Here is a 57,431-nt window from a genome sequence, read left to right as displayed (position 1 = left end):
TGCGAACGGGTGAACTTATTTTCTGGCAAAACATGACAATGCCATCATTTGCCCAACTCTATGATTATGAATCATTCAATCAACACGGTGTCATCCCCAACGGCTACTTATGGAGCGTAAGTGGTATTGGCGGCTACGGCGCCCCCGCAACGCCAACCAACTGGACTGCATATGACCCCCTAACAGGCAACTGGCTATACAGCATGTACAATGTCCCAGCTGGAGCAGGATCCTCAACTTTTGGAACCACAACCTACTACACCCCTAACGGGGAAATCGTCTTCTACCAACTAAACGCCACAGCCAAGTGGATAGCTTTATGGAACAACACCAATATCGGTGCAATAACATCCAGAACTAACGCAAACGACACAACTAGTTCAGGCTTCTTCCAATGGAGACCTATAGGGAAGACCGTGGACGCAAGCACCGCCTTTTCATGGAACGCAACCATACCCACATTACCCGGGCCATCACCAGCAATTGTAAAAGTAATTCCTGATGACATAGCATTAGGAACTAGCAGTACTTTTGCCGGAATCACTGAGTGGGGTACCCCCAATCCATGGACGATGTGGGCAATAAACCTCAAACCCGAAAGCCGCGGCCAACTCTTATGGACAAAGAGCTACAATGCACCCTCAGGCAACCAAACCCTACTACAAGGACCAGTTGACCCAACAAACCGAGTCTTCACCATGTGGTCCCGAGACGCCTTAACGTTTTCAGGCTACAGCATGGACAACGGAGACCTATTATGGACATCACAGCCCGAAGACGCATGGGGCTTCTACAGCACAGGCTGGGCGGTCGCATACGGCAACCTATACCACAGCGGCTACGGCACAATCTACGCCTATGACTGCGCAAACGGAAATGTAATTTGGAACTTCAGCGTACCCAGCGGGTTAGCAACACCTTACACAAACTATCCATTAGCCGTGAACTGTGTGGCTGATGGAAAAATCTACTTAGGCACCGCCGAACACTCCCGCAACGCCCCCTACTGGAAAGACACCAAAACCTACTGCCTCAACGCAACCACCGGCGAAGTAATCTGGTCACTAGACGCAGCCACACCCTCCTCGGCAGGAGGCATAGGCCAAGTTTCTACTGGCTTCGCAATCGCAGACGGATTCTACACGTACCTCAACCTCTACGACAACCAAATCTACACCATCGGCAAAGGCCCAAGCCAAACCTCAGTCACCGCATCACCAAAAGTTTCAGTGCTAGGCAGCAGCGTGCTAATCGAAGGCAGCGTCATCGACTTAGCTTCCGGCACCACCCAAGCTGAGCAGGCGGCAAGATTCCCAACTGGCGTTCCAGCAGTGTCTGACGAAAGCATGAGCGACTGGATGCAATACGTCTACATGCAAAAACCGCGCCCTGACAACACCGTGGGCGTCCCAGTCAGCTTAGACGTCATCGACAGTAACGGCAACTACCGCAACATCGGCGAAGCAACAAGCGACGAAAACGGCTTCTACAGCTACCAATGGAACCCCGACATCGCAGGCAAATACACCATCATTGCAACCTTTGGCGGAACCGAATCATACTGGCCATCCCATTCAGAAACCGCAGTCGCAGTCGACGAAACCACAACTCCAGCAACAGCAACAGCCGCACCACCCTCAAATATGGTGGACACATACTTTTTGCCATCAGTGATAGCCATCATCATCATTTTGATAATCGGATTCGCAATAACAATACTTGTCCTGCGAAAACGCCCATAAACATAGGTGAACCAACAATCCCCTCCCCCATTTTTTTAATATCTTATGAGAACTCAAAGAAATGACCATCCAGTTAACCCTAAAAAAAGAAATTAACCCTGACATGCAAAACCAAGAGGACTATTTGAAGCAAAAAACAAGCAACAAAGTCAAACCACGCGCACTCATCCTAAAAGCCTACGATAAAGACTTAGAAAATCTTAAAAAAACAATAAAAACCCAATTTCCTGACATAGAGATAGTCTATGTTAACAACGGGTACACCATCGAGCATTCTTCGCGTGGTTAAATCGACGCCCTTAGAGCTGCAAAATGCTGCTAAAGAGGCCTTCTACACCATTGAGTAACTTCGGGCAGCTTTTTTTGGGTGAGTTATCTGAGGGTGGCTATTTTGATCATTGTATTTAGATTCTTTATCATCTTTAGAGGCGTTTGAAAGGCACCTGCAAAACAACCGCAATTGGAGCAATCAGCATTATTAGTGAAACATCTTCTTTTTTTCCAAAAAACATCCAGATGCAATGTTTCGCTACCCCATGCGCACCATTTTGTGTGATCGGGCTTTTCATACCATTTGATCATGCTTTTGGTCATCAGAAAAAGCTTCGGGTATAGCTCTTTTACTCTTCTCATTTCGTGGATTAAATTTGTTCTGTCATCCATAAACAAGTTAGAATCGCAGTCAATTACCCCTGAGCATATATTACATACTACACCATCAAAACCGTTTTTTTCCGCTATTGCTGTAACCTCTTCGAGTTCTTTGTAGTTGTTTGAAGTCAGGGTCATGTTGATGATGACGCGTTTATCTTTTGAGTAGTTTTCCATTAATCTTGTGAAGGAGTTTTTTCCTCTGATAAAATCGTTTGTTTTTGGTGTTCCATCGACTGAAACGAATAATCTATGGTTGAAATCGTCGGGTACTTTTATGGTTCCATTTGTTATGACATATACTATGGGAAACACTTTGTCAGCAAGCATCAAAACATCGGGTCTTAAGGCAGGTTCACCGCCTACAAGCATAACAGCCCTCACCCCCGATTTGTGAAGGTCTCTAAACCTTTTTTCCCAAACAGAAAGCGGCAATTCTTGGCTTTTAAAATCGGTTTTTCCGTGAAAATGATAACAGTGTCTACATCTAAGATTACAATTATCGGTTATGTCGATTTCTGCAAAATACTTCTTGCTAAAGATGACTCTCTTAACTTCAAGCCATAAAAAGTAGGGTAACAGCTTCAAATTTTTCATATGCGACGTTTGCATTCGCTTTAGTTAAATGATTCCTATGGAAAGGCGAGTTTTTCGGGAAGATATGTTGGGTTCATAAGAATCAATATTATTGCTATTTTCGTTGCAAAATTTTTTTCTTAACCGTAGCTATGTAGGGGATTTAGTTTATACAACTGTCTCAAGGACAAAAACGGACCGATGAAACCTGCAACGCATAAATAACCCTATATCACTTTTAACACCGTATCCTAGGCTGCTATTGTACGGAAAAGGGTTCGTAGCCTAGCACGGATTAAGGTGTCGGCCTTCGGAGCCGGAGATCGTGGGTTCAAATCCCACCGGACCCGCTTCCCCATCAACCCTGTTTCTGGCTCCTAATTGTTTATCTCAACCTATGCAACGAATTCTCCACTCAAAAAACTCAGCCAAAATTCAACTGCGACAACCAAAAAGAGACCAGACAAGATTGCGGTGGCAATTAGGGATTTTTTGTTTTCTGAGAGCAGGGCTGCGAGGGGTATCCAAAGGGGAAACAGAACCGAAAAAAATCTGGGCGCGGACGCGATGGCGCCAAAAGCGGCAATCCCCAAATAGCCCAACGCGGCATAAAGCCACAGCGCTTTATCTTTTTTCCAAAGCAAAACCAGCATCAAAAGAGGTATGGCAAAGGATACGACGATACCATAGGGAAAAAGCCAATCTGTCAACACAGGCGCACTTGGATATACCCCGTATGAAAAGGCGTTGACTCCATACTGGGGGAAGCCTTCAAAAATTAGTGTTCTAACCGAGTATAGTTGACTCCACTCGGTTGTGTGAAAAGTCGCCAACATATCCCCCGTGCTTAGAGCAAAACTTGCAAACCACGCCAAAAGCGACACCAAAGGCAAAAAACTCAGGAACACGTTTCGAAGTCGATGAACGGGGCTTTTTAGGGCATTGTACAGTAGCGGTGCTATCATTAGTATGCCCATGATACGCATCAACGGTGCCAACGCGGCAATAAATGAGGCGCCAACACTGTGACCCCGTTGCAACAGAACCCATGAAACCAGAACAAAAAACAGAAAAAGACCCTCAGTATACGCGACTGTTGTGAAGACAAACAGGTAAGGAGAAAAAGCCAAGAGTAACACAGACAGCAGGGCACCCGCTTTACTTACATATTTTTCAGCAAATAGTTGGTAGAGCGGAATCCAGAGAACCCCAAAAAGTAAAGTAACAATAACCAATGAAACCGTTGGTGACAAAAAGACTAGGTTTAAGGAATTGGCGAAGAATGGTAGCCCAGGCGAGAACGCATAACTCTGATTTGACACTGCGTAACCATTGGTCATTATGCTTAGGTACCATGCGCTATCCCAACCCAGAAAAGTCAGAGGCCACCTAACGGGTCCTGTAGTGTATTGGATTAGGGCTTGATTTTGTGGCCAATTGTAGACTCGGGTGGGGTCTGCCCAGAAGGTGCCGTCTATCCCGATGTTGAGGCTGAAGTAGATGTAGGTTGCAGCTGCAATTTTGATTAGCACAACTATTAAGAGGGGAATCAGTAGCCGTATTGGAATAACAAATTTCCATATGGATAGTTTTTTATCTAAAAATCTTAAGGATTAAATCCTCCTATCTACTACTTTGTTGTTGCCTAAAGATAGACTTTGCCAAACAGCAAAGCACCGTCTTTAGAAGCGCTAAAGTTTTTGGTGGAATTTAGATAAGACTGGAGAAGCCGTATACTTTTCAAGTTGACCAAAACCTAAGCATTAGACTCTACCCGGACAATCGGCCAGAAAACCTTGAAATTGCCGCACTGCAAAAAGGGTTAATCTTGGTATATAGGGGCGTCGAGTTAGTGGAGGAGGGCGCAGGTTTTGGTGTCCCAGTAGTAAAATACGCTGACAAAACCTTTTTTTCCAGTAAAGCCGCAGTCTTTTTGGAGCAGCAAGACGCCAAGGAGACAATTATTCGTAAGGTTTTCAGCTTAAATGTGGTGTCAGAAAAACAGCTAAAAGGCATGTTCATCAACAACGCTGTTTACCGCGTATTTCACAGAGCTTTTGAGGTCTCTTACTTGAACCAAAAGAAGTCAAGTTCTCTTTTCAACTATGTTATGATGCTAAGAAAAACCTTGGGGATAAAGACTTGTTTCGTTGAAGCCTCTTCGCAAGGCGAAATCACTGTTACATACCATCTTGAACCGGGCAATATCAAAATAAACGCTGACGTGTCCTCTGTTGAACAGAAGGGTTGCCGAGAAATAATTTTTTTAAATGAACAAGGTGCAGACTTCTTCGTAAATTTTCAAGATGGCGAGGGTAGTCATCAGGATGACTCCACTGTGGGGGGCTGGTCCAAAGTTACGTCGGGGCGGGGCTGTTTTTCAACTGTCGATTTTGGTTTATCTTTTGCTATGAGTCAGCGGGAGGGGGCACAGTTTTTTTGTGGTCGTGAGAGGGTCCAGAATCGGTTTGCGTGGGCGGGTATGGCTTATGTCCTAAGCCCTCAGACTTCTGCATTTGATTATGAAATCAAGTTGGGCTAAGTGTTCTTATACGGTACCGTTTGGTTCATAGTGACCGTTGGTTCGGTATTTTTGCATCAAATAATTATTGGTTGCTGGCTGTTTTGTTGTTCTAATAACAAATTTTAAATGTGCCCACCGTATGCATAAGATGAAGAATCCTTTAGGGGAGAGAGATAATATGGTAGATATATTTACAATCTTAGCAATAGTCGTACCCATCGTCATAGTCGTCTATGTCGCTGTATCTTCGCTTCGCATTGTCCGTCCAACCGAGAAAGGCTTGGTTGAGCGGCTAGGCAAATATTATCGGTTTGTAGATTCAGGCATCACTTTTTTGGTGCCCTTTGTTGACCGCATAATAAAAGTCAACATTACCGAAAACATGACTGGCGTACAACGACAAGACGTAATCACCAAAGACAAAGTATTCATGGGTGTCGACGCCGTGGTTTTCTATCGGGTTAAGCCCGACGAGAAAGATGTTAAATCGTCTCAATATTTCGTAGCTAACTACGAAAGCCAAATCGACACTTTAGCGCGAACAGTATTGCGTGACATCATCGGCGGCATGGATATGGCTGTTGCCAACACAAGCCGACCCATAATTAACGCCAAACTCAAAGAAGCCCTCGACGAACAAACAAAAGATTGGGGCATCGAAATCGTACGCGCCGAAATCAAAGACTTAGAGCCACCCAAAGGGCTAATGAGTTCCATGGAGTCGGTTTTACGTGCAGACAACGAGCGGCAGGCAGCTGAGAAAACCGCCATTGCCCAAGCCACCTTAGCCAGCGGACAGAAGAACGCGGCAATCCAAGTGGCGGAGGGTATGAAGCAGGCGGCGATTTTGCAAGCAGAAGGACAGAAAACGGCAACCATAGCCATCGCGGAAGGAGACGCCCAAGCAACTAAACTACGCAACGAAGCCTTAACCACCTACTTCAAAGACAGCGCAGTCGTGTTCAAGCAACTCGAGACCATTTCAGCGTCACTACAGAACAACTCTAAAATCATTGTGCCAGAAGGAAAAGCAATATCCTTAATCCTCAATGAACAAGAGAACCTCGCTAAAGCCACCATAATCCCTGCGCCAATTCCACCCCCAAACCCCAAAAACACGAGATAAGCAGCTAAGGGTGCTTAGGCACCTTTTCTTTATTTTTCATTTTTTATTGTGGTTTGAGAATTTGAGTTCCTAGAGCCAAAAAGCTTTGTCAGGTTTTCTTTTCATGCTTGAAAATAATTTTTGATAAGTTTTGTTAATCATGGTTCTCAAAAATGCTTATGTCCAAAGTGAGCCCTACTGTTGCTGTTTAATCCGCATGGATTGGCATTGCCGTCGTCTACATGTCGAAGGCTCAAAACAAAATAAAAGGTGACCCGCTATAACTTCAACACTCTCATTCGTCGCGCCACTATTCGCGCTAACCGTCGGATGCATCTTAGGCGTCCTTTTCGAGTTAGCTCCCCTAAAAACAGTCAACCGCAAAATCATTGTGTTAGCCACTTTCGCTTCAGCTGCAGGGGTGGGGTTAGCGGTTCCCGCAGTGGTTTACAGTTCAAGTATAGCAAACCTGAATTTCTTTTCCGAATTATACTACGACTTAGGCGCCCTACCAGTCTTTAACATGTTAGGCAGCAACTTAGCTTTCGCTGTAGCGCTGGTTTTGATTTGCACATTTGAGGCAGCCTTAGCGCTTGGTTTTGGTTCAGCATTCCAAGTCGTCCAATACCAAACTCACCAAAAACAAAAACAGGCTAATTGCTCCGAGAATAAACAAGACATAGCTGCATCTGTTAACAAAATCTTGAACAAAACCGAAAACCAAAACGGAACAGACATCATGCTGCTATCCAAAGAGCCAGAACCCGAATTTACCGATCAATGCTTGCTTGAAGACGAACAGGTTATCATGGAGCTTTTCCTCTATGGTAAAGTCACCCAAATTAGTCCAGTTGTAAGCGCCTGCAAGATGGAAGGCTATGGTTTTGATGGCGTTCCGCAGTTAGATTGGGAAACCAAACGCATGCGGCAAGCCCTCGATTCATTGGTCCGCAAGGGTATGCTTAAAGCTCAACTTGTCGATAAAGTGATTATTTGTATGGCTTGTGGCTCTGCAAATGTTAGAGTTAAAAAACTATGCCCTGAATGCATGTCGCTACGGCTCCGTAAAGAAGGCTTAATCGAGCACCTTGACTGCGGCGTCGTGGACCGTCAAGCAGCCTTTGAATCCGCTAACGGCGATTTAATTTGCCCTAAGTGTAAAGGTAAACTTCAACTCATCGGCTCCGACTACCGCATACTGCCGCCAGCATACACGTGTCTTAGCTGCAATATCAGAAGCGGCGACCCCTTGCTGGTTATAAAATGTGACGACTGCGGCGCAACAGCGCAGTTAGACGAGGAACCAGAACTACTCCTCTACAAGTACAGTCCCAACGCTGAGAATCCCGCCAAGAACCTAAAGCAGATAAAACCCATCGAAGCTGTCACCAACTTCTTCAAAGCGTTAGGCTACACTTTTGTGGCACCCGCGTTTGTAAGTGGACGCTCAGGAACGCAGCATCTCTTTGATATCTTGTTGCTAGGAAAAGTGGGTTGGGTTGAGCCTAGACGTGGCGTGTTGACGGGTTCGGTTCTTCGCCGAGACAACGGCAACACGGTCATCCAAGTCCTGATATCAAGCAAACCCGTTGACCTCGAAGAGATGACACGCATCTACGGTATGATAAACGACGTCGACTGCGACGCACTGATATTTGTGATTCCCAACTTAACAGAAAACGCACGCAACTACGCCGCTGCCTACAATATGAAAGTAAGCGAAGGCAAAACCATCGAGGAAGCCTTAGCCAACTCGAAAATACCCAAGCTGCCTAAAAACACCTTAGAAAAAACCTGACCCATCACTACGTCTATTTTTACGCCTATAGCTGCTTCTGTTGACGGTAATCGTTTAGCATCCTTTCATGCTCAAAAGCCAACGGAGTCGGCAACCTGTCAAGGCTAAAAAGTTGCATTTCTTGGATTTCGCTGTCCTGCTTTCTTAGTTCGCCCCCGGTGGGCTTAACTACAAAGCAGGTGGGGTAATATTCGTAGTCGATGTCGTCTTTTATGCCGCGTTCAACGTATTCGCCGACTTTGCAGACGATTTCGGCGTCGAGCCCAGTTTCTTCTTTGACTTCTCGGATGACGGTTTGTTCTATGAGTTCTTCGGGGTCCATTCTGCCGCCGGGTAGTGCCCAGTATCCCACGAAGGGGCGGGTTTTACGTTTGATAAGCAGGATTTGGTTGTTTGGGTAGGGGATTATGGCTGTTGAGGTTTTTCCAGTATATTTCTTCATTGCGCTCATACTCTAATGTTTTTAGTATCCAATAACCCTATCGAGAAGCCGACTCAGCACTACGACACTAAGCGGTTGCCCAAATATTCTTTTTCACGCTCAGACAGCCACCCCTGATACAGAAGATAATCTAAGCCCCGCGACGCATTCTCAAAGAAGGCGCGATTATCTAAAAGATTATTTTTTTGGCTCAAAGTGAACAGCTGCGTTTCAAAGGCACTGTTTTGTTTAACGTGGTTGTCGACTTTTCGGATTATTTCAGCAAGGGTTGAGAAACGTGGAGTTAGCATGTTTTTGGTTTTTGACATGCCCAGTGCGTTTTTGAGTTTGGATGAAAAATTAACGTTCGCTAATGTTGCGGGAGGCATGGTGAGATAGCGGCGGTTTAATCCCGCTTCGTAACATGCAACGTAGAAGGACACATAGATTAGGCTAGTTGTTTTTAGTTGGGCGTCTTTGAGGGTAAGGGCTTCAAAGTTTGCGTTTACTGCGCCACGTAGCTTTATGGTTTGGCTTAGCCCTTCAAGTACGGGTTTTTCAAGGGCAAGTAGCCGTTGGGTTTGTTCTTTGAATGTTCGGGTTTTGGCTTCGCGGTTGATTTCGAGTTGAAGCAGGGGCTGCCGAGCTAACTTTACTTCCTCATCCAACTCAGCATACAGCTTGGCGATGCTCTTAGATTTCTGAGCTGAAACCTTCTTGACGGCGTCATCCAACTTTTTATGGGCCTTCTTGAGGTTCCCCAGCTCCTTGTTAGTTATCTTTGCTTTTTCTTTCCAATGCTTTTCATAACCAGCATGCCCCTTCTTAGAATGCGCCTTTGCCTCGCGCTCGTACGCACTAATTTCCGCCTCAGTATCCCTGATGGCGTTCTCAGTTTTTGTCTTTTGCTTAGCCAATCTATCAAGTTCTTGGTCAAAGCTGTCGGTTAAGTCGTCAATTTTGCGTTTGTAATCCTTGTTCAGTTTGGCGATTTGGGGATTAGTCAGCTCCTCTTGCGCTCTGATTTTGGCGTCAATCTCTTCCACAGCCGCTGCCGCTTCATAATCTAGTTCACTTAGGTACTGCGCCGTGGTTTTGTTGATGCTCCGTGCGCATTCGGGGAGTCTCTGGGTATCTTCCCGTAAATATTCCCTCAGAGTCTCCAAGTCGTTTAATGTAGCAGTGACCGTTGGTTCATCAAGTATCGGCAAAAGCCACCCCACATTTGCAGGTACGGCTATTTCTGATGCTTCTTTGCGATAAACGTTAAACTCTTCTAAAAACTCTGGAGCAGCAAGTAAACCGTGAAGCGTTAAGACTTTCTCTTTTGGATTAGCAAAATAATTCGCGTGGTCAACCAGAAACGCCATATAGTTCTCTCGAGGTTGGCTACTTGCTTCAAGGCTTTCTTCGAAGGCTTTAGCGGGGGGCGTCTCAAGATAACCCAACTTGTAATCGGCTCCGTCAAGGGCATCAAAAACGTAGACCGCGCCATTTCTGGGAAACAGCCACAGTGGATAGGCAACCTTAGCAAGGTAGGCAAGGCGTTCGGTGGGTTGCTTTTTCAAAAACCCGCTGCCCTTGCTCCGCTCAAGTTCAGCCACAGCAAACACCGCAGCTGCCTCCACATCGGATTCGTTTTGTTTTGGGTTCCAGAAGGGTAAACTGAACCGTTTAACCGTTAAACTAAACATAGCCGTTACTGCTCAAGTATTGGTCGGTTGCTTCTTTAATTTTTTGTCTATCCACTGAAGAAGTCGCTGATTTTCTTTTGGAAAAGCGCCCTCTTTAGCAACTCGCTTTGCGTTATCCATCTTTGCAGGGGTATCTCGAATTTTCCGCTTAAAAACTGCAATGCAGCCGCGAGCGTGTTGAATTTGTAGGGTTTTTGTTTCATGGCGTTGCGGACGTTTTCGCGGACTTGCCAGACGCCAATGGGCATAATGTAGCCGGGGCGTGCTTCGCGTAGAACGATTGCGGTTCCTTGGCGCCGTTCTTTTTGGAGTTGCTCACAGATGGCTAAACGTGCGCTATAGTAGCAGCCGCCGATTGAGGCGTAGGTTGTGCGTCCATTATTTCCTTCCCAGTCACTAAAGATGGCGACGTTAGAGCCTGCAGGGTTCCAGACTGTGCCGGGGTACCATGCCTCCATCGACTCGTAACTCCACTGTCCCGGAATCATCAGAATCTCAAACACGTTATCAAGATAGATGGATTCGTACACGCGGTATTCGTTGATTTCGGGGAAGGTTTTGACCTTCTGCACAAGGTTTTTGCTAATAATGTCGTCTACGGCTGTTATGCTCCAGCGTGTTGGAACCAGTCGCCTATTTTTTTCCACCCCAAACGCGCCGACGCTAAATGCTTTTTGAATCTTTGAAACCATAACGCCGCGGCTATACAACTCAACTACAGCATTGGTTGCCAGCAAATCCGTATCGTAATAGGCTTTCTCGATTTTGTCATCGTAGCGTGCGTTGCCCACGCGGAGGTCACGTATGGGCGCTGATGGACCAAAGGGCTGCACGTCATCATCAAGATAGATGGAGCCGCGGGGTTTTTTGGTGAGGTTGAGTTCGATGTCTACGCTTGTGTCAACTAAGGCTAACTCGCGGGTCTGCTCCAAAATCTTGCCTGCTTCCCCCATCTTTGTCACGTTAACGCGGTGTTTTCCGCGGACCAGAAGGCTTCGGAACCCTACAATTTCATCCATAGATTTCCCAAACCAACGCTCAGGCAAGTCATAGATGGCAGTGTCTTCGTGCACTGGGGGCACAAGGGGGCCAGCGTAAACGTTTGGGTAACCTATTCGACCGATGAAGACGCTGGGCGGGGACATACCATCAATGTCTTCGGTGGACATGAGAGGTACGGTTTTGAGAAAGGTGTTGACTTTCACCATTATGGGGCATCGGGTTTTACCGCATAAGAAACGGGCTCCCTTACAGATAACGCAGAGGCTGCTCTCATTGCGTGTGGTTATGCGCTGCTGGTCAAGTGCAGAGTGGTTAACGTTTTTTATAAAATCCACTAGCCAATTGTTAGGGTTACTTGTGTTGCTGGTGGCGGTTGTGGCTGTAGTCATTGTGGTGTATTTTGTTTTTTGGTCTGATATGCTTTCTGCATTTGTTTAATGAAATTTCCCGTTGACCCCTCAGAGCAAGTTTGTACATATTTGTCACATATTTGCCCAAAGCAAAAATCAGGTCCAAAACATGCTTCAGTTGTTTTATCTGTCTGAACTCATCCGCGTAACCTTCTTGATTACATTAACCAACTGCTTGGGCAACTTTGGTTTAACCTCATCAAGTTTCCGAGCCACAGTAGGCAACGGAATACGATTGACGTTTGCATCGATTATTTTCAGAGAACCGTCAACGTTTTTTAGGTTTTCAGCTTTAACATCAGAGAGCCCATAGCGATAAACAATCAGCCGAATTCGCGTCAACTGAGCCTGCGATACATGAGCGGGGTAGCCGTATTGTTGGAGCAGGCAATATTTTGTGTGCCAAAAGATGCGGGCGAAAAGTTGATGACGTATAGCTTCGGGGACGCGTTTGTAGGCGCGATGGTCATTTTCAATTGTTTTCTTTGAGCCCACTTTTAGGACTACTTTTTGGTTTTGTGAGCGGAACCCAAAAACGAGTTTGTGCCACCCCGAACTTTTTAGATACAGATCGGGAAACAACCACGAAACCAATTTTTTTACTTCTTCTTGTGGCGGGAAAGGCGCGGTTTTAGCAGGTAAGGTTGCGTCTATTAGGTTGTCTATTTCTTTTGCTGTTTGGTGCAGACTCTTGTATTTCAAGTTGAGTCCCCAAAAACAGTTACACTCTCTACATGGTTGCGGCTAATAATAAAGAATGAGGCAACCTCGTAACCGCCTTGAAAACAAGTATCAAAAATCCCGTAAGAACTGGGGGTTAGACGATGTATTGGCTGGCGACTTGTGGCAGTTGCACATGTACCTTAACGGTTTGGTTGCTGAGTTTTTGTGTATGTGAGCGCATCCATTCAGAGAGGGTTCTGCAGGATTTGGGGTTGCAGGTGAATTTTTTATTTTGAGCATTCCACAATTTGCAGCCTTTACAGGGAATATCAATCGACTGCTCCATAATCATCAAATAATTCTAGTTTTTGACCGATTTATGGCTTGCTATAAACCACTATTAAGTGAAAATTCAGGTTTTAAATGAGGAAAAGTGGCGCCCAGGCCGGGATTTGGACCCGGGTCCTGCGGGCGACAGCCGCATATACTAGACCGAACTATACTACCTGGGCAATTAAGCGCCGCAACAATACACAACTATTTGACTAATTAAGCTTTCTCGAAATTGACGCGGAAGATGTTATAAAAAAGCCATAAACACAGCCTTTACCGTGTTTGCCTTTGGTATAGCAACACCCTTAAGACCCCTCACAAATAACTAAAGGGTAAAACAGGCGAGAACGGAGACGTTATGGCAAACCCCGATGCAGGCGCCGTTTTCAAGAAGTATTGGCTTTCGATAGTTTTCCTAATCATAGCCCTAGTCGCCTTTGTCGGGGGTTACGTGGCGGTTTTCTCAGCTCTGATTTTCACGTTTCTGGTACCCGGCTTAGCTGCCTACCGCTTTTTCCATTTGAAGTCCCATGAGGTTTGGGCGTTTGTACCGCTATTTAGCGTCATGGTTTCGGTTACTCTGATTTATTGGCTGTCCTTAGCTGCGGGGTACTCCCAAACAACCATAATCGGCAGCTTCCTTGCCCTCACCGCAGCATACACCGCCGTCGTGTACTTCAAAGGAGAATCGCTTCGCCCCAGAAGCATCCTCAACCTGCGCAGTGTCAAAAAAACCAGCCTGCTCCTCTTCACCATCATTTTCCTCATCGGCTTTGCCGTGCTAACCCAAAGTGTCTGGCGCGGTGAAGAATATGGCATAGTTATAACAGGCACCAGTTGGCAAGACATGCCTTTCCATTACGAAATCATCGAAAGCATAAACCAAGGCAATTTCCCGCCCCAAACCCCAAACTACATCGGAACCCCGCTGAGCTATCATTATTTTGTTGATTTCCACACTGCCATCGTAGAGAAAATGTATGGGTTTTTGCCGTCTCTGTTGCCTATTTTGAGTGCGGTGTTTATGGTTATTTTCGGGTTAGCCCTCTACGCGTTGGCACGACCGTTTGGGCGGCGCGCGGCGGTTGTGGCGACGGTTTTGGGCATTTTCGGGTGGGGCTTCATCTATTTTGGTTTAATCCAAGCCTTGCTAAACGGCACCTTTAACCCCTCTACCAATTTTGGGCTTCAATTCGGCGACTGGTTTGGGTTACCATCTGTTTTTGATAATTTGTTACAGCAGCGTCCTATGTTTGTGGGGTTGCCCGCGTTCGCGTTGGTGTTGGCGTTGCTTGGAAATCTTGAGGATAAGCGACGGGTAGTCCTTGCAGGTCTAATTACGGGGTTGGTGTTTCAGTTTCACAATGTTGCGTTCTTCTGCTGCTTTGTCGCCTACACCATCGCCCTGCTGTGGAATCTGCGGCATTTCAAAGTGAGCTATCTCTATTTTGTGGTGCCCAGTCTCTTGGCTTTGCCCTTCATTTTTGGCGGCTCCAGTTTCTCAATTAGCATAAGCAGCCAGTTTATCTCAGACTTTGCCCACGGATCCTACTTCCCCATCTATTACCTACTCAACCTCGGCATCCCCTTCGCGTTGGCGCTACTGTCCTTTTTTAAACGCGGCAACGAAACCCTCAAAACAACCTTGCTGTTGCTGTTTTTGATTCCCAACCTGTTGCTCTTGACGCCATGGGTCTGGGACATGTACAAGTTCTTCATCTTCGCATGGATCCCCATCGTGGTGTTAGCTGCGGTTATGTTAGCGAAGGCGCCTCGGCTGCTTGTGTTTGGGTTGGTGCTTCTTTCGGTCATCGGCTGCGCCAACGTTATAGTTTACAATTTTGGGACCAGCTACCCTGGCGCAAGTTGGAGCGAATACAACGTGGGTATGTGGGTGCGTGATAACACGCCAGAAAATGCTGTGTTTTTGACTTATTATGGGATTCATGAGCCTACTAGCATGATTGGCGGTCGCCTGCGGGTGTCCTCGTATTTCTATTGGCCGTATGGACATGGTATACCGCAAGATGAGGTTATGGCACGGTCACAGGAGATAGACCAAGCCTACACGGGCACCGCCGCGGACCTCGCAGCAGTGGTAGAGAAATATGGCGTGTCTTACGTGTATGTGGGCAACGAGGAGAAAGGCAATTACCCCAATTGCATCGCGCACTTTGACGGCATAGATTGGCTCACGCAGGTCTACGAAGAGGGGACACTGCGGGTTTATGAAGTAGACACTTCAAGGATGCCACAGTAGGGTTTAACCGCTTTACGCAGTTTCTTTAGGCGGCTGTTGATGTTTCTTGCCACTCATATAGTTGAGGGTGATTTTGCCCATTGTGGTTTTGGCGATTTTTTCAGGCTTTATCTTAGAAAGTTTAGATTCAGGATTAACCGCAACTTGCCGGACCAGCACTTCTAGACCATGACGTTTCTCTTCAGGGTCACTGAGCAGACTCAAGGTGCCTTGGAAATGCACACAGGTGTAGTTGTAGTCGCATTCGTCTGTGACTCCAAAATCCAGTACGGCCTGACCCCACACTTTTGGGTTAGCTTGAGCATAAACAAGTTTTTTGCCCTCTGCGGCGCAGTGGAAGTAGAGACAGTTTTTTTCTTCATCATACCCATGGTTTAAGGCGACTAAGTAAGGGTCGTTGTCTTTGCAAAGCGCAATGGTGACATAGTTTGTTTTCTTTAGGATTTGGCGCATCTCGGAGGAGTCAGTGATTTCGCGTTCTTTGCGTTTAACATGAAAAGACATAACTGCTTTGTAGTAAAAAGGGCATTTAATGTTTACTATACGGGTTGTCCCTTGCAGTCTATACTAATACGGACACGTCAGGGAACTTGTTTATTGCAATTACGCCCCAGCAGTTCACGATTATGCCGATTATTATGAGGAGTTTGTGGTACCATTTGAGGTTGCTACCCATACCTCGCACGGTTAGGATGAATAGGAACGGGTAGAAGTCCATTGCGTAGCGATAACCAAAACCCCAGCCTGTTGCTGCATTCGTAAAGATGACTGCGGCTATGCAAAAGATTGCAAGCCAACTCGACCATGTTACTGGGTCTTTTAGCTTGGATTTTAAGGCGAAAATAAACGCGGGAGTGGTTATCCATATTGCGATTCCGCTCATGGGAAATTGAACGTAGGGCGCAACTGAAGTCAAAATGGGTAATCCAGTGAGGAAGGGCGTCAGGTTGTCTGCGATGTAGAGGAGACTGAAATGTCCATGGCTAAACCACGGTTCGTCGAGCACTCCAGGTATCATCCAGTACCCAACAGGGAAAATTGTTCCGAAGCGTGCATAGTTGTAGAGGAATTCAAAAACTACAAAGATGCCTGTGCCAATTGCTAATTTAAGCAGATAGGGTAAGGCGGACGTGAACTTGCCAGCTATGCCTTTTATGGGCTGCTGGGAGATTGCCATCGCGACAAAAAAGAATATACCCAATACGGTTGGTAATCTACACCAAAAGGATGCGCCCACCAAGAGCCCGATTAATAGCGGTCTGTTTTTGTTAAAAGCCTCATAGAGGGCTAAAAACATGAAAAATGTAGCGATGACTTGTGCGATTAACCAAACAGACCCTATGCTTGAGAGATACCAAAATATTGTGCTAAACCCAAACAGCACCGCAAACCATACGTAGCTTTGGTAGTTGTTTTTCGGCGGGGCTTCTTGGGCTTTTTTTAAGACGCTTTTTGACAGCATATAGGCTATGGAAACGGTGGCTGCGGCGAAGAATAGGCCAAACAGTGTCTGGTTGAGATTTAATCCCCAAATCGCCACGAAAGGCGTCATCAGAAACGCGGGCAGAGGAGGATATACAACGTACCATCCGGGTCCATTAGGGTTAGGGATTAACTCGTTTAGCCAACTAGGATTATCCAACAGGTAGAGTCGCCCATGCAAGAATGCATCCGCGAGCCGGACATAATAATCGTACCAGGTGTGCCCTTCTCCGGTGACCCAGTAAACCCCAAACGCCGCTACGAATAGCACCACGAGGATTACTGCTGTTTGGGTTATTTTAAAGGGCAATCGGCCTATCATAGTCTACCTAAAAGCTACTTGGCGGATTACCTATAATAACTGTTTTGAAAAAACAAAAAAAGGACCCTGTTCGAGTGGGGTTAGTTTTGTAACCATCTTTTGAGGTAGCCAACTACATCAGGGGTAAAGATGGAAAGCGCCGCCAACGTGAAGTTCAAGGGGAACACCAGCGGTGACTCAAAGAGGTTATCGCCATAGGAGCCGATAATATACTGGTAATAACCCACAAACTGGAACGCTGACCATAGCGCCGTCTGCAGCCACGCGCCTGCCAATCGCCGAAGATACTTCTGCCGTCTAGTCTGAGCAGCACCGTCTTTCTCTGTGAAAAAGACTTCGCCTGCAACTGCACCCGCGCCGCCGGGAAAGAAAGCGTTTACGAGGATTTTTTCAACAATGTTACCTGGAACAAAGGGTGAAACCCAAAAGGGCATAAACGCGCTCAAAATCGGCAAGTGAATGTTGCCAGATATTATCCGGAAAGCCGCGGGTATAGAATAGATGGCGGCGCCGCCGAGTTCCCAGAGCCAAAACCGTCTGCTATGTAGCATGCCCTTAAACGCTTTCTTTGACATACCTCTTAACTTAACTTTGAATGTTAAAAACTCTTCCAAACTGCCTCGTTTGGTATAACAGACTAAAAGATAAAAAAAAATAAAGGGTTAAGGGGCTTGGGAGATGCCTGCGCCGCTCGACGTGTTAATGTTGCCTAAGGTTGGGTTGCCCTTGTAATAGAGATGGGATCCGCCGCTCAGGTTTGCATCTAAGGTGCCGTCAAGGTTGATTGTGCCTTGGCTTCCGCCGCTAAAGTTGATTTGGGCGTCGTGAACTTGGAAATCCCCAAAATGCAGGTTCGAACCACCCGAGCAATCTGTGCTAAGACTATCCGCGGAGCCTGTCACGGTGAAGCTGCTGCCCCCTGACATAAGGATGTTGACGTTGTGAGCCACATTAAATCCAGATGCGGAACCTGTGCTTCCACCAGACAAATCAATGCTGGATAAGTCTGGCATCACGATTTCAACTTTTAGTCCATTACTGGACCAACCAATAGCATTCATTCGAACCCTTAACGTATCGCCCGACTTTTGCACATCAACGTACTGCTGCAAATTATCGTCGGTTGTGACTTTTACACTGTAAGTGGTGCCTTGAGTAATAATTACCTGGAACCCATTTCCCGCGGCTACGCCTGTGAAGTCGGTTACTGCAAACTCCTGAGTTGTCATGTTTCCAGAGCCGACAGTTCCGAAGGGCGCCCAACTGCCCGGCAGCAACCCAACAACGGCCAACGCGATTAAGATGACTCCGACAATCACTAAAGATGCAACTACAGCCAGTGCTATCCCGAAGGGCGCGCCATAGCCTTCACGCCGGTGCCCATCACGATGATAATCTCTTTGATTTTCGTAAGTATAGGGTGCAGCTACTGCTGTACCGCACTTAGGACAATAAGCCATATTGTCTTCTAGTTTGGTTCCACATTTTCTACAATAAACCATCCTTACCCCTCAATTACACTTGTGCGCCTCGATGAAAATATAAAACTTTCCAACCAAAACAGCCCACGCTATCCCAACAACATTGGTTCCTGCCATTCAATGAAAGGGCGTTGGCATTTTGTTTAGAATCAAAGATAAGCCATCGTTGAAAGAAGAAAAAAGAAGGGCTAATGAAATTGAAGTGACCGCAGTTTCATCTTTTTTAGAGCCACGATTATTAAGCCAACACCGAAAATCACTGGCGCAATTATCAGAAGCACAGGTAATTCGGGGACCCAGACGGCTCCGGTCCATGCCATGATTGTTCCTTTATTGCCGACTGCCCATGCCTGTGTGCTGTCGGGGTTTCCGTGCACCATAGAGACGCCGTTGAGGTTTTCGCCGTTGCCGACGCAAACTTGGCCTGCCCATTCGTTTCCTTCCCAGTAGAGTACTGTTCCATAGGCTCCTACTGCCCAAGCGGACTTGTCTGTATCGACACTGATGGAGTTGATGCTTCCATTAATAGCGTCGGTGGGTCCTCCCGCAGTTGAGTTGGTTGGTCCTCCGAAGTTAATTCTGGTCTGTACTGCCCAGTTTGAGTTGCTCATCTGCAGAATGATGCCGCGGTTGTTGTCTCCGCCTGCTGCCCAGCCTGTGGAAGCGTTAATCATTTCTACAGCATATAGAGGCATGATTGTGGGACTAGCCATAGAACTCCAAGCGTTCCCATTCCAATGAATGATTGTTCCTCTATCACCGACTGCCCAAGCCTGAGCGGAGTTAGCCGCTAAGCTAACACTTCGAAGCGTGTTGGAGGTAATAGCTGAGTATGAAAACCATGATTGCCCGTTCCATCCTAGAGTTAAGCCGTTTTTGCCTACTGCCCAACCGACCATTCCGCTACCATCCATGGCTACTCCGTAAAGTTCCGCATTTAGTGCATCTTTAGCTGAGGCATCTCCGCTAAAACTAATCAGTTCCCATACCTTCCAAGTGCCGTCGTAGCGCAGTATGACGCCTCCGTTATCATTTCCCCCAACTGCCCACCCGATAGTTGAGTTAATGAAAACTACGGAATTAAGGTTCATACTGGTGGGGCTGCTAACAGTGGTCCAACTGTTGCCGTTCCACTGCAAGATTATTCCGCCGTCGCCGACTGCCCATGCGTTTAGCTGGGTGAGGTCACCTGAAGGATTACTTGTGGCGTTGTTAACTATGGCTACGCTGTTTAGGTCAACGTTTGTGGGGCTGGTGACGCTGGTTATGTTTGAGGAGATTACTTGTGCTAAGGTACTTCCGGCGGTTAAGCAAATGATTAGTAAGCCCGCTAAGAATGCTGCTTTGTATGATAATTTCATTAAGTTTTTTCACCTGCCTAAAAAGTCACTTTTCTAGCAGGGAACCCGTCTAATATGGATTTGTGACTGTGCGAAATTGCCAACTAAAAGCCGCAGTCATATATCAGTTTTTAACTGCGCTCGGATAACAGAATCTTTTGTTTCCGAAGTATCTTGTTTTTTCATGCTTTTCTACATAGTTAGCGGTAGTTTCTAATTATTTACTGAAAATTTGTTTATTGATATATATAATGTTGGAAAAGTTTTAATTCAATTGAAAACAATTTATGAACGGGTGCTTGGTGGAAAAGTGAAATCTATCAATTCAACCCGCGTAGCAAGGAAGCAGGTATCGTCATCAAAAGCTCCAAATGAAAAAAAAGGCAACACACACTTTTCCGAAGAATTCGGTTTTAGCAGCCGACAATTCCACCTCTTAGCGAAAGGTTCACCTGTTGGAATAGCCTTGTACAAAATAGTTTTTGACGAAAAAGGGGAGCCAATAGATTTTGTGACGCTTGAAGTTAATTCACAGTTTGAACAAACCCTGCATGTAAAACGGGAAAGCATCCTTTTCAAAAAAGTATCCGAGGTTAATCCAAAAATAACTGAGTGCCCCATCAATTGGACAAAGTTTTTCGGCAAAGTCGCCTCCAGCGGCGCATCAGCTACAAAAGAGGCCTACTTGCCCCTCAACAGCAGGCACTATCAAGTTTACGCTTATTCCCCCAAACCGGGCTATTGCATAGCTGTTTATCTAGATATAACCGACCAGAAAGAGGCACAGATTCAGCAGCTTAAACTTCAAAAAGAAACTCAATCAGCTCTCGAAGCTAACGCTAAAAGATATAGGAACATCATCAAGCACGTCCCTGCGGGTATCTGTGAAATTGAGCCAGGTCCAAAATTCAGAAACGTAAACGATGCCATCTGTAAAATGTTCGGCTACTCCGAACAGGAACTCTTAGCCATAAACCCTCTTGATTTGCTGTCTGCCGAGAGCAAAAAAAATTATCAAGAAAAAATCTACGAGAACCTAAAGGAGCGCGGCTTTGCGGATTCCCTAGAGTTACGGTTGAAAGTCAAAGGGGGACGTGAAATCTGGTGTATCGTCAATGCAAAAGTAACTCATTTTGAGGGTAAAATTAACGGTGCATTTGTCGTTGTTTATGATGTTACAGCGCGAAAGAAGGCTGAGGCGGAGTTGCTTTTTGCTGAAAAGCGATATCGTCAACTCTATGATACAACCCGCGACGGCATCATGGCACGGAATCTCGACGGCAAAATGATACACTGCAACCAAGCCTACGCAAACATGTTAGGCTACACAAAAAAAGAACTAAAAAAGCTCCCTGTTACGCAATTGATAACCCCAAAATGGTACAAGCCCCGCCAGAGAGTAATCAATAAGGTCTTACAAACGGGTCGCTCAATCATTTCGGAACGTGAATATCGACGTAAAGACGGTTCCATTTTTTATGCGTCGGTAAGAACATGGCCGATAACGGATAGTAGAGGTAGCGTAGTCGGGGTCTGGTCTATTGTCCGAGACATATCCGAGCAGAAGCAGTTGCAGAAAAACCTCCAACAACACGCAGAAATCCTAGAAAAACTTGTCGAAGAACGAACCAAGCAGTTGAAGGATTCTGAGCGGTTAGTCGCCATTGGACAAACCGCAGGTATGGTTGGGCATGACCTTCGTAATCCTCTGCAGACCATTACTTGCGAGTTGTATCTGGCGCAAAACGACTTAGATGCCCTGCCTGACGGGGAGACAAAGAAGAACCTTCAGGAGACTATGCGCGTCATAGAAGAGCAAACGGTCTATATGGATAAAATCATCTCAGATTTACAAGCCTTTGTGCAGCCTGTTCGAATAGAGAAGAAACCCGTTAACCTCCAAGAACTTATCTGCGCCGTTTTATCTACCGTAACAATACCCGCCAACATTCAGATCCAGACGCAAATAAGCCGTCAGTTCTCGCATGTAAACGCTGATTTGGAACTTTTGAAGCGTGTTTTGATTAACTTGATTACAAACGCGGTGCAAGCCATGCCGAAGGGAGGAATAGTAACCGTCGCCGCAGAGGTTAACGCTAAGAACCAGATTTCGGTAGCCGTTAAAGATACGGGCGTTGGCATTTCTGATGATATTAAAAAGCAGATTTTTACGCCGCTGTTCACAACAAAGCCGCGAGGGCAGGGTTTTGGTTTGGCGGTTTGTAAAAGGGTTATGGAAGCCCATGGCGGAACCATAACTTTCAAGAGCAAACTTGGAGAGGGCGCAGAGTTTATCTTAACTTTTCCTAACGATTAATGTTGCGGCTTGACGTTTCTCGTTTAGTTTTTATTTTTTGTTTTAGGGTGTAGAGGAAAGCTAAAAACCAAAACGCCACGGTTAACCAGCCAAAGGCGAAGCCAACGATGTTTCCCAGCAGATGATAGGCTAATTCGAAGCCCACCAGCGAGATAAACGTTAAAAACGAGCCGACTGTGCTGTAGCCGCGGAGGACGTTGCGGTTTTTTATTATGGCACGCAGCATCCAAAGTAGGGCAATAAAGTTGACTATGCTGGCGACGTCTAAGAGCAGGTTAGCAAGGGTCATGGTGTCCATTTTTTTGAGGTTCCCAACCAAAAAGCAGTTTACGCCAACTTAAGACTATCGCAGCCTCAAGCTCTAAGACGTAATTTACCTTAAATCCCGCCGAGACCATGTGTTAGGATGATCCGCGGGAGAGGGGTGAAAAAATAATTGATTTCACGAGATTGTGACGGATGCGGACTTCAGAAGCCATGCCTTAAACGGTATCGCCGCGTTAATGTTGGCGAAAAAGTTTACTGCCCTGATGGAACTGCTCATCTTGTTGACCAAGCCAGCATCGCATAAACTGTTGCTGAGTTGATTTTTGCGTTTACTTTTCTTTTGTGTCTCTTTTTTTGTTTGTGATTTTTCTTTTTTGAACTTATTTTGGTAAGTGGGCGTTAATTATGGAAAAATAATATATAGTTAAATGGGGGAACCTTACCGCATAGTGGAGCGTTAAATATGAACACAACTCGAAAAACGCTTGTCGTAAGTTTACTTTGCGTTATGTTGGTTATGTTTGTTTCAAGTGGCATTGGTTCTGCCCTAGACACCAACGGTTTAACAGCACATGCAATGTTCTCAGAGAACCCCCTACCGGCGGGTGAGACTGTCTCATTTAGGGTAATATTCGCGAGCAACAACTCCGAGACCCTTAAACTAAACCTTATTGGTTTACATTTTGACTGGATGCCCACCGATGGCATAATAGGCCACAACTTCACCCTTTCACCTCCAACCATACAGAACGGCGCCTCCTACACCTCCGACCCCATCCAAATCAGCATCCCCTCCAGCGCAACCTCAGGCACCCACTCCTACTACATAGCTGTCGACGGATACGAAGGCTCAGATGACACACCATTCTCGTACACTTCCGAAACCCTAACCGTAGAAGTCCTAAGCGACGTCGTAGCCACCCCAAAGCCTACCGCTACAAATTCAGGGGGCAATAACAACCAAACGGGTGAACCCCTTAATCTTTGGACAATTATTGCTATAGTCGCAATCGTTGCAGTCGTAGTGCTTGTTGTCTTGGTGTTAATGATGTGGCGAAAACGTGCACCCGCTGCCCCTGCTGCTCCAGCGCCTACAGTCTATGCGCCGCCTTCTCAGCCGCCCGCTCAGCCTCCAGCCCAAAATCCACCCGCGGAAAATCCGCCTCCAACCTAACCCCCTTTTCCTTTTTTGTTTTTACTCTTTTTGAAAAGCCTTATAGCTCAAGCAGGGTACCGTATTGATGAAAACGTGATACCTTGAAGGCTCCAAAACCCCTGTTAACTACGCTGGTTATCGCCGCTTTAGCCTGCACGTTTCTTCCGTTCTGTTTTGGTCAAACACGCACAGACTTTACCACAACAGAGGTTTTCCCTATCCCTGAATTGCAGGGTTCCATCAGGTTTGCCCTAAACGGCTCCTACACATCTGCATCACTTCAAAACAACACATGGGTATTCAAAGACCTCAGCATAAACAATAGCCGCATTTTAGGCGACCTCAAAATCTCCGCTGAAAACAGTAACATAACCATCCAGTCGTACCGATATATCGGCGTTTTCGGTAACGAAGAAAGCCTCCGATACACCGCAGAAGGTTTGGGAAAACAAACCTTTGACCTCGGCGTTAACGCCTCCAAACGTACTGATCCCACTGAATGGATAGTTATTGCAGAGGGCGGCAACTTTATAGCGGAAGGCGACGGCTGGACATTACACCCCGACAACACCATAACCGTCGAGGGCATCACAGGATACATTGTAATTGCACATTTCTACTATGACCAAGCTTCAGCCCCAGAAGGACCATCTATTCTCCTCATCACGTTCGCTGTTTTAGCGGGAATTGTGTTGTTTGCTGTAGTTGTTAAATTGGTTGGGAGGCGCCGCTGATGTCTGTGTATGAAAACGACCCAGTCATAGTGTTGTCACTGTACGCTTTGGCGGTTGCAGTCGGCGTCGTTTTAATCCTCAAATTCTCAAAGGACAAAACCCGCAAAATCAGCACCCTACGCCTATTCATCCAAATCGCCGCAACCATAGCCATCTTCATGGGGCTAATAATTGGCCCCTTCAACGTGCCCCTATTTGCCCCTCTGGGTCCCACTCCACGTGACCACTTAATCGGCGCCAACATCTTGGGTAACCAATTCCCCGACGGTATATCTATCCCCGTCTTGGCATGCTACTACCCTAACGGACGCACCGTCACATGCCCTATATGGCAACTCCAAGCCTACATCTACCCATTCTGGGATTACCCCCGCGGCTACGAAGTCATCTACTCCACCACGGGTCTTGAGAAACTCGCAGTTGTTGTGGGTATGGTTGCTGCCGCGTCGATTGTGCTGGGGCGCTTCTTCTGTGGCTGGCTCTGTCCGTTTGGCTTGTATCAAGACCTTCTCACGCGCATCCGTAAAGCCACAAAACGCAAACATCTAAGTTTCTCCGATTCAACCAGCGCTAAACTCGGACAATCCCGCTACATCATCATAGCCGTCTTTCTCATCCTTAGCGTCATATTTGCGTCCTACGCCATTTTTGGAACCGAACTTATCCCTGACACGCGCCCCGGCGGACCCGAAGGTACCGAAGCAGGAATCACCAGTTGGATAAACGAACCTTTCTGCTTGGTCTGCCCCATGCGACCGCTGTGCATTCTCTTTGAATCTGGCATCGGCGCCATGAACTGGAACTATGTTAGCCAAATCGCCTATGGACCCTTCTGGATAGGCGGCATGTATGTGACCTCCATAAACCTCGCCATACTCATAGCCGTCACCATCCTCGCGTTAGCGTACCGGCGTTTATGGTGTCGCATCTGCCCACTGGGAGCCTTAACCGCCCTTTTCAGCAGCTTTACCCCCTTCAAACAAATCGCACTAACCAAACTTGAGAAAAACGAAAGCAAATGCACTAAATGCGGCGTCTGCAAACGAGTTTGCCCAACGCAGGCTACGGCGATGTTTGAGCAGAAGGGCGGTGACGTTACTGAATCTCGCTGTATGCTCTGTGCCCGATGCGTTGAAGTTTGCCCCTATCCTGACGCGTTGAAAATGTCGTTTGCAGGCAAAACGCTGGCGAAGTCACGGAACTGGCTAGAAGAGGGGTACTCAAAGCAGCCTGACACTTAAGCGTCAAATTACGGTTAGGTTTTCTTTGTTTTTCTAATGAGAACTACCAAGAGAATGATTATAGCAATTAAAGGAACTGTGACTAGTGCAATAAAGGCATTCATAGGCAACGTAACTAAATCCGTGGCTGTTTCGGGCGGCGCAGCGGTGGGTGTGGATAAAGGTCTTGAAATTGGCGATTCAGCAGAGGCTGTTGGTGTGGGTGGATTTGGGGTCGGCGTTGCTATTGGGGTTGGTGTGGCTAAAACAGGCTCGGCGAGTTGAGAGGTGTTTATGGTTTGGGTGTTACTCCAGTCGCTTTCTGAAACAAGATAATGATAGGTGTAGATACCTTGTTGTGTAGTGTTGTAGAGTGCTGTTTTTACTTGAAAATCAAGCATCGAGTTAGCGGGGTAATGGTTAGGATAGGTAACTACTGTGTAGTCACTATGGGAAGCAAATACAGGTAGCGGAGGAATAAATGAGCCACTGCCGGGCGTATTATCGAATTCCTCAGGGTATCCGTTGAGCCAGGTCCATGAATTTTCAAAGTGTCCCTTCATTCTTACGCCATAAATGCAGGTTCCACTATTGGGCTGATTCTTGATTGACAATTCTATACTGGTTTTTTCAACTCGCCGACTTGGGTGAGTTATATTTTCTCCGGTGTATGGATTTATGGTGGTTGTTTCAGGGGTCACATAAGATTCAGCCACCAGCCGAACGCTGACGTCTGGAACAGAGGCTTTTGGTATCGACTGAGCAGAGCTGCCTTCAGCCAGAACCAGAATTGCGACTATTAACAAGCCTGCAAATAATACGCCTAACACCCGAGGAGTATTCATGTCACCTTTTTCAGCCGATTTCCAGATAAAAGGGTTCTCGTAAAGGTTCTTTGACTATTGCAGTCAAGATTTCTTGACAACACCTAAAGGGACAGGCATGTCAATCTTAAATATGGAGTACACTGTGATGATTATTAGTTAGCCTTAACTCGCAGTAAGCAGGGGAGCGGTAGATAATGAGGATATTGATTACGGGCGCTTTTGGAAACATCGGTCAGGCAGTTATTGAAGAAGCCTACAAGCGGCATCATGAGATTACTGTTTTTGAGGTTGATAACAAAAAAACCCGCAAAGCCGCCAATAAATACCGCAAGAAAGTCCAAGTTATTTTTGGGGACATCCGAAATAGAGAAAACGTCAAAGCCGCCGTTCAACAAGCCGAAGCGGTGATTCATCTTGCCGCGATAATTCCGCCTGCCTCAAAAAAACACCGCGAATTAACAATGGCGGTCAACTATGACGGCACAGTCAACTTGATAGAGGCAATCAAAGAGACCCAAAAAGACATCCCCTTCGTTTTCACGTCTTCAGCAAGCGTAATGGGACCAACACAGCTCCAAAACCGCCTCGTCAACCGCAATGACCCCTTGGTTGTTACGGGGAATTATGAAGAATCAAAAATAAAATGCGAAACCTTCCTAAAAGAAAACGCAGACAACTACCTCATCTTCAGGCTCGCTGGCGTGCTACCGCCTTTTTCCGTCAGTTCATTTTCAGGCTCATTTTCTTTGTTGGAGGAGCTTTTTGATATGCATCCTGACATGCGGCTTGAAATGGTGATGGCTGAAGACATCGCAACCGCTTTAGTTACAGGAGCAGAAAAACTAAAAACCGCAACCACCCCAAAAAATCAAGCCTACATTCTTGGGGGAGGCAAAGAAAACGGGTGGCAGCTAAGAGGACGCGAATTTTTGTCCCGCCTGTTCGGAGCCCTTTCCCTGCCTGTTCCAGACACAAAATATTTCACGCCAGACATAAACACGTACCACCTAGACTGGTACGACACAAAAGAAGCCCAGCAAGAGTTCAATTACCAAAATCACACCTTCGAGGATTACCTGACGCGTATGAAGAAAACATTCAGAGTCTACAAGGTGCCGATTATTCTGCTACGAAAATACATCATGAAGAGGCTTGTGAAGATGTCACCCTATCAGGAGCACTCTTAACAGCGCTCCCAAACCCTTGCTCTTGCGTGACCGTGTTAAGCTTGTTTTAAGTGTGCTATGAAGCGTTCCCAGTCGCCGGTCTTCTTCATTTCCTTGGCTTTAAGCAGGTCAGCAAGGTTTTTTTCGCTGAAAAGTCCGCCGTCGTCTTTTGGGCTAGTGCGACGCGAAACAAACGTGAACGAACGATAAGCCGGGTCACCGAGTTTCTCGTCGGTAACTTCATGTGCAAATCCAAGGCGTTCTGAGAGCACCACCACACCGAAGCTTAGATGCGGTGCTAACGCCTTGATTTCATCGAACCCTTTTTTGATGGTCTCAGATTGGTTGGCTGCGGCGTTGTTTTTGATTTCAATGACCATTTTTACCTCATCGGGGACGTATTCTTCTTGGTCAGGGTTGCTGGTTGCGTGGAGCAGAAACAGGCTGTTTTTTACTTCAGTGCCCGCGATTTTGACGTTTGGGTTAAAGGTAACGTTGAATCCGCGGCTTTGCAGGTGTTCTCGGATAATAATTTCGGCGGCTGTTTCCTTTTTCTTTGAGCCCTTTTCCTGTTTTTGACGAATGTACTCTTGGGCGACTTCGCAGAGGATTTGGTATTCTTGGTCTTTTTTTGTCAGCGCTGGCTTCTTGAATGCTTTAAACTGAGACATAGCCTTAACCATCAAAAACCGTCATTTAAGAAGGTGACGCTTAACATTCGTCGAAAGCTTGGAACTTTTGGGCATCACCCGTTTAGAGTAAACTGTAGTAGTCGGGGTTTTCCAGCAGATGCGCCATAGCCAACCGCTCCGCCCACGCCTCATCTACAAACACGCTTTGCTGACCCATTCGATGCGCCTCTGTCTCCGCCGCATAGATAAGCTTTTGTGGCGCGATTTTGGTTTGAGGCTGCGGGAACCCCACCGCTTGCATCTTCAGCGGGTCCATATGGGTACGCAGAGATACGCACATGTACCAACGTTCCGCGGCGGTTTTGGGTTTGGCGTTTTTCCAGGCAATTTTTTCATGAGCGACTTCCTCTTCAAAAGTGGGGCAGAGAGGTGCGGTGTCGTCGAGGATATGGCCGAGTTCATGGCGGACCACGAGTTTGGTGGTTTCGGTGAGTTTGCCCGCTACTAAGTCGCGTTTGATGGCGATTACTATATGGTCGTCTGTTGCTTCGGAGACGCCGCCGTTGTCGTAGGAGTCGACTGTGATTATGGAGAAGGCTTGTAACTTTTTTTGTGCGTCTTCGCTGTATTCGCGTCCAAGAAAGTCTGTTGCGTAGGCGCGAATTTGGTCTTCTATCTGCCGTTGGCTAATCTGCAATACCTTCTTCTTCCTCAAGACAGCATAAATAAGGAGAACATTATAAAGTTATTCCAAAACCAGCAATATATACGACTCCAACATAATTCATCATTGAGATATTTTGAACCAAACTTCAACTAAAAATAAAATTTTACCCCCAATATTTTTTAAAATGATGCAAAATCAATATTTTTTCAAAAAGCGGTTTTTTGGGTTTCATCTAGCGGCAAAACAGGATTTTCTCAAGTTGGGTTAAATTATGGCAAGCAGTTAAATAACACATGTGCACAATAGCCAACGAAGGCTTACCACTTTGAATTGTCAAAAATGCGGCAAACCGGTCCTTGACGAAACCAGCACATTTTGTGCCTACTGCGGCCAAACCTTAACCGCAGCCCCCGAACCCACAACCTCAAATGCCCCCTCATTAAGCAACGCTGGCATGTTAACCCTGATTGCAGCAACTTTTACGCTCGCCATGGCAGTTATCGGCATCACCACCTACCAAACATACACCACTTACAGCATCTACTATGGCGTGGAAACCCCCGAAGCCATCGGCTTCCTTATCTTCTCTGGCGTCGGATTCGCCGCTGCTGCCCTCGGCTTTTTGGCGTCATTGTTCTCATTTAGGGGTAACCGCTACAAACTTGCCCTCATCGGCTCAGGCTTCATGTGCGCCTCAGCATTCGTCACGATCATAGTCGTCTACATATTCGCCCTAGGATTCTCTGACGGAATAATCTCCACTGCAATTCCCAGCTTAGTGTTTGCATTGGCAGGCTTATTCTTCATCTCTAACTCAAAAGCCGGCTTCACCGACTACATTGCACCCTCCGAAGACGAGGAAGACACCGAGGACACAGAATCCGAAGAAACCTCAGAGGACGACAAAAAATCCGAATTCGATGAAAGCGTATTCAAAGAATAAAAAAAATACGCCCCCTCTTCTTTTTATGGCTACAGCCCTTAATTAAAAAAGTAACTTGTGTGCTAACTGCAAGGTCGCTGAAAATAGATAAATTAAATATACTAAGACCACGACTATGGGGGGCTATATGGAGGCAGCCCGATAGCAGCACCAGACCCAATCTTTCTGTTTTCAGAAGAACTCTTTTCAGCTATTGCCTGCTTCGTTCTCGTGTGGTTTCTAATCAAACCGTATCAAATCACCAGAGAAAGCCGATATTTGGGTCTTCCTTTAGGGTTTGGCTTTCTTGGCTTCTCGTATCTGATGGCAGCTTTAGCACACACAACAACGTTTGTGGTTAATGACTTAGCCTGGTTCCAACTTCTCGCAAGACCCTTTGCGTTTGCTTTCCTTACCTTCACATATTATTTTTCGAGCAAACCCTCAAACACCCGACTAGTTTGGGATATAACGCTAAGTGTATTAATTGTGGCTTTAACTTCTGCAGCTGTGTTGGTTTTTGTTGCGCCACAACTCGCTTTTGGTAATTATCGCGCTCTGTCCATTTACATCCGAATCTTCAACATGTTCTGTTTACTCTACATTTCTATCCACACTCTTCGGAGCCACTTAGAGACTCGAGACCCGAAGACAATCTTGACACCTTTTGGATTCATCTTTTTGCTGGTAAGTCAGTACTCAATCTTAATTTCAACTGTTGAAGGTAGCGACATAGCCTTTTACGGCGGCTTAGTACTCCGTTGGATAGGCTTAGTTCTTTTCCTAATAATTGCTTATCGAACCTTCTACGGGAAACCAAAAAGGAGTATAGAATGAAGAAAATAGTAAGAAGAGACAAAATGAAGATCTACGGCGATCTTTTGTCGATTCTTAACTCCGAAACCCGCATCACCGAAAAAATAGTATTATGCCGCATTCAGGCAAAACTCAACGTTCCCTTTGACCGCCTAAAAAGTTACCTCGCCGACCTCGAAGCCCTTGGACTCATCGAAAACCAGACATCCTACAGACTCACCCAAAAGGGCAAAGAATACTTAAACCAGTATCGAACGGTGCTGGATTTCATGGAGCGCATGGGCATAGCCTACAAATAACCTCCGTTAGCTGGATCACATTTTACTTTGCTGTGACCTTCACGGTTGAGGTAGCGACAAATAGCCCCTTAAATCCCATAAAACCGCTGACACTTATGTTTAAAACTTGAAATTATTCGCCAATGAACGTTTTGATTTATACATGTAGGCTTGCGCATTGTTTAAATCACTGCCACTGATGAAGCCTTACCCGGGGTGACGGTTTATACGTGAGGCGCATCCTTAAACAACCCTCCCCCCTACAATTTAGCGGCGTATTTTTGATGAACAAAAAAAACATGTCTATCGCATTATTTTTCGTATTTACAATTTCCTGCTCATTTAGTGTATGTTATGTTTCAGCCACAAGTGATTGGCCAATGTTCCACCATGACCCTATGCACATGGGCAATACAGATTCATATGGACCTTTAACTAACCAGACGCTATGGAGCTATACCGCAATTGGTCCAGTGTACTCGTCTCCCGCTGTTGCTAATGGGGTTGTTTATGTTGGGTCACTTGACTATAGCGTGTATGCTTTGAATGCGACCTCAGGTGCAAAAATCTGGAGCTACATCACAGGTCAGGAAGTTTATTCTTCTCCTTGCGTCGCCAACGGCATCGTATACATCGGATCATACGACCATAACTTATACGCCTTAGACGCCACTACGGGCGTGCAAATCTGGAATTACACAACTGGGTCCACCATCTTGACTTCTCCTTGCGTAACCAATGGAGTTGTCTATTTCGGATCAATGGACGGCTCTATATACGCTCTAAATGCCCTTACCGGAGCTAAAATCTGGAACTACACAACAGACAATATCGTTTGGTCATCTCCTTGCCTCGCTAACGGCATCATTTACTTTGGATCATATTTCTACCTGTATGCTTTAGATGCAACCACAGGAGCCCAACTCTGGAATTACACAACCGGCAGCACCGTGTGGTCCTCGCCATGCGTCTCGAATGGGATTGTCTATTTTGGCTCCTATGACGGTTTTGTTTATTCCCTAAATGCCACTTCAGGCAGCCAAATATGGAGTTACCCAACAGGACATGACGTATTTTCATCACCCTGCATTGCCAACGGCGTCTTATACGTTGGAACAGGCGACGGCAACGTGTATGCTTTGAATGCGACCTCAGGTGAAAAAATCTGGAATTATAAAACAGGAGACGTAGTAAATTCTTCTCCATGCATTACTTCCAATGGCATCGTATTCTTTGGATCAGATGATGGCAACGTATATGCCTTGGATGCTGCGACGGGAACAAAAATCTGGAGTTACAGAACCAGCATTGGCAGAGTATTTTCGTCTCCATGCGCCGTAAACGACATCGTATACATTGGAGCCAACGATGGAACCTCGGGCGCGGTATATGCTTTTAACAGTAACTTATTCAATTTAACGATGCTAACAGTTGGCGAGGGCTTCGTTTTGCCAGGCAACTCTTCGCATTTGTCGGGTTCGTCGGTTGATTTAAAGGCGATACCAGCGGCTGGTTGGAGTTTTAGCGGTTGGAGCGGAGACGCGTCAGGCACAGGCAACACCACAATCACCATGAACGCAGACAAAACGGTGACAGCAACCTTTGTACAAAATATACCGGACACTTACAACATCACCACCTCTGTAACAGGCCAAGGTGTAATCAGCAGAAACGCGACTGAACCATACAGCTACGGTCAAGCGGTCAACTTAACTGCACTTGCTGATGGGGGCTGGTTTTTTGTAGGTTGGAGCGGAGACTTATCTGGCTCATCAAACCCCGCCACGCTGATAGTTGACGCTAACAAATCCGTAACCGCCACGTTTGCCCAGATACAACAAAGCATCTACACGCTAACCATTAACACCGTTGGGCAGGGCTCCGTGTCAAGAAACGCATCCGCGCCCTACACGCAAAACCAAGCCGTAGAACTTACTGCAACAGCCGCTTCTGGCTACCAATTCGCGGGTTGGAGTGGCGATTTAGTTGGGCAAACCAACCCCGCAACCATAATCATGGACCAAAACAAGACCATAACCGCCACCTTCACCAAAACAGGGACCTACACCGTTACCTTCACCCAAACGGGCTTACCACAGGGAACATCATGGAGCGTTATGCTAAACGGCAAAACCCAAACATCATCCGAAGAAACCATAACCTTCACCAACGTGGCAAAGGGCATTTGTGTTTGGCGCGTCCAATCCCCCATCCCCAACGGTGCAGACACCCGCTCGGTCGCGGACTCCACGGTTGGGTTGCTCTCTGTGCCCTCACAAAGCTCCAAAGCTATTACCTTCATCACACTGTACAAACTCACCATAAACGCAGAGGGACTTCCAGCCTACACCTACGCCAAGGTCTACCTTTCTAACCGCTTGAGCGGCGTCACATCGACATCGTCACCGCTGGAGTTGTGGCTAAATGCAGGCACCTCCACGGGAACCATCGGCGTTGACTCAACCATCACAGGCTTGACCTCAAGAAGCATCTTTAGCAATTGGACGGATGGTTCAGTTGATAATCCCCGCGCCTCCATCGTCATGAACGCACCCACAAACTTCACAGCGAATTATACCTCGCAAGTAAAAGTTACATTCTTCTTCATGGGCGTACCCCGCACATATAGTGGCAACATCCTAAATGTTGACGGCGTCAACTACACCTACACGTCTACCCCAATCGTGTTCTGGTGGAACACCGGCTCCATACACAACTATCAGTACTACTCGCCGCTCAACATAACCAGCCCTAACCAAGTTTTCTGGCGATATACATTCGGCTTATCGTCGCAACAACAAGATACGCTTAGCATAACACGTGCAGGTACAATCGTAGCTTACTATAGATAACAAAACATGCTTGAATTGCTCTTTGCCGCGTTTAAAATAAAATATATGCAAATTTGAGTTTTGTTTTTTGAAGAAAAAGAGTAAAGAAAAAGTAGAGAGGGATAGGTCACTTGGTTATCAGCGTGCCCAGCAGGGACCACATGGACCATACCCATATCCGTATCCATAGCCGCAGTAGCCTTGGTAGGGAGTAACTTCGGGGCCTGTGGGTTCGGTTGGGGTTGCTGGCGGAGCGGTGTATTGGCCGTCAGGGGCTTCGTTTACCCAGTAGCCGAAACAGTTGCCCATCCATCCCCAGACGCCTTGGTTGGGGGCATTTGGGTTTGTCTGGGTGTAGGTTTGGTTTTGTGCGATTTGCCCTGCGGCTATCCCGACGGCTGCGAGAGTGACTGCAGCTATGGCGACGATGGCGATTACAATTTTTTTAGTCAACATTCATTTATCACCATATTCTAATATACTAATAGTTGCTTATAGGTGTTCGCTGAAACAAAACTGAAACAGTCCAAAAACCATCAAAAAATCACACAAAACCCAAAAAACCCCAGCAACCACGCCTACCCACGATAAGCACTCGCAAGATCCTGACTTTGCCTCAACTGATTAATCAAAACCTCACGGATAGTGTCACAAGCAACGTTAATTTTTGGATCCGTAACACTGTAAAAAATGCTCGTTCCCTGCTTGCGCGTCTTGACAATTCCATTCTGCCGCATCAACGCCAGATGCTGCGAAAGATTAGACTGACCAATACCGATGATATCAGCGAGTTCGTTGACGCTTTTCTCGCCGTCTCGAAGAGTGTGTAATATGGCTAAGCGAACGGGGTTGGCCAGCGTCTTGGAGATTTCCGCCTGTAAATTATAAACGGTCATGTCGAGTTTTGGTTTCTCAGTCATTCGGGCATTCCTTCAAATATTCTAACATTCTAACTAACACTTAAACTATCTGTACCCGAAAGCCGGTTTAACGCAAAGGGATACTACGAAAAATCTCGCGGAGCACATTCCAGTTTGCTGCAATGGAGAGCTTATTTCTCAGAGCCTCTATTGAGGTCAACCAACTCAATAACTCCGTAGCCTGCTGCCCGTGGGGCGCAAACTTGGATTCGCAGTCCCCACTTATAATCTTAAAAACTGGGTGCCGAGACAAAATCAGCCGAAGCTCCTCGATTTCGTCGTAGGTGTAGTAGCAGCTTCTCTTGCTAAGTCTAAGCAAATCATCAAGCGGCATTCGGTTTAGTTCTTCTTTTATCGCCGCCATGTCCGCTTTGGGTTGGGTGCTCTTTTGGATAGGTGCGGGCATGCCAAAAGCCGCAGGTAACCCCCCAGATGACCCGGACGATTCAGATTCGTGACGACCAATTTTGCCCAAACAAACAATGGCTATGCGACTATCGGTTAGGTAGATGTCATAGCGGTTCTTGCGGTCAACCGGCAACAAAACATCCTCAAATATAGCCAACTGCTTTTCCGTGTTTGACATGGCTTAACCCTTAGTTTTTATTGTGCCGTATTTAGCTTTAGGCTTTACGGATTCGGGTTTAATAATAAGGAGACTTTGGTGGACGAGGCGGGATTTGAACCCGCGGCCTCCACGATGCCAACGTGGCGATCGTACCAGGCTGATCTACTCGCCCAAACGGTGTGGCTTCATAGGTATTAATTAGCTCATTTAATAAGCGTTTCTTTCCTTTGAGGCGGATAAGCACAAAAAAGGCACACCCCAGCTGCGTGGCGTCTATTTGGATGCTAATATCCAAGCTATGCAGAAAACGATAGAGGGGGAGGGCGCCCAACGGACATATTTGGATCCTATTAGTGGTTCTATGCAGAAACCTATAGGGGGTAGGTCCTATTGACTGAAAACAAGCGCATTAACATGTTGAAAACCAGCGTAATAGGAAAGGAAGGCGCCTGTTGTCGGCGTCGGCTTAGCGGTTTGTCGGTATTTTCGGAAAATATTATGATTTACGCTAGGTGTGTTCCGTTATATTTTTAAACCCACACAATATTAGTGTTCTGTCACCTCGAAAATATGGGGGCCGGTAGCTCAGCACGGCTGGAGCGTTCGACTGATAATCGAAAGGTCGGCAGTTCAAATCCGCCTCGGCCCACCATTCCCACTACTTCTCTTCGCCATCTTGCTGTTTTTGGTTAGGCGGCGTTATTTTTATGTCAATTTCTATGCTCCCGTTTTCCTGCTTCACAGGCACCATTTTCCCCTCTACAGGTCGCTCAGAGGGCGCGGGGGCTCCTGTTGGGGCTTTTTCCTCTTCGTTTTTGATTGCCGTTTCCTTGCGGGTTATGACATGGGGCAAATACTCCTTGGCGTGAGTGCCAATGGAGGTGGCGTAGACGTGGGAGATTTCTGCGCCGAAAAGCACAATCTGGTTAAGCACATAAATCCACAGCAAAATAATCAGCAATGACCCCGCAGCCCCCGCAACAGTCGTCACCGTAAACGTCGAAATATAAGTCCCAAAAATGGCGTTAATAATCGTAAACGCAACACCAGTTATCACCGCGGCTAAGACAACGTCTCGCCAGTGAACCTTAGCCTCAGGAATCTGTTTAAAAATAATCGCGAAAAGCAAGGTGGCGATAACAAACGACAGCAGCGTCTGCGCAATCGTTATCCCAATATCCGACCATGTGCCGTTAATTGAGTAGATTTTTATTAGGGTAAATAGACCGCTGGAGATAATCGTCCAAACAATAATGATTAACCCCATAGCCGAGAGCAAAGCAAAGGGCACGATTTTTTGGCGGAGCCTCGTCACAAGCGGCAATCCCTTGGGCAGGTGCACATCCCAGATGCAATCCATCGCATCCCGCAAAACAGAAAACGCGCCGATAGCACCCCCAAAAGAGAACGCAATCACAACGATGGATGTCCAAACGGAACCAAAGGGGGAGTTAGTGCTTGTGATTAAATCATGAAAGAGTCCTGCGACGGCGGGTCCAGCGACGGAGGCTATTTGTTGCATCAAGATGTCTATGGCTTGGTCTTCGCCTAAAAAAAGCGAAAACATCTCAACCACAATAAGAAGCAAAGTGGGGAGAGGCAGGATTATGAAGAAGGTTAAGGCGCCTGCTCGGAGCTGGGCGCAGTCTTCTCGCCAATGCAAATAAGCGTCTCTAAAAAGCCTATAGAGGTCCCGTTTATCCATGCAGTCAACCTATTCTACAGTAAGAAAACGCTGGTTCAAGGTCTCAGTCGCTACGGATGCTATATGATTTTGTGGGTGGTAACAAGCAATCACAAATCAGCCTGTAGCGTAAACGGCAAGTATTATTAATCCTTCAAGTGAAATGATACGGAGAGGGTTTTGTTTGACGAAAGAAGAGGAAATGTTAGAGGAATTAAGGAAAATCCGTGAAGCATTAACAAAAGCGCCGCCACCTGCACCAGCGCCGCCAAAAGGACTTGTGAACGAATTCAAAGAGTTCTTGTCCAAATACAAGATTTTTGGATTGGCTGTTGCCTTCATAGTTGCCTTATACGTGGGCACACTGGTTCAAGCGTTGGTAAAAGATTTGTTGCTGCCGCTGATTGGCTTGGCAATTCCAAACATAAACAACCTAGCAACTTTCGTTGTGGGACCATTTGCAATTGGAGACTTCTTGGTTGCTTTGATCACATTCCTGATCGTTGCCTTCCTAGTGTTCCTGGTTGTTAAAGTCGCAAAACGATGGCACATAGAATAAAAAAACCCCAGCCTGCAAATCAGGCTCCCTTCTTTTTACATCAACAACCATTGCTCGGCAGATATTCGCAGTAGGGTTCTTGGGCTAAGTGACTCCTATGGACCGATAGAGCTCTAGCGCGGCAACCGCCACATAATGCCTTAAAACCGCAAACGCCGCACTTCCCCCGCAACAACTCAGGATTGCGCAACTCCAAAAAAAGAGGCGAATTGTGATAGATATCCCTGAAACTTTGAAGCTTAACATTACCCGCCGCCAAAGGCAAAAACCCACAACCGAACACGTCGCCGACATGGGAAACAAAACAGAAGCCGTTGCCCGCCATGCAGCCCCGCCCCATGGCTGCGCGTGTAGTTTGGTTTTTTTGCTGTAACGCAACCCGCACATACTGGGGTGCACAGGTCACTTTGACGGGTATGGATGAGGTGAGGCTGAGGTTGTGTATGGTTTTGAGGGTTTCTTCGTATTGGCTGGGGGAGAGTTCCATGCTTATCTTACCTCTGCCCGTGGGCACCAGCATGAATACGTCAAATTCTTTAGCGCCCAAAGAAACCGCCAACCTATGGGTGGCTTCTAAATCGCCAACATTATGCTGCGTGACGGTGGTGTTAATGCGAAAGGGCAACCCGCCCCCGTTTGCATAGGATACGTTGCGCAGAACCAAATCAAAAGCGCCCAAAACCTGCCGAAAACCATCATGCACTAAAGCGGTGGAGCCATCTAAACTTAGAGAAATCATCCGAACTCCCGAAGCCTTGAGCTTCTCAATAATCCCAGAAGTGATATTGCTGCCACTTGGAGACATTACCACCCTAAACCCCCTCTTAGACGCGTAGGCAGCGATTTCAAAAATGTCTGGGCGCTGGAGGGGGTCACCGCCGCTAATGATGAATACGGGTTTGCATAACTCAGCTATTTGGTCTATCAGGTTTAGGGCTTCGGGGATGGTGAGTTGGTTGGGGTCAGCGTTTTTTTGGGCTTGGGCGCGGCAGTGACGGCAGGCGAAGGCGCAGGCGCGGGTAGATTCCCAAGCCACGACGCGAGGCGCAACAGCCGAGGAGCTAGGGGGAGTTGTCATGGCGTTATCTCGGAGGCGGTTAAGTAGCATGCGGGGTCGGATGCCCAAACGTCACAGTAGACGGCTTCAGCGCGGACGCGAAGGTTGCCGTTACAGATGTCAAGAAACGAGCAGGTCGCGCATTTGCCTTTTAGGAGACTTCGGCGGCTTCGCAGACCCATCAAGAGGGGTTCTTTGAGGTCGGTCCAGATTTCACTAAACCGCCGCTCCCGAATATTCCCCAACGTGTGGTGACGCCAAAACTGATCCGGATGCACAAAGCCTTGCGCGTCGACACAGCCGATGCCTTCCCCTGAACTGTTGCCACCATTTAACTTCAAGAGCTCAAGCACAATTTGCGCCCACGCGGGGTTCTTTTCTTTAAGTTTGAGGTACAAGTAAACTGCGTCAGTATGGTTGTCCACGGTTAAGATTTCGGTGTTTAGGTGTTTATGCTGGAAGTCTTCGGCTTTGGCTAAAATGTAATCCATGAATTCCCGCGTCTGCGCTTGTGTAAGGTCGTCTTTGGTGATGCCTGAGCCTCGACCCGCATAGGCTAAATGGTAGAAGCAGGCACGGGGAATTTGCTCAGATTCAATTAAATCAAAAATCTTTGGCAAATCAGCATAGTTGTACTTGGTTACCGTGAAGCGCAATCCGGGTTTGACGCCTGCGGCCTTGCAGTTACGGATGCCCTCGATGGCAGCTTCAAACGCGTCTGGGCAGCCTCGGAAGCGGTTGTTGGTTTCTTCGGTGCCGTCGATGCTTACGCCGACATAAGAGAACCCTGCTGCTTTGAGTTGTTTAGCTACGGTTGGTGTGATGAGGGTTCCGTTGGTCGAGAGCACCGCCCGGATACCCTTTGTTGTGGCATAAGCTGCTAATTCAAAGAGGTCTTCTCGAAGAATCGGTTCGCCGCCTGAGAAGAGCAGCACGGGAACTTTGAAGGCGGCTAGGTCCGCTATGAAGGCGCGGGCTTCTTGGGTGGTTAATTCGTTGGGGTAGGGTTTGTTTTCGGAGTTGGCGTAGCAGTGAACGCAGTGCAGATTACAGCGTTGCGTGCTGTTCCAGACGATGACGGGTTTTTTGTGTGTAGAGTCACTGTACCGAAGGCTGTCCATGCTGCCGGGGACGCCACACCAAAGTTTGGTTATGTTTAGCATCGGCTTTTTTCCTCTTTGGATGTTTTTAGGTTTCGAGTGCTGTAGAGAATCGTAAAGTCCCCTAACCCCGAAGCTTCACTTAACCGCTTAACCAACGCTTCTAGGGTAGTGCGGTCGGGGGCATGCATAACTGTATAGAGATTGTATTCCCAGCGGTCCACAACAATTTGGCGTTCATAGCAATGGGAAACATCTGTGTATCCCGAAAAAAAGGCACCTACTTCTTGGATGCGCTCTGCGGGGACTTTCCACGCGACCATGGCGTTTGCGCTAAACCCGACGCTGTTGGGTCGAATTGAAGCGCCAAACCTACGTATAACGCCCTCTTCTTTTAGCCTTTGTAGTCGTGTGAGGACTTCGTCGGAGGTGATGCCGAGTTGGGCGGCTACGTCATGGAAGGGTTTGGGTGTGAGGGGGAGGCCTTTTTCGGTTTTTGCTAAAAGCTTGCGGTCAACTGCATCCATATAGACACCACGATTAGGTGAGTTGGAAGCGCACTTGGATTTTGAAGCATTGCTTGGTGGGCAGGTTAAGCGTGTCCTTTGGGGCGATGCTGGTTTTTTGGGCAATTTCGCTTAGGGTGTTGTCTAATGCGGTTTTGGTTGCTGCTCGGAGCGTGAACCAAACGTTGTAAGCATGTTCCCTTTGATAATTGTGAGAGATGCCTGAATACTGGTTTATGACTGCAGAAACTTCGTCTATTTTGTGCGGGGGCACTTTTAGGGCAACTAGGGTGGCGGCGTACCCGCTTTTTTGGGTGTCTATGATGGCGCCTATTTTTGGGGTGATGCCTTGCTTGGTTAGGTGTTTTATTCGGTTTAGGACTTGGGTTTCGGTGAGGTTGAGTTGGTTTGCGATTTGTTGGTAGGGGCGTTCTGTTAGGGGGAATTGGTCTTGGAGGATTTGGATTATTTTTTTATCGGTGGAGGTTAGGGTTGCTGGGGGTTGGGTCATGTTTGTCACCGGCATGCCTTGTTGCCTCTTCAGGTTTGTTTGGGCAAGGTTGGTGCATACGGTGGCTCTTTTTACAGCGTTAAATCGTATTAATGTTGCGTAAAATTATCCACAAATAAAATAGTATTGCTGAATCAGCAACATCACAAGGTTATGGCTGAATCCATCTTCAAAAGCCGAGTAGTCACCGAAATCCGCGCATCCTTCACACCCTCAATCAACTTCGTCTTCTTAACCACATCGTTGAGGTGTGCCATGTCGTGGGCAAAAATCACCGAAACCACATCATACTCACCCGTACTCTGAAACAGGTAAGCCGTCTCAGTAAACGCCATCAGTTCTTTACAAGCCTCCTCCAAATGTGCTGGGTCAATTTTTAGCAAAATTGCGCCGCTTACTCCAAATCCCACTTTTGTGGGGTCTACGATGGCGGCGAAGTGGGTTATGACTTTGTGGTCTTCGAGGCGTTTGACTCGGAATCGGATGGTTGCTTCGGCGAGGTTTAGTTTACGGCTCAGGTCCGCGAAGGATATCCTGCCGTCATGTTGGAGGACTTCAAGGATTCGTTTATCTGCTTCATCAAGTACCAAGGGAGTAGTCATATGGGTTCGTTGTACTAATTCGTGCGTACTATGATATGAAAATTTCGTATCGGGTTTCTGTGGGGGTAAATTATTTAGCGTTTAGTCGGTTTGGAGTGGTGTTTGTTGGAGATAGGATTATGGGGGTGGAGAGAGGGTGTTGGGTTTTGTAGTTTTTTAGGCCTGTTATTATTAGGTGTTCTATGAAGGTGCTGCGTTTTTCTCTGCCGCGGATGTTTTCGAGTTCGCGGAAGAGTTTTTGGTCCATGGTTATGCTTATGTTGTGCTTCACGTTGTTGTCCACCAGTTACACGTTGTATACCAAGTATACAGACAAGCCTTTATTAGCTTTACTATCCCCCATATATAAATAGGGACAACCCATGAAAACCCTACGCATATCCGACGACGCCCACCAAAAACTAACCGCCATGTTAGGCGAAATAACCGCCCAAACCATGAAAATGCAAACCTACACCGACGCCATCGAAAACCTCCTCGGCACCAGCATAAGCCTCCCACCCGAACTCCTAAACGAAACCCAAAACGTCATCGAAGCCAACCGCCAACTCGGCTACACCAGTCGCGAAGAATTCATCCGCGACGCCATCCGCTACAAACTCCGAGAAATTAAAGAAGAATACACCTGCATCGAAGTCCCCAAAGACGAATACGAACGACTCCAACTAGCCCTCCAAGACCTTGGCACCGATTTTCTAAGCGTTGACGACTTCATAAATCAACAAATCCGCGGGCTACTGCAGAAGCATCAGGAGTACCTCAAGCAGAAAGAAGATTACGAGCAAAAAAAGCGATAGGCAGACCCAAAGCAACCGTCAGATTTCACAACGCTAACATTCGCCGAATTAAGGATTAGGCCTTCTAATTGTAAAAATCAAAAACGGAGCGAGCAAGCAAAAAACGTGTGCAATAGCTTTTTTAATCCACGTTTCACCTAATTGTTGCGGTGCAAAATCACGGAAGAAAAAGCAGAAATCTGGACCCCCATGGACGGAGACACATTCGTCACCAAAGACGGATTTATCATGAACACTTTTGGATACGAACACCCCAACGATAGGGTGTTTGCATTCCTCAAATACATCCCCGCCGCCTACAAAGACCTGTTTAATGTGGAGATGTTAACGCGGACATGGAAATTTGGCACCGCACCCCTCACCAGCCAGCTATTCCGCGCCGAGAAACTCTACACCGCCAAAAACTACCAAACCTTCATAGAAGTTTTCCGAAAAAAATTCCCCAACTACCTCTTCTACGACTCTACACGCGGCAAAGAACTCATAACCGCACCCCTCGACCGCATCCAACAAGTGTTTGTACCCAAAGACCGCCTTGTCTGGCTCCAGAACCTACCTAACCCCGACAAACTCCAAAGCATGGCACTCGACCTCATCGAGTTGGTCTCCAAAGAATCAGGCGTCCCATACAGTCACCTCGGCATCCACGGCTCAATCGCGCTAGAGATGCATGCGCCTGAATCAGACATTGACTTTGTCGTTTACGGCAGCGATAACTTCCGACAAGTCGAAAGCACCATCCAAGCCTTAGTTAACCAGGGCACACTCACCTACACCGCAGGTAACCGCATTGAGGCGGCACGCAAATTCGTCGGGAAATATAAAGGCAAAATCTGGATGTACAACGCCACCAAAACCCCCGACGAAATCCAAGGCGACTTCGGCGACTACATCTACACGCCCCTTGCCCCCCTGCGCTTCACTGCTACCATCTGCGATGATACCCAAACCATGTATCGCCCCGCCAGCTACCAAATAGGCAACTACAAACCCCTAGACGACCAAAGCGAAATCCCGCTCGAACAAACCCCAACCGTGGTCACCTCAAACATTGGCTGCTACCGAAACGTCGCCCGCGCTGGACAACAAATCAAAGTCGCCGGCACCCTCGAAAAAGCCCAGTCTACCCGTGATGGCAGCGTGTTCTATCAGGTTGTTGTGGGAACCGCCACTTCGGAAGAAGAGTACCTATGGCCAATGTAGTTTTGCGTGACCGCGACGCCATCCAAACCGCGGAAGGCATCATTTTCCGAGTCTTTGGCTACGCCCATCCAGCCACCGCCTACATCTGCGATGCGGAATACGCCAGCTCCAAAATTTTCCAATCCAAAGACCCACGCGCACCCAGAACAGGACGAAGCGAACTCTTCTACAAATTCTACAACGACGAAGGCATGAAACTAATCGCCAAAAAATACCCCCAGTACCTGCTTTTTCACGAGATGCTCGGGCTACAAATCGTTGGTGTTCCACAGAGCGCCATCTTAGAGGCACGGCAACCCCAACCCCGCCTTCAAGAACTCCTAAAGGCAGGACCCACAGACCCACTGTTGGCAGCAATGGAACGCGTCTTGGGTATAGTTACCGATAAATCAGGCGTGGCGACTGCAGATTTTGGCGTGTTTGGTTCTATGCTTCATGGTTTTCATCATCCAAAATATAGCGATATTGACTTCACAATTTATGGCAAACCCCAGAACAAAAAAATGTGCCAAACCCTCCAAGAACTCTACGCGGATAACGCTTCGGGGTTGAGTAACGAGTTTGAATCTGAGGATGCGATGAAGGGCAAGGATTGGCGGTTCTTGAATTTTGATGTTAAAGATTTCGTTTGGCATCAACGCCGCAAAATGATATATGGACTCTACGACGACCGCAAAAACAGTGGCAGAATCATAAAAGCCGAATTTGAACCCGTCAAGGCTTGGGGTGAAATCAAAAACGAATACGACCCCAAAACCTGTGTAACCAAACGGGGCTGGGCAAGAATCAAAGCGCGAATTACCTCAGATGACGACGCACCCTTTATCCCCTCGGTCTATGGTATTGAGCCTCTGGAAGTGTTAAGTGGACCTAGCGAGGCGTTGGAGGCGGTGCGGGTTTTTAGTTACATGGAGGAGTTCCGTCAGCAAGCCCAAAAAGACGAAGTAGTCATTGTGGAGGGCAGTCTCGAAGAGGTGCAGTGGGCAGAAGAAAGCTTCTACCAAATCACCCTGACATATTGCCCACGATACTACGAACAGGTCCTAAAAGTCCTGCATTAACGCAGAAGCACCATGTAGTCTGTGGGTTTGTTGCCTAAAATCAAACGGTAATATTCCGTTGCTTTTTTCTTGTTTTTTACCAGTTCGATTTTGCCTTGGGCTTCGATTTTTTCGCCAACGGTGGCTTGCATGCAGAAACGCCCACGAAAGGATGCAACTTCTTTGATGGGTTCCAGTTTGGGTCCTTCCAAAACCTCAACCGCTTTTAGCCCATAAGTGCAGGGGGTGAACAGCGCATCCGAGTCATCAGCAACGGCAGCTTGGATTTTTACGTAGCCACTGTTGCTGTAGACGATGTCGCCGTATGCTTCGCCTGTTTCGTTCCAGTCTTTGAGGAAGCGGATGAAGTAATCTACACCCTGATACATACCTTGAAACGCCTTGCGGCTCTCGACGGCGGCAAAGTCGGGGAAGCTCATGTGGGTGTCTTTGAAGCGGAAGTCGTAGAGGTTTTTGAGTTCCGCTTCCGTGTAGGGTTTAAAGCCTGAGTCGGGTTTGGCGCGGAGTTTTTTGAGTGCGGTGTAGGCTTTGTGGCTGTTTTCTATGCCGTAGACGAGGGGGTCAATGTCTGAGGTGTCGGTGGTTAAACCTGCCATGATGGAGCCTGAGATGCCAATGGCGATCCAGGGGATGTCGGCGGCTTCTTTGAGTGTGGTGGCGAGTTGGAGGGCTTTGGCTTCCAGCGGCGTCAGGGTCTGGGCAGCGCGGAGGGATGCGAGTTTTTCAGCGGGTTGATAATGCGCTGCGATTTGGCTGGTGGGAACTTCACAGAGGGTTTCGCCAAACACTGGGTCGTATACGATGAGGTCGGGGTGGTGGGTTTGGAGGTAGTTGAAGCGGTCGGTTAGGCTGTAGACTTTGCCATAATTGCCTGCGGCGGTTTTGCGTGGTCCTGCGGGGTCGGGGATGAAGCGGGGGAAAGCTATGAGGCTCTCTGGGGGGTGGGTGGTGCCTTTGACGTCGAAGACTACGCCGCTGACCGTTTTTATGAGGTCTCCTTCTCGGGCTTTCATAGTTGTCACGTTGATTGTATGTTACTTCAATTGTTTGTAACTTTTTACATAACGTTAATAAGTGTTTTTTTGAACCCTAATACAACAGTGCATTCCTCATGGGCAACCGCGAAAAAGCACAACACATTTCCCGATGTCTACAGTTAGCCATCATCCTAGAAGTCAGCGCAGACAAACCTGGAAACGTCAACCTAGTCGTTGACTTCGAAGGCACCCGATGCGAACACTTCTTGGCATCTTCCATAGCTGCAGGTCCCTCTTTTGAGGCGGCAGCAACTCGTGGCATAGAAATCGCCGAAAAAAAACGCGCCCTCTCCGAAGCGGGACTGGGAGAACTCATAAAGTGGGGCATCACAGACATCGACGCGTGGCAGCATGGCGGCAACACCCTGCTGGGCACGATTATGCTCTTTGCGCCGCTCGCAGTCGCGGCTGGCATGACGCCCAACGACGAGAAATACACTCTTGATTTTGTACAATTACGCAGAAACATGGACGCCGTCATACAGGCCAGTACCCCAAAAGATGCGGTTGCGGTGTATGAAGCCATTGACATCGCAAAACCCAGCGGCCTCAACGGCGCGCCTGACCTCAACGTCAAGGATGCCAACAGCAAAAAACGGCTCCTCAACGAAAATGTCTCTCTCCTTAAAGTCTTCAAAATCGCTGCTGGCTATGACGATATTTGCCGTGAGTGGGTCAACAATTTCCCCGTTACCTTCGGCTTAGCCTACCCCTACCTCTCCAAGCAACTTAAAACTAAAGACCTAAACACCGCCATCGTGGACAGCTTCCTAAAAGTCCTCGCGGAATACCCTGACACCTTCATCAGCCGCAAAGTTGGCTTAAAAAAAGCCCAAGAAGTCTCACTGGGCGCCAAGAAAATTCTTGACCTCGGCGGCGTGGAAACCAAAGAAGGCAAAGCCCACCTGATCGCATTTGACAAGAAACTCCGCAAAGCGGGAAACGATTACAACCCGGGAACCACTGCAGATATTACTGCAGCGGCGTTGGCTTTGTGTACGTTGAGCGGTTATAGACCATAAACGGACAGTTAGCGAAGCAAAAAAAACACGCGTAACCAACCCGATAATTGATAGTAAAGAATAAGGGGAGCAAAGGCTCCAAGTGAAATAAACGGGTAAAACCCGAGTTCTTATCTTAGGAATTATTATGGTTGTGTGGGTTTTTTTGTGATTGCTTTTTGCATAGCTTCAGCGACGATGAATAAGCCTATGAGTACGATTACGGTCGGGATAAAGGGCATTGCGAATCCTATAAGCCCTGAACCGCTTAGGGCAAGCACTAGTAGACCTATGAAGAGGCTGAATTTGCTAATGGCAATTCCAGTTATCCGCCTAGCGATGTTGAGGACAATTAAGATGCAGCCAACGCCGAGAGCTACGTAAACGCCTGTTTCTATTTGATAGTAGGTTGATGTTATCCAGCCAGCGCCAAGAAGAATAATGAAGGCTCCCCAGGCTATTGCGTCGAAGACTTTGTTTTTTATAGATTTTTCTTGCATTTTTTTCACCCCCAATTTTGTTAGCTCAAGTGCAGCCGCACGAACTTTCGTTGTTCTCGCCGATTTCCATGTCCAATAGCCCCGCTGAGAATCGGTCCATTTGGGTGGTCGCGTTTTTTCTTACTACTTTGGCGACTCCGATTGCTTCTGCGATTTCTTTTTTGGTTGCACCGCTTTCGAGGGCTTTTTTGGTTATGGTTTTTAGGCATGGTTGACAGTTTATCGTGAATGCTGCGCCAACCGCTATGAGCCATTTTTCTTTTGTTTCCATTTTAATCACTTTGCTTCTACTTCCTAAAAGGGAGTAGAAATATATTTAAGATTTTTCTGACATATACTTCTCAGAAAGAGGAAGCAACCGTGAAAAATGACGCAATCGCAAAAGACCGAATAATTCAAGGCTTAAAAAACCTCAACCTATCAACATACGAAGCAGAAGTCTACGCCACCTTACTATCACACCCTTCAATGTCGGCAAGCGCACTCTGCAAAGAAACAGGGATTTCGGACACAAAAATCTACTATGCCCTCGACGGATTGTCTGAAAAAGGAATGCTAATCGTACGTAATGCCAGTCCAAAAATCTACAAACCCGTTCCGCCCAAAGAAGCCATATCAAATCTCAAACAGCGCTTAACCGAGAAATTAAAAGAAGAACTAAAAGAAGCAGATGTCCTCACAGATTTGTTAATCCCAATTTATGAAAGCACAGACAAGCAAGATGAACTTGAAGTAGCCTACATCATGAACGGCAAAATCAACATCGTAAACAAAATGAAAACGCTCATGGCGACGGCTAAAAAAGAAATCACATTCTTTGTATCTTACCCCATGCTTTTTCAAGAACTTGAAACAACGCTAAGAGAAGCGCAAGATCGCAAAATTAGGATTAATATTGCAATGACGGAGAAGATGCTAAAAACGGAGAACATCAAAGGACTCGGCGACACTCGACAATTATGCTGTGACGTAACGTTGCTTATAATCGATGTTAAAACACTAGTAACAGTGACTGATTTGAAATTCTCTGAAACTGCCATGCTCTCCCAAGACAAGAACTTAATTCGAGTCGCCAGAGATTATTACGAAAATTCAATGTGCTACATTGCTTAAGCAACCTTTTCGCTGACGCCGTGATTCAATCTCCAAAAAACTTGATACAAAAGAACGGGCATCGCGCCCGCATCTTTAATTTTTAAAGCTTCTGTGCCACAATCATGGCATGCGCCTTATCAAACGGGTCCAACTCAACAATCTCTTTCACGTCAAACCCACGTTTCCTCAGAATGGCAGCTTCTTGTTTGTACACTGCTTCGGGTGCCATAGTAACGTCGATGCTTTGTGATTTGCAGGCAAGCATGACCCAGCCGCCCTGTTTTAAGAAGACGTCGGCGTTGTCGGCGAGAAGTTTGGCTTGTTCGGGTTGAGCCACGTCACAGTAAATCACGTCAACTTTGCCGCTGATGAACATGGCATAGCGTTCAGGCATACGAGCATCCTCAAGCATAGGCGAGATGTTTGGGCGGAAAGTTGCTACGTTGTTGACTAAATCGCGCAGGCTTCTTTGGGCGAATTCAACGCAGTAAACCTGACCCGTTTCGCCCACGATGTCGGAAACGTGGCTCGGCGTTGTGCCTGAGGCTGCACCCAAATAGAGAACTTTAGAGCCGGGTTCAATTGGAACATTCTGCAAGCCTTTGATTATAGCGCCTGCAAGTTTACTGCGGAACGCATCCCAAACGCGGTATTCGACACGTCTGTATTTAACGAGACGTTCACCGTAAACACTTAAGCCCGGCGTCAAGTTTTTTGTGCCAAGACGTTTGGCACCGTCTTCAAGAAGAACCTGATAGATTTCTTTGAATCGGTCGTTTGGCTTAACTCGGACGCCCACGTTTGTCTCTCCACTGTTTACGTCTGCGTTTGCCGCCTCGTGGTGGTACCTCTTGCTGCGGTTTAGGCGTGAATGGACGCTGTTGGTCAGCTCTTGGTGGTGGTGCTTCCGTTCGGGGGGTCTCTTGGAATTCGCGTTTTGGTTGACTTTGAGCGTCTCGTGGGGGTTCACGGTATGTGAAACGGCGTTCGCCTTCACGTGGGGGACGTCGGTCTCTTCCGCGGTCAAATCGGCGTTCTCCGCCGTGTCGACGGTCAAATCCGCCTTCACGTTGAGGTCGGGGTTTAGGTTCCTTTGGCGGCGGCGCTTCTTTGTATTTCTCATGGATTTCTTCGATGCGTTTGTTAATGTCCTCTTTGAGTTTATCACCAATGTAGTGGTGGTCTTGACCAAATGCGTCGGCGCGTGCGGCTATGGCGAGTTTGCCTGCGATGACACGTGCAATCTTTCCACGTTGCCACCGTTTAGCGTCGTGAAGTAGGGTGTGTTGGAAGATTAAGCCGTGTTTGGGGGGTCGGGCGCCGGTTTTGAGGCTGCGAAATAGTGCCTTTTCCGCTCCGAGGACTTGGATGGTGCTGGCGGGTCGCATCGCAAGGTTGTGTATGCCGCCGGCCATGGCTATCATGCGGGCACCAAGTAGTGCACCTGCGACGGCACGGATGTTTGGCGCTATCTCCTCCATTGTGTGGTCTACGTATTCTTCCATACTCTTGCGAAGTTCGTAGGATGCGAGGACGTCTTTTGCTAAAGCTCTAACCTGCACGAGGTCGGTTTCGGCGATGTCTGCACCCATAGAGGATTCGGCGGCTTTCGCCACGATTTGAGTGCGTTCTTTTGGTATGTTTTCAGCTTCTAAACCGTCAACGGTGAAGCTATCGCGGTTGCCGAGGTTCATGACGAGACGCGCGTAGGTTTCATGTTTCTCGATGAGGCGGTCTAGTTCGGGGAAGTAGATGCCGTACCATTCGCGGAGTCTGCCCATAAAGAGGTTAACAGATTGGTCAAGGCTGTCGAGTGTTTGGATGCCCTGTGCAACTACGAGGTCACGTTTTTCAACTGCACCTTTAATGCGCAGTTTGGCAAGTTCCATGCTGACGTTGCGGTTCCAGACGTTGAGTTCAGATTCGTCTGCGGCAAATCCGCTTTCCAACGCAACTTCTGCCATGCGTGAATGGAGCACGGCTGATTCTGCGGGTGAGATAACTTCGGTTGTGACTTGGAGTTTACGGTGGGCGTCTTGCGCCAACGCTGCGGATTCGAAGACGAAGGTTTCGTAGCCCGCGTTTTTTAGTAAGGTAACAAGTGATGTGGCTTGATCGATGAGTTTTCCCGTTTCGGCTCTTAAGAGCGCTTTGGCTGCTGCCTGCGCTTTTTTTGCGAATAGGGCTTTTTCGACAAGACTGTTGGTTTCGTCGAAGGCTGCAACGCCGAATGGGAATTGAACTATGAATGCTTTCATGTATTTGGCCCCAATTAAACTACAGTATTGTTCCGCAGTCTCTCTTAATAAATAGTTGTCTCTTACTCAGTCTGTTGTATATAGCATAACCAGCCATTCAACCATACCAAAGGTACCTGACGACATCCAGATCAACCTGTGCTACCCAGTTGGGTTAAGTTGGGATATGCTAGTTCTTGTTGTTGCGTGGGCACAGTCACACATTCTTAAATGCGAAAACTAGCCAAATACAACCAAGCGATAGAGGAGTAATTTTTGTCGTCCAAACTTGTAAGAGCGTCAACTTTGTTTTTTCTGATACTGTTAACATCATCGTTAGCAGTAGCAATCGCCCAAGACCAACCCATCGAGCAACTTCCTATTCAACAGTACCCCTCCGTGCCAAACCCCAACGTGACCCCATCGCCGCCTGCAACCGCAGAAGTCGCTAACGTGGTTGTCGCCGCATCCGTGGGCGGAACAACCGAACCTACACCTGGAGCCTACAGCTACAATTACGGCGCCACCATCAACCTCAAAGCAACCCCTGACTCTGGCTACAAATTCTTATACTGGAGCATCCGCGGTTCCTACACACCCGGCCACAACCAGCCCCCAATTAATTATCCTGAAAACGCCATCAACGATCCCAACTTTGTTCCCACATTTCCATCAACCTCATCAGTAGCCCAAGACAGCCTAATCACCTCCACGAACCCGCTAAACATCATCTGCGGCTACGGCTACACCTACGTGTATCAACCAATATTTGCACCCATTGATGTTGCGCCAACCACTGACGCCGTCGTGAAGGTTTTAGATTCAGTGGGAGGATCCACCAACCCTGGACCAGGAACCTACTACTACGCTAACGGCACAAACATAGTGCTTCAAGCAACCCCTGACTCAGGCAACACCTTTGTCTACTGGGTTGCAACAGGCACCGACGGACACCCAACCACAATCACTGATAACCCCACCAACATCAACTGCGGTTACGGATACACCTATGATTATCAGGCAATGTTTGCTCCAGCAGGCTCCAGCACCGGTGGCACTTCAACCGGCGGCATAGACGTAATGTATCTCTACATCATCATCGGCATATTAGCGGTTATTGCGGTAATCGGCATTGCAGCGGCGCTTGTGTTCCGAAGCAGAAGAAACAAGTAAATTTTCCCCTTTTTTAGATTTTTTTTCTAAAATCAGTTATCAAGTTTTCTTTAAGGATGAATCGGGCTAATCAACCGCAGAGTTATTTCTACAACCTCGCTTAATATTTCTAGGACAGGAGTTCAATGATTTTCTTAACCACATCAATACCAGAGATGACGCCGACCAGTTTATCGTCTGAGTCCACGATAAAGATGTGGTCTTCTTGGGTGTCCATCATGGATTGCGCTATCGTCTCAAGATTATCAGTTTCTTTTTGGATAATGGGTGTATGCATCACGGTATCTGAGAGGCTGAGTTCTTGACGTCGCACATCGATGTAGCCGAGGTCTTCAAGGTTCACCACGCCAATAACATGGTTTTCTTGATCAATTACGGGCATAACACGCAGTTTAGTGCCCTCAAAGGTCTCGAGAGCTTCACGGACGCTGGTGCCTTTAAGCAGTACGATAGGTCGCTTAGTCATGACTTCTGACGCGATGGAGCTACGGAGTTTATCAGGTATTAGTTTTTGACCTTTAAGGAAGAACCGCTCCAAAGCTAACTCCTCAGTCTTTAAGCGGGTACGAGGCTGAAGCGGATAGAAGGAGTGTTTACCGGAGAGCAGGTAGCTGATGCCACTGGCAAGCAACGCGGGTATAGCAAACACGCCGCCCAAAGTTTCCACAACGAACGCCACAGGGGTGAGGAGTATTTTGTGGGTTCCAGCAAGCAAAGACGCCATACCGACCGCGATAAACATCACCGCGAGGTTAACTTGGCTAAAGACCAGCGAGAAGATGTAACCTAAGCCAGCGCCGATAACGATTGTGGGGAAGAACAAGCCTCCGGAACCGCCGAAGTTAAGCGTTGTGGCAGTTACAAAAGTCTTCAACAATACAATGCCGATAAGCACAGCGATGCTAAAGCTTGCCCCGCTGATTAAGGCGTTAACAAAATGCAGTCCTACACCGATAGAGTAAACAGAGATTAAGCCAGAAGCTGCAAGCACCAATGCACCGAGAATTATCACGGTGTTGAGGCCGTAGCGTTTGCGGATTTTGACACCTAATTGTCCCATCCAAGCAAACGATTTAGTGAAGAACACAGCGTAGAGACCACAGATTAAACCCAAAAGCAAAGACAACCCAATCACTTCTAAAGTGAGGGGGACGTTGGCAATGGAGCCAAAGATGGGTTCGCTGCCCAGCACCGCAACCGAAAGCAAATAGGCGGGGATGGATGCAACGGAGGCTTCGACGAAGGTTTCGCGGTCTAAGTCGTTTTTATAGGGGATTTCAAGCGCAAACAAAATGGCAGTCAGCGGTGTCCGAAAGGTAGCGGCTAAGCCCGCAGCGGCGCCCGCGATGAAGAGGCGCATACGCATGTCAGGGGGAATTTTGAGCCGCCGAGAAAACCATGAAGCGATTCCGCCGCCTGCTAGCAGACCGGGTCCCTCAGGTCCTGCGCTGCCCCCTAAACCGATTGTTAACATACCTGCGACGGGTTTGACTACGGTGTCTCGGAGGCTGATTTCGCCGTTGGTTAAATGGTAAGCTTCCAGTACCGTGTGGGTACCTGACCCAGTGGTTTTGGTGTTTGCACAGCGTTTTACTAAATAAAATGACCCCACTATAGCGCCAAAAGCCAGGGGGATGAAGAGTAGAATTGAGTAGGAGATGCAGGTTTGTGTAAATGCCCAGAGTTCTGTGTAAACCAAGTACAACACGATGGCGGCGGCAGCTGCCATTAAACCTACTACAGCAACCATCAAATAATAACGGACACTATCGAGCCTACTCATTTTGCGCGTCAAACCCACCAATTGCTTATAAATTTATTGAACAAATGTTGAAGAACTGTTCAAAAAAACCCGATTTAAGCTGCCCTTTCGTGTTTAGCCCAGAAACAAAGTGGAGGGCAAAACCAAGGCGCATCCAAGTGAGAAAACAGGTTTTTAAGTGCGTTTAGCGTTGCGTTCTCAAAAAGTTAATAGAACTGCACATAAATTAATTCCAAAAGGATGGAAACGCCAATAACAACGAAGAGAGCACCCAACAAAAAAACAGTCACGGTAGGGCTTATCCAAACCGCAGTTACCAGCGACATAGCGGCGAACATGAAAAAAACCGCAGCAAAAATCGAGGAAGCCGCAAGCCGAGGCGCCCAAATCGTGTGCCTTCAAGAACTCTACCGAACCAGATACTTCCCACAACAGGAAAACGTGGACGCATCAAGTTACGCGGAATCCATCCCAGGCGAATCCACCAAACTCTTCTGTGAATTAGCCAAAAAGCATCAAATCGTCATTGTCGCGCCCCTCTTTGAGAAGGGCTCAGACGGCAAATACTACAACACCGCCGCCGTAATTGACGCTGACGGCAAAATTTTGGGCACCTACCGCAAAGCCCACATACCGTTTGACCCCTACTTCTACGAAAAAGAATACTTCTCAGAAGGCAACACACCCTACCAAGTCTACCAAACGCGCTACGCCAAAATTGGCGCTTTGATTTGTTATGACCAATGGTTCCCTGAACCCGCCCGCATCCACGCCTTGCAGGGAGCTGAAATCATCTTTTACCCCACAGCCATCGGCTACGTCAAAGGGTACACATCCGCAGACGGCGACTGGCATGACGCATGGCGAACCGTGCAACGTGCCCACGCCATAGGTAACGGCATTCATGTGGCAGCCGTGAACCGTGTCGGCGAAGAAGACGAACTGGAATTCTGGGGAGGCAGCTTCATAGCTGACTCTTTTGGCAAAGTCGTCGCGGAAGCAAGCACCACCCAAGAAGAAGTCATCGTCGTCACACTAGACTTAGCCAGAAATCAACTTATTCAGGAAGGCTGGGGTTTTCTGCGCAACCGCCGCCCCGACACCTACAAACCCCTCACCCAAGGAGCCGACAAACATGAGTAAAACCCCTAAAGCCTGCAATCCGCTGGATTATAGGATGCCCGCCGAGTGGCAACCCCACAGCGCCATCTGGCTCGCGTGGCCCTACGACCCCCTAACCTTCCCTAATCGCGTCGAAAAAGTCGAAGGCACCTACGTTCAAATCGTCAAAGAAATCCACACAAGCGAACACGTAAACCTCTTTGTAAAAGACGAAGAAACCAAACAGAAAGCCAGCCGCCTCTTCCAAGCGGCGGACATTGATTTATCCAAAGTTACCTTTCACATTCATGACTACGCCGACGTTTGGTTCCGCGATTACGGTCCTATATTCGTCAAAAACTCCAAACATGAGTTGGCGATGATTCATTGGAAGTTTAACTCTTGGGGCGAAAAATACGAAACTCTCCTAAAAGACAAAGAAATCCCCGACGTTATCAACCAAAAGATGGCGTTGCCCTGTTTTGAACCGGGCATCGTTTTAGAGGGCGGCTCCATTGACGTCAACGGCGAAGGCACCCTACTCACCACGGAGCAATGCCTGTTAAACGAGAACCGCAACCCCGACCTCAACAAGCAGCAAATCGAGAAGTACCTCTGCAAGTATTTGGGGGTGCAGCATTTTATTTGGCTCAAACGCGGCATCCTCGGCGATGATACTGATGGGCACATCGATGATTTAGCCCGCTTCGTTAACCCCACCACCATCGTCTGCGCCTACCAAGAAAACCCCAACGACGCAGACTATGCAGCGCTTCAAGAAAACTATGAAATCCTTACTCAGGCAGTAGACCAAGACGGCAAACCCTTCCGCATCGTCAAACTGCCCATGCCCAAAGTCATCAGCGACGAAGACTACCTGCTCCCCGCCAGCTACACCAACTTCTACATCGGCAACACCAAAGTCCTCGTTCCAGTCTTCAATGACCCCCACGACGCCGAGGCAATCAGGATTCTGCAGGAGCTGTTTCCAACCCGAAAAGTCGTAGGAATCTACTGTGGGGACGTGGTTTATGGCTTTGGCACCCTGCATTGCATCAGCCAGCAGCAACCCTGTCCTGTTTAAGAGTCAAACACTTCACGGTTTCCTTCTTTTTTCGCTAAGTTTAAACTCTCCAGTGGAATAATAGGTAGCCCCGACAAAAAGCTGGGTAAGGAGAGATAGAGCAGGGATGGTTAATCAGCAGCCAATGCGCAGTCGAGGCGTAAAAGTACTCAAAGCCGTATCATCACCCCTGCGGCTACAAATCCTCAACTTGCTCTTTGACAGCAACGCACTCTCCTACACGGAACTTATGAATCAGCTTAAAATGAATCCCAGCCGCGACGCTGGACGCTTCGCCTACCACCTCAAATATCTCCTTAAAGCCGACCTCGTCGAAGCCGATGTCGAGGCAAAAAAATACTTCCTAACAGACCTAGGCAAAATGGTGCTAGACGTCGCCGACCGTGTCGAGAAAAAAGCAGTCAAACCACGCGGCATGATGGTGCGCACTTCTCATTTGACTGTGGAAGAGTTTGACGCCAACAAAATCGCCAACAACCTCATAAGAGAAGCCAAGGTGCCGCCTGAACTAGCGCAGAAAGCCGCTAAAGAAGCTGAGAAGCGCCTTGTAAAATCCAAAACCAAATACTTAACTGCCCCGCTTATCCGCGAAGTCGTTAACAGCATCCTCGTTGAGAAGGGCTATGAGGATTACCGTCACAAACTTACCCGTGTCGGCATGCCTATCCACGAAGTCACCATCCTCATCGAAAACAAGGACCTCTTAGAGTCCGCGTCCACCATATATCGGGCGGGGCAAACCGTGCTGGGCGAATATACTCTGCTAAACATTTTTCCACGCGACATCGCCGACGCCCACCTATCCGGCGCGATACACATTAACTCCTTGGGCACATGGCTGCTTAAACCCAACGAGGTTGTCCATGACATCCGATACTTCTTCCAGCATGGTATACACGTTGACGACCCCACCCAAGCAGCGATGGAGCCGCCGGTCAGCTTCAAAGCCGCCTTAGACATTGTATTCAATGTGCTGTTGCATTCCAGTAAAGAAACCAGCCGCACTCAAACCTTCAACTATTTCAATGTGGCACTCGCGCCGTTTGTGCGGGGCAACGATGTCGCCAGCCTCAAAGAGAACCTGCGACTGTTCCTCTTTGACCTCAACCAGCATGTTGAAGCCACGTTAGGTCTGGAACTGGCTATGTCATCTTCGGCGGCTCAAAAGGAAGCTATAGGCGCACAGGGCAAAGCCGCAGGCAAATATGGCGATTATCAACAGGAAAGCCAGCTTGTAGCGAGCCTAATCCTTGACGTCATCAACGAAGAAAGCGACCTAAAACCGCTTCTTAACCCCAAAATCGTAATAAAAATCAACAAACCCCTCCAAACCGATGAACGCGCCAAAGCCCTGCTCCTAAAAGCTCACAATATCGCGGCTAAAAGCGGCTTACTCTACTTCGCGAACCTCACCAAAAAGGACACGGAGAACGCGGCGTTTTCGGGTTCAGGAGTCAAATTCAGCGGCGAACTCACGGGCGACTGGGAAACCGACACATTGCGAACAGGCAGCTTAGGCTGCGTAACCATAAACTTACCCCGCCTCGTATTGGAATCGGAGCGTGACCTCAACAAATTCATGGATTTACTGCGCGAACGTTTCGAACTCGCGGCGCGGGCGTTGAGCATTAAAAATAATGCGCTCAAACAATTCGGCAAAAACAGCTTGCCGTTTCTGCTTCAGAAAAGCAGCGGCGACACCTACTTCCGATTGGAAAACTGTAGCCGTATCGTGGATTTAGCGGGCTTCAAAGAAGCAATCGAAGCCTTCACTGAGAAACCCATAGGGTCAGCTGAGGCTAACCAGTTTGCCCAAGAAGTCATCGCGACTCTGTTGGCGTCGAAGCAGAAAATGGGCAGAAAATACGGCAAACGCCTCTACACAGTGGTCCTCGGCGACCGCGAAGCCTCGGAACGGCTCGCCCAACTTGATATGGAACGTTATGGAGTGGCTAAGGTCAAGTTTTCGGGCACACGTGAAAAACCCTTCTACTCGACCATCAAAAGAATCAAAATCCAACAAAACGAACCCTTACGGTTGCCCAGCGGGCTTGTGGAGATGGCGCGAGTCCAAAAGGGCCTCTATAATGGGGGCAGCCTTGACGTCTTCGAGCTGGAAGGTGAAATCAAAGCCGACGCATTATTTGAACTCACCAAACAACTCCAAGAAACCCCCATCGAATTCTTCACTTACAACCGTGTGGTGAGTTTCTGTGAGAACTGCCGCAAAAACTAT

At 47.5% G+C, this 57,431-nt stretch carries 58 protein-coding genes and 4 tRNA genes (2 of these 62 cut by a window edge); 28 read left to right on the top strand and 34 right to left on the bottom strand.

Annotation, left to right across the window (positions count from 1 at the left end):
* Window positions 1-1,742, top strand: partial view of a PQQ-binding-like beta-propeller repeat protein gene (locus NWE92_06385; protein ID MCW4029256.1) — the 3' portion only. Its footprint begins 859 nt before the window's first position; 1,742 of the gene's 2,601 nt are visible here — the last part of the coding sequence; the start codon falls outside the window, past its left edge; it ends in the stop codon at window positions 1,740-1,742.
* Between the two features lie 61 nt (window positions 1,743-1,803).
* Window positions 1,804-2,031 carry a hypothetical protein gene (locus NWE92_06380; protein MCW4029255.1) on the top strand — a complete coding sequence of 76 codons (228 nt, stop codon included), beginning with the start codon at window positions 1,804-1,806 and terminating at the stop codon, window positions 2,029-2,031.
* An 83-nt stretch (window positions 2,032-2,114) separates the two neighbouring features.
* Here the strand turns inward: NWE92_06380 and NWE92_06375 are convergent, their stop codons facing one another.
* Window positions 2,115-2,990 carry a radical SAM protein gene (locus NWE92_06375; GenBank protein MCW4029254.1) on the bottom strand — a complete coding sequence of 292 codons (876 nt, stop codon included), beginning with the start codon at window positions 2,988-2,990 and terminating at the stop codon, window positions 2,115-2,117.
* A 253-nt stretch (window positions 2,991-3,243) separates the two neighbouring features.
* Here NWE92_06375 and NWE92_06370 point away from each other — a divergent pair.
* Window positions 3,244-3,319: transfer RNA gene (locus NWE92_06370), tRNA-Arg, on the top strand.
* Between the two features lie 45 nt (window positions 3,320-3,364).
* Here NWE92_06370 and NWE92_06365 read toward each other — a convergent pair.
* Window positions 3,365-4,501 (bottom strand): hypothetical protein, encoded by a 1,137-nt coding sequence (locus NWE92_06365; protein ID MCW4029253.1) that lies wholly within the window; start codon window positions 4,499-4,501, stop codon window positions 3,365-3,367.
* A gap of 296 nt (window positions 4,502-4,797) precedes the next feature.
* Here NWE92_06365 and NWE92_06360 point away from each other — a divergent pair, with 296 nt between their 5' ends.
* The 3 genes from NWE92_06360 to NWE92_06350 all read left to right on the top strand — a co-directional run bounded on the left by NWE92_06360 (window position 4,798) and on the right by NWE92_06350 (window position 8,396).
* Window positions 4,798-5,511, top strand: coding sequence for a hypothetical protein (locus NWE92_06360; GenBank protein MCW4029252.1), 714 nt, complete (start codon window positions 4,798-4,800; stop codon window positions 5,509-5,511).
* 160 nt (window positions 5,512-5,671) lie between these two features.
* Entirely contained in the window at window positions 5,672-6,619 is a 948-nt protein-coding gene (locus tag NWE92_06355) for an SPFH/Band 7/PHB domain protein (GenBank protein MCW4029251.1), read from the top strand.
* A gap of 370 nt (window positions 6,620-6,989) precedes the next feature.
* Window positions 6,990-8,396 carry a hypothetical protein gene (locus tag NWE92_06350; GenBank protein ID MCW4029250.1) on the top strand — a complete coding sequence of 469 codons (1,407 nt, stop codon included), beginning with the start codon at window positions 6,990-6,992 and terminating at the stop codon, window positions 8,394-8,396.
* 25 nt (window positions 8,397-8,421) lie between these two features.
* Here NWE92_06350 and NWE92_06345 read toward each other — a convergent pair whose 3' ends face one another.
* From NWE92_06345 to NWE92_06320, 6 genes are all read right to left on the bottom strand, one after another.
* On the bottom strand, window positions 8,422-8,847 hold the full coding sequence (locus NWE92_06345; protein MCW4029249.1) for an NUDIX hydrolase: 426 nt from the start codon (window positions 8,845-8,847) through the stop codon (window positions 8,422-8,424).
* 50 nt (window positions 8,848-8,897) lie between these two features.
* Window positions 8,898-10,511: a hypothetical protein gene (locus NWE92_06340; GenBank protein MCW4029248.1), complete on the bottom strand. Its 1,614-nt coding sequence runs from the start codon at window positions 10,509-10,511 to the stop codon at window positions 8,898-8,900.
* A 47-nt stretch (window positions 10,512-10,558) separates the two neighbouring features.
* Window positions 10,559-11,902 (bottom strand): Nre family DNA repair protein, encoded by a 1,344-nt coding sequence (locus NWE92_06335; protein ID MCW4029247.1) that lies wholly within the window; start codon window positions 11,900-11,902, stop codon window positions 10,559-10,561.
* Window positions 11,903-12,046: 144 nt separating this feature from the next.
* Window positions 12,047-12,625, bottom strand: a complete 579-nt coding sequence (locus NWE92_06330; GenBank protein MCW4029246.1) for a hypothetical protein — start codon at window positions 12,623-12,625, stop codon at window positions 12,047-12,049.
* 115 nt (window positions 12,626-12,740) lie between these two features.
* Window positions 12,741-12,938, bottom strand: coding sequence for a hypothetical protein (locus NWE92_06325; protein ID MCW4029245.1), 198 nt, complete (start codon window positions 12,936-12,938; stop codon window positions 12,741-12,743).
* An 82-nt stretch (window positions 12,939-13,020) separates the two neighbouring features.
* Window positions 13,021-13,098 (bottom strand) — tRNA-Asp (locus tag NWE92_06320).
* Between the two features lie 179 nt (window positions 13,099-13,277).
* Between NWE92_06320 and NWE92_06315 the strand changes: the two genes are divergently transcribed.
* On the top strand, window positions 13,278-15,179 hold the full coding sequence (locus NWE92_06315; protein ID MCW4029244.1) for a hypothetical protein: 1,902 nt from the start codon (window positions 13,278-13,280) through the stop codon (window positions 15,177-15,179).
* Window positions 15,180-15,191: 12 nt separating this feature from the next.
* Here the strand turns inward: NWE92_06315 and NWE92_06310 are convergent, their stop codons facing one another.
* The 5 genes from NWE92_06310 to NWE92_06290 form a co-directional block, all read right to left on the bottom strand.
* The gene (locus NWE92_06310) at window positions 15,192-15,683 is read right to left on the bottom strand and encodes a pyridoxamine 5'-phosphate oxidase family protein (GenBank protein MCW4029243.1); all 492 of its coding nucleotides are present in this window, start codon (window positions 15,681-15,683) and stop codon (window positions 15,192-15,194) included.
* A gap of 58 nt (window positions 15,684-15,741) precedes the next feature.
* On the bottom strand, window positions 15,742-16,971 hold the full coding sequence (locus NWE92_06305) for a DUF4407 domain-containing protein (protein ID MCW4029242.1): 1,230 nt from the start codon (window positions 16,969-16,971) through the stop codon (window positions 15,742-15,744).
* A gap of 92 nt (window positions 16,972-17,063) precedes the next feature.
* Window positions 17,064-17,558, bottom strand: coding sequence for a hypothetical protein (locus tag NWE92_06300; GenBank protein ID MCW4029241.1), 495 nt, complete (start codon window positions 17,556-17,558; stop codon window positions 17,064-17,066).
* An 87-nt stretch (window positions 17,559-17,645) separates the two neighbouring features.
* Window positions 17,646-18,485: a DUF2807 domain-containing protein gene (locus NWE92_06295; protein ID MCW4029240.1), complete on the bottom strand. Its 840-nt coding sequence runs from the start codon at window positions 18,483-18,485 to the stop codon at window positions 17,646-17,648.
* Window positions 18,486-18,652: 167 nt separating this feature from the next.
* Window positions 18,653-19,825, bottom strand: coding sequence for a hypothetical protein (locus tag NWE92_06290; protein MCW4029239.1), 1,173 nt, complete (start codon window positions 19,823-19,825; stop codon window positions 18,653-18,655).
* Window positions 19,826-20,114: 289 nt separating this feature from the next.
* Here NWE92_06290 and NWE92_06285 point away from each other — a divergent pair, with 289 nt between their 5' ends.
* A complete protein-coding gene (locus NWE92_06285; protein MCW4029238.1) occupies window positions 20,115-22,121 on the top strand; it encodes a PAS domain S-box protein in 2,007 nt (668 codons plus the stop codon).
* Here NWE92_06285 and NWE92_06280 read toward each other — a convergent pair.
* Window positions 22,111-22,419 carry a hypothetical protein gene (locus NWE92_06280; GenBank protein ID MCW4029237.1) on the bottom strand — a complete coding sequence of 103 codons (309 nt, stop codon included), beginning with the start codon at window positions 22,417-22,419 and terminating at the stop codon, window positions 22,111-22,113. The genes NWE92_06285 and NWE92_06280 overlap by 11 nt on opposite strands.
* Before the next feature lie 138 nt (window positions 22,420-22,557).
* Between NWE92_06280 and NWE92_06275 the strand changes: the two genes are divergently transcribed.
* The 4 genes from NWE92_06275 to NWE92_06260 all read left to right on the top strand — a co-directional run bounded on the left by NWE92_06275 (window position 22,558) and on the right by NWE92_06260 (window position 25,519).
* The gene (locus NWE92_06275) at window positions 22,558-22,692 is read left to right on the top strand and encodes a hypothetical protein (GenBank protein MCW4029236.1); all 135 of its coding nucleotides are present in this window, start codon (window positions 22,558-22,560) and stop codon (window positions 22,690-22,692) included.
* 159 nt (window positions 22,693-22,851) lie between these two features.
* Complete coding sequence (locus NWE92_06270; GenBank protein MCW4029235.1) at window positions 22,852-23,562, top strand: hypothetical protein; 711 nt, start codon at window positions 22,852-22,854, stop codon at window positions 23,560-23,562.
* A gap of 83 nt (window positions 23,563-23,645) precedes the next feature.
* Window positions 23,646-24,278, top strand: coding sequence for a hypothetical protein (locus tag NWE92_06265; protein ID MCW4029234.1), 633 nt, complete (start codon window positions 23,646-23,648; stop codon window positions 24,276-24,278).
* Window positions 24,278-25,519, top strand: a complete 1,242-nt coding sequence (locus tag NWE92_06260; protein MCW4029233.1) for a 4Fe-4S binding protein — start codon at window positions 24,278-24,280, stop codon at window positions 25,517-25,519. Before NWE92_06265 ends, NWE92_06260 begins: the two co-directional genes overlap by 1 nt.
* Window positions 25,520-25,533: 14 nt before the next feature.
* Here the strand turns inward: NWE92_06260 and NWE92_06255 are convergent, their stop codons facing one another.
* Window positions 25,534-26,343: a hypothetical protein gene (locus tag NWE92_06255; protein ID MCW4029232.1), complete on the bottom strand. Its 810-nt coding sequence runs from the start codon at window positions 26,341-26,343 to the stop codon at window positions 25,534-25,536.
* Between the two features lie 176 nt (window positions 26,344-26,519).
* Here NWE92_06255 and NWE92_06250 point away from each other — a divergent pair, with 176 nt between their 5' ends.
* Complete coding sequence (locus tag NWE92_06250; GenBank protein MCW4029231.1) at window positions 26,520-27,512, top strand: NAD(P)-dependent oxidoreductase; 993 nt, start codon at window positions 26,520-26,522, stop codon at window positions 27,510-27,512.
* A 35-nt stretch (window positions 27,513-27,547) separates the two neighbouring features.
* Here the strand turns inward: NWE92_06250 and NWE92_06245 are convergent, their stop codons facing one another.
* Both NWE92_06245 and NWE92_06240 read right to left on the bottom strand, forming a co-directional pair.
* Entirely contained in the window at window positions 27,548-28,162 is a 615-nt protein-coding gene (locus NWE92_06245) for a hypothetical protein (protein MCW4029230.1), read from the bottom strand.
* 82 nt (window positions 28,163-28,244) lie between these two features.
* The gene (locus NWE92_06240) at window positions 28,245-28,838 is read right to left on the bottom strand and encodes a hypothetical protein (GenBank protein MCW4029229.1); all 594 of its coding nucleotides are present in this window, start codon (window positions 28,836-28,838) and stop codon (window positions 28,245-28,247) included.
* A 277-nt stretch (window positions 28,839-29,115) separates the two neighbouring features.
* Here NWE92_06240 and NWE92_06235 point away from each other — a divergent pair, with 277 nt between their 5' ends.
* From NWE92_06235 to NWE92_06220, 4 genes are all read left to right on the top strand, one after another.
* The gene (locus NWE92_06235) at window positions 29,116-29,733 is read left to right on the top strand and encodes a zinc ribbon domain-containing protein (protein MCW4029228.1); all 618 of its coding nucleotides are present in this window, start codon (window positions 29,116-29,118) and stop codon (window positions 29,731-29,733) included.
* A 258-nt stretch (window positions 29,734-29,991) separates the two neighbouring features.
* Window positions 29,992-30,549, top strand: a complete 558-nt coding sequence (locus tag NWE92_06230; GenBank protein MCW4029227.1) for a hypothetical protein — start codon at window positions 29,992-29,994, stop codon at window positions 30,547-30,549.
* Complete coding sequence (locus NWE92_06225; protein MCW4029226.1) at window positions 30,546-30,827, top strand: winged helix-turn-helix domain-containing protein; 282 nt, start codon at window positions 30,546-30,548, stop codon at window positions 30,825-30,827. The genes NWE92_06230 and NWE92_06225 overlap by 4 nt, the downstream gene beginning before the upstream one ends.
* 263 nt (window positions 30,828-31,090) lie before the next feature.
* Entirely contained in the window at window positions 31,091-33,658 is a 2,568-nt protein-coding gene (locus NWE92_06220) for a PQQ-binding-like beta-propeller repeat protein (protein ID MCW4029225.1), read from the top strand.
* 117 nt (window positions 33,659-33,775) lie between these two features.
* On the opposite strand, the gene NWE92_06215 is transcribed toward NWE92_06220, so the two are convergent.
* From NWE92_06215 to NWE92_06200, 4 genes are all read right to left on the bottom strand, one after another.
* Window positions 33,776-34,093, bottom strand: a complete 318-nt coding sequence (locus NWE92_06215) for a hypothetical protein (protein ID MCW4029224.1) — start codon at window positions 34,091-34,093, stop codon at window positions 33,776-33,778.
* A gap of 122 nt (window positions 34,094-34,215) precedes the next feature.
* Complete coding sequence (locus NWE92_06210; protein MCW4029223.1) at window positions 34,216-34,557, bottom strand: metalloregulator ArsR/SmtB family transcription factor; 342 nt, start codon at window positions 34,555-34,557, stop codon at window positions 34,216-34,218.
* 67 nt (window positions 34,558-34,624) lie between these two features.
* Entirely contained in the window at window positions 34,625-35,143 is a 519-nt protein-coding gene (locus NWE92_06205) for a hypothetical protein (GenBank protein ID MCW4029222.1), read from the bottom strand.
* Between the two features lie 76 nt (window positions 35,144-35,219).
* Window positions 35,220-35,297 (bottom strand) — tRNA-Ala (locus tag NWE92_06200).
* Window positions 35,298-35,699: 402 nt separating this feature from the next.
* On the opposite strand from NWE92_06200, the gene NWE92_06195 reads away from it, so the two are divergent.
* Window positions 35,700-35,777 (top strand) — tRNA-Ile (locus NWE92_06195).
* A gap of 6 nt (window positions 35,778-35,783) precedes the next feature.
* On the opposite strand, the gene NWE92_06190 is transcribed toward NWE92_06195, so the two are convergent.
* A complete protein-coding gene (locus NWE92_06190; GenBank protein MCW4029221.1) occupies window positions 35,784-36,830 on the bottom strand; it encodes a YihY/virulence factor BrkB family protein in 1,047 nt (348 codons plus the stop codon).
* Between the two features lie 163 nt (window positions 36,831-36,993).
* Between NWE92_06190 and NWE92_06185 the strand changes: the two genes are divergently transcribed.
* Complete coding sequence (locus NWE92_06185) at window positions 36,994-37,368, top strand: MscL family protein (GenBank protein ID MCW4029220.1); 375 nt, start codon at window positions 36,994-36,996, stop codon at window positions 37,366-37,368.
* Between the two features lie 40 nt (window positions 37,369-37,408).
* Here NWE92_06185 and NWE92_06180 read toward each other — a convergent pair whose 3' ends face one another.
* The 6 genes from NWE92_06180 to NWE92_06155 all read right to left on the bottom strand — a co-directional run bounded on the left by NWE92_06180 (window position 37,409) and on the right by NWE92_06155 (window position 41,415).
* Complete coding sequence (locus NWE92_06180) at window positions 37,409-38,446, bottom strand: radical SAM protein (GenBank protein MCW4029219.1); 1,038 nt, start codon at window positions 38,444-38,446, stop codon at window positions 37,409-37,411.
* Window positions 38,443-39,588: a radical SAM protein gene (locus NWE92_06175; GenBank protein ID MCW4029218.1), complete on the bottom strand. Its 1,146-nt coding sequence runs from the start codon at window positions 39,586-39,588 to the stop codon at window positions 38,443-38,445. The genes NWE92_06180 and NWE92_06175 overlap by 4 nt, the downstream gene beginning before the upstream one ends.
* Window positions 39,582-40,052 (bottom strand): AsnC family transcriptional regulator, encoded by a 471-nt coding sequence (locus tag NWE92_06170; GenBank protein ID MCW4029217.1) that lies wholly within the window; start codon window positions 40,050-40,052, stop codon window positions 39,582-39,584. Before NWE92_06170 ends, NWE92_06175 begins: the two co-directional genes overlap by 7 nt.
* Before the next feature lie 13 nt (window positions 40,053-40,065).
* On the bottom strand, window positions 40,066-40,542 hold the full coding sequence (locus NWE92_06165) for an AsnC family transcriptional regulator (protein ID MCW4029216.1): 477 nt from the start codon (window positions 40,540-40,542) through the stop codon (window positions 40,066-40,068).
* A gap of 143 nt (window positions 40,543-40,685) precedes the next feature.
* Window positions 40,686-41,144 carry an Lrp/AsnC family transcriptional regulator gene (locus tag NWE92_06160; protein MCW4029215.1) on the bottom strand — a complete coding sequence of 153 codons (459 nt, stop codon included), beginning with the start codon at window positions 41,142-41,144 and terminating at the stop codon, window positions 40,686-40,688.
* A 70-nt stretch (window positions 41,145-41,214) separates the two neighbouring features.
* Window positions 41,215-41,415: a hypothetical protein gene (locus NWE92_06155; GenBank protein ID MCW4029214.1), complete on the bottom strand. Its 201-nt coding sequence runs from the start codon at window positions 41,413-41,415 to the stop codon at window positions 41,215-41,217.
* 91 nt (window positions 41,416-41,506) lie between these two features.
* Between NWE92_06155 and NWE92_06150 the strand changes: the two genes are divergently transcribed.
* The 3 genes from NWE92_06150 (at window position 41,507) to NWE92_06140 (ending at window position 44,205) form a co-directional block, all read left to right on the top strand.
* Window positions 41,507-41,941: a ribbon-helix-helix domain-containing protein gene (locus NWE92_06150; protein MCW4029213.1), complete on the top strand. Its 435-nt coding sequence runs from the start codon at window positions 41,507-41,509 to the stop codon at window positions 41,939-41,941.
* A gap of 141 nt (window positions 41,942-42,082) precedes the next feature.
* Window positions 42,083-43,144 carry a hypothetical protein gene (locus tag NWE92_06145; protein ID MCW4029212.1) on the top strand — a complete coding sequence of 354 codons (1,062 nt, stop codon included), beginning with the start codon at window positions 42,083-42,085 and terminating at the stop codon, window positions 43,142-43,144.
* Entirely contained in the window at window positions 43,132-44,205 is a 1,074-nt protein-coding gene (locus tag NWE92_06140) for a nucleotidyltransferase domain-containing protein (GenBank protein ID MCW4029211.1), read from the top strand. Before NWE92_06145 ends, NWE92_06140 begins: the two co-directional genes overlap by 13 nt.
* On the opposite strand, the gene NWE92_06135 is transcribed toward NWE92_06140, so the two are convergent.
* Window positions 44,202-45,227 carry a hypothetical protein gene (locus tag NWE92_06135; protein ID MCW4029210.1) on the bottom strand — a complete coding sequence of 342 codons (1,026 nt, stop codon included), beginning with the start codon at window positions 45,225-45,227 and terminating at the stop codon, window positions 44,202-44,204. The two genes, NWE92_06140 and NWE92_06135, sit on opposite strands and share 4 nt — an antisense overlap.
* Window positions 45,228-45,316: 89 nt before the next feature.
* On the opposite strand from NWE92_06135, the gene NWE92_06130 reads away from it, so the two are divergent.
* Window positions 45,317-46,264 (top strand): triphosphoribosyl-dephospho-CoA synthase, encoded by a 948-nt coding sequence (locus NWE92_06130; protein MCW4029209.1) that lies wholly within the window; start codon window positions 45,317-45,319, stop codon window positions 46,262-46,264.
* Window positions 46,265-46,389: 125 nt separating this feature from the next.
* Here NWE92_06130 and NWE92_06125 read toward each other — a convergent pair whose 3' ends face one another.
* Window positions 46,390-46,743: a hypothetical protein gene (locus NWE92_06125; protein ID MCW4029208.1), complete on the bottom strand. Its 354-nt coding sequence runs from the start codon at window positions 46,741-46,743 to the stop codon at window positions 46,390-46,392.
* A gap of 25 nt (window positions 46,744-46,768) precedes the next feature.
* Window positions 46,769-47,014 (bottom strand): carboxymuconolactone decarboxylase family protein, encoded by a 246-nt coding sequence (locus NWE92_06120; GenBank protein ID MCW4029207.1) that lies wholly within the window; start codon window positions 47,012-47,014, stop codon window positions 46,769-46,771.
* An 89-nt stretch (window positions 47,015-47,103) separates the two neighbouring features.
* On the opposite strand from NWE92_06120, the gene NWE92_06115 reads away from it, so the two are divergent.
* Entirely contained in the window at window positions 47,104-47,856 is a 753-nt protein-coding gene (locus tag NWE92_06115) for a hypothetical protein (protein MCW4029206.1), read from the top strand.
* Window positions 47,857-47,938: 82 nt separating this feature from the next.
* On the opposite strand, the gene NWE92_06110 is transcribed toward NWE92_06115, so the two are convergent.
* Entirely contained in the window at window positions 47,939-48,637 is a 699-nt protein-coding gene (locus NWE92_06110) for a fibrillarin-like rRNA/tRNA 2'-O-methyltransferase (protein ID MCW4029205.1), read from the bottom strand.
* On the bottom strand, window positions 48,621-50,096 hold the full coding sequence (locus tag NWE92_06105) for a C/D box methylation guide ribonucleoprotein complex aNOP56 subunit (GenBank protein MCW4029204.1): 1,476 nt from the start codon (window positions 50,094-50,096) through the stop codon (window positions 48,621-48,623). Before NWE92_06105 ends, NWE92_06110 begins: the two co-directional genes overlap by 17 nt.
* Before the next feature lie 255 nt (window positions 50,097-50,351).
* Here NWE92_06105 and NWE92_06100 point away from each other — a divergent pair, with 255 nt between their 5' ends.
* Window positions 50,352-51,248: a hypothetical protein gene (locus NWE92_06100; protein MCW4029203.1), complete on the top strand. Its 897-nt coding sequence runs from the start codon at window positions 50,352-50,354 to the stop codon at window positions 51,246-51,248.
* Window positions 51,249-51,357: 109 nt separating this feature from the next.
* On the opposite strand, the gene NWE92_06095 is transcribed toward NWE92_06100, so the two are convergent.
* Entirely contained in the window at window positions 51,358-53,031 is a 1,674-nt protein-coding gene (locus NWE92_06095) for a chloride channel protein (protein ID MCW4029202.1), read from the bottom strand.
* A 219-nt stretch (window positions 53,032-53,250) separates the two neighbouring features.
* Here NWE92_06095 and NWE92_06090 point away from each other — a divergent pair, with 219 nt between their 5' ends.
* The 3 genes from NWE92_06090 to NWE92_06080 form a co-directional block, all read left to right on the top strand.
* Complete coding sequence (locus NWE92_06090; protein ID MCW4029201.1) at window positions 53,251-54,153, top strand: carbon-nitrogen hydrolase; 903 nt, start codon at window positions 53,251-53,253, stop codon at window positions 54,151-54,153.
* A complete protein-coding gene (locus NWE92_06085) occupies window positions 54,146-55,195 on the top strand; it encodes an agmatine deiminase family protein (protein ID MCW4029200.1) in 1,050 nt (349 codons plus the stop codon). The genes NWE92_06090 and NWE92_06085 overlap by 8 nt, the downstream gene beginning before the upstream one ends.
* 106 nt (window positions 55,196-55,301) lie before the next feature.
* Window positions 55,302-57,431, top strand: the 5' portion of a protein-coding gene (locus NWE92_06080; protein MCW4029199.1) for an ArsR family transcriptional regulator. Its footprint extends 78 nt past the window's final position; the window shows 2,130 of its 2,208 coding nt (coding positions 1-2,130); the start codon lies at window positions 55,302-55,304; the stop codon falls past the right edge of the window.

The organism is Candidatus Bathyarchaeota archaeon, assembly GCA_026014745.1.
In the GTDB taxonomy this organism is placed as follows: domain Archaea; phylum Thermoproteota; class Bathyarchaeia; order Bathyarchaeales; family Bathycorpusculaceae; genus Bathycorpusculum.
The sequence above is the reverse complement of the archived record's forward strand: the minus strand, read 5'-3'. Positions and strand labels throughout refer to the sequence as shown.

What these genes read in the sequence shown, in the direction of transcription:
- NWE92_06380 (MCW4029255.1), top strand. Translation starts at nt 1,804, where the DNA reads ATGACCATCCAGTTAACCCTAAAAAAAGAAATTAACCCTGACATGCAA.
- NWE92_06375 (MCW4029254.1), bottom strand. Translation starts at nt 2,990, where the DNA reads ATGAAAAATTTGAAGCTGTTACCCTACTTTTTATGGCTTGAAGTTAAG.
- NWE92_06355 (MCW4029251.1), top strand. Translation starts at nt 5,672, where the DNA reads ATGGTAGATATATTTACAATCTTAGCAATAGTCGTACCCATCGTCATA.
- NWE92_06345 (MCW4029249.1), bottom strand. Translation starts at nt 8,847, where the DNA reads ATGAGCGCAATGAAGAAATATACTGGAAAAACCTCAACAGCCATAATC.
- NWE92_06340 (MCW4029248.1), bottom strand. Translation starts at nt 10,511, where the DNA reads ATGTTTAGTTTAACGGTTAAACGGTTCAGTTTACCCTTCTGGAACCCA.
- NWE92_06335 (MCW4029247.1), bottom strand. Translation starts at nt 11,902, where the DNA reads ATGACTACAGCCACAACCGCCACCAGCAACACAAGTAACCCTAACAAT.
- NWE92_06325 (MCW4029245.1), bottom strand. Translation starts at nt 12,938, where the DNA reads ATGATTATGGAGCAGTCGATTGATATTCCCTGTAAAGGCTGCAAATTG.
- NWE92_06315 (MCW4029244.1), top strand. Translation starts at nt 13,278, where the DNA reads ATGGCAAACCCCGATGCAGGCGCCGTTTTCAAGAAGTATTGGCTTTCG.
- NWE92_06310 (MCW4029243.1), bottom strand. Translation starts at nt 15,683, where the DNA reads ATGTCTTTTCATGTTAAACGCAAAGAACGCGAAATCACTGACTCCTCC.
- NWE92_06300 (MCW4029241.1), bottom strand. Translation starts at nt 17,558, where the DNA reads ATGTCAAAGAAAGCGTTTAAGGGCATGCTACATAGCAGACGGTTTTGG.
- NWE92_06295 (MCW4029240.1), bottom strand. Translation starts at nt 18,485, where the DNA reads ATGGTTTATTGTAGAAAATGTGGAACCAAACTAGAAGACAATATGGCT.
- NWE92_06290 (MCW4029239.1), bottom strand. Translation starts at nt 19,825, where the DNA reads ATGAAATTATCATACAAAGCAGCATTCTTAGCGGGCTTACTAATCATT.
- NWE92_06280 (MCW4029237.1), bottom strand. Translation starts at nt 22,419, where the DNA reads ATGGACACCATGACCCTTGCTAACCTGCTCTTAGACGTCGCCAGCATA.
- NWE92_06270 (MCW4029235.1), top strand. Translation starts at nt 22,852, where the DNA reads ATGAACACAACTCGAAAAACGCTTGTCGTAAGTTTACTTTGCGTTATG.
- NWE92_06260 (MCW4029233.1), top strand. Translation starts at nt 24,278, where the DNA reads ATGTCTGTGTATGAAAACGACCCAGTCATAGTGTTGTCACTGTACGCT.
- NWE92_06255 (MCW4029232.1), bottom strand. Translation starts at nt 26,343, where the DNA reads ATGAATACTCCTCGGGTGTTAGGCGTATTATTTGCAGGCTTGTTAATA.
- NWE92_06250 (MCW4029231.1), top strand. Translation starts at nt 26,520, where the DNA reads ATGAGGATATTGATTACGGGCGCTTTTGGAAACATCGGTCAGGCAGTT.
- NWE92_06245 (MCW4029230.1), bottom strand. Translation starts at nt 28,162, where the DNA reads ATGTCTCAGTTTAAAGCATTCAAGAAGCCAGCGCTGACAAAAAAAGAC.
- NWE92_06225 (MCW4029226.1), top strand. Translation starts at nt 30,546, where the DNA reads ATGAAGAAAATAGTAAGAAGAGACAAAATGAAGATCTACGGCGATCTT.
- NWE92_06220 (MCW4029225.1), top strand. Translation starts at nt 31,091, where the DNA reads ATGAACAAAAAAAACATGTCTATCGCATTATTTTTCGTATTTACAATT.
- NWE92_06215 (MCW4029224.1), bottom strand. Translation starts at nt 34,093, where the DNA reads ATGTTGACTAAAAAAATTGTAATCGCCATCGTCGCCATAGCTGCAGTC.
- NWE92_06210 (MCW4029223.1), bottom strand. Translation starts at nt 34,557, where the DNA reads ATGACTGAGAAACCAAAACTCGACATGACCGTTTATAATTTACAGGCG.
- NWE92_06205 (MCW4029222.1), bottom strand. Translation starts at nt 35,143, where the DNA reads ATGTCAAACACGGAAAAGCAGTTGGCTATATTTGAGGATGTTTTGTTG.
- NWE92_06190 (MCW4029221.1), bottom strand. Translation starts at nt 36,830, where the DNA reads ATGGATAAACGGGACCTCTATAGGCTTTTTAGAGACGCTTATTTGCAT.
- NWE92_06180 (MCW4029219.1), bottom strand. Translation starts at nt 38,446, where the DNA reads ATGACAACTCCCCCTAGCTCCTCGGCTGTTGCGCCTCGCGTCGTGGCT.
- NWE92_06175 (MCW4029218.1), bottom strand. Translation starts at nt 39,588, where the DNA reads ATGCTAAACATAACCAAACTTTGGTGTGGCGTCCCCGGCAGCATGGAC.
- NWE92_06170 (MCW4029217.1), bottom strand. Translation starts at nt 40,052, where the DNA reads ATGGATGCAGTTGACCGCAAGCTTTTAGCAAAAACCGAAAAAGGCCTC.
- NWE92_06165 (MCW4029216.1), bottom strand. Translation starts at nt 40,542, where the DNA reads ATGACCCAACCCCCAGCAACCCTAACCTCCACCGATAAAAAAATAATC.
- NWE92_06160 (MCW4029215.1), bottom strand. Translation starts at nt 41,144, where the DNA reads ATGACTACTCCCTTGGTACTTGATGAAGCAGATAAACGAATCCTTGAA.
- NWE92_06150 (MCW4029213.1), top strand. Translation starts at nt 41,507, where the DNA reads ATGAAAACCCTACGCATATCCGACGACGCCCACCAAAAACTAACCGCC.
- NWE92_06140 (MCW4029211.1), top strand. Translation starts at nt 43,132, where the DNA reads ATGGCCAATGTAGTTTTGCGTGACCGCGACGCCATCCAAACCGCGGAA.
- NWE92_06130 (MCW4029209.1), top strand. Translation starts at nt 45,317, where the DNA reads ATGGGCAACCGCGAAAAAGCACAACACATTTCCCGATGTCTACAGTTA.
- NWE92_06125 (MCW4029208.1), bottom strand. Translation starts at nt 46,743, where the DNA reads ATGCAAGAAAAATCTATAAAAAACAAAGTCTTCGACGCAATAGCCTGG.
- NWE92_06120 (MCW4029207.1), bottom strand. Translation starts at nt 47,014, where the DNA reads ATGGAAACAAAAGAAAAATGGCTCATAGCGGTTGGCGCAGCATTCACG.
- NWE92_06105 (MCW4029204.1), bottom strand. Translation starts at nt 50,096, where the DNA reads ATGAAAGCATTCATAGTTCAATTCCCATTCGGCGTTGCAGCCTTCGAC.
- NWE92_06095 (MCW4029202.1), bottom strand. Translation starts at nt 53,031, where the DNA reads ATGAGTAGGCTCGATAGTGTCCGTTATTATTTGATGGTTGCTGTAGTA.
- NWE92_06090 (MCW4029201.1), top strand. Translation starts at nt 53,251, where the DNA reads ATGGAAACGCCAATAACAACGAAGAGAGCACCCAACAAAAAAACAGTC.
- NWE92_06085 (MCW4029200.1), top strand. Translation starts at nt 54,146, where the DNA reads ATGAGTAAAACCCCTAAAGCCTGCAATCCGCTGGATTATAGGATGCCC.